At 69.8% G+C, this 54,937-nt stretch carries 61 protein-coding genes (2 of these 61 only partly in view); 31 read left to right on the forward strand and 30 right to left on the reverse strand.

All coding sequences use genetic code 11. The annotated features are described in order from the left end of the window. Positions 1–619 carry the 5' portion of an MFS transporter gene (locus JNB50_RS11890; protein ID WP_208040347.1) on the reverse strand. The gene continues 554 nt to the left of window position 1, outside the view, so 619 of the gene's 1,173 nt are visible here — the first part of the coding sequence; its start codon is at positions 617–619; the stop codon falls past the left edge of the window. 55 nt (positions 620–674) lie between these two features. On the opposite strand from JNB50_RS11890, the gene JNB50_RS11895 reads away from it, so the two are divergent. The 9 genes from JNB50_RS11895 (at position 675) to JNB50_RS25765 (ending at position 10,849) form a co-directional block, all read left to right on the forward strand. Next, the gene (locus tag JNB50_RS11895; RefSeq protein ID WP_208040348.1) at positions 675–1,406 is read left to right on the forward strand and encodes a helix-turn-helix transcriptional regulator; all 732 of its coding nucleotides are present in this window, start codon (positions 675–677) and stop codon (positions 1,404–1,406) included. Between the two features lie 71 nt (positions 1,407–1,477). After that, positions 1,478–1,999: a VOC family protein gene (locus JNB50_RS11900; RefSeq protein ID WP_208040349.1), complete on the forward strand. Its 522-nt coding sequence runs from the start codon at positions 1,478–1,480 to the stop codon at positions 1,997–1,999. Between the two features lie 210 nt (positions 2,000–2,209). Continuing rightward, positions 2,210–3,259, forward strand: a complete 1,050-nt coding sequence (locus JNB50_RS11905) for a LacI family DNA-binding transcriptional regulator (RefSeq protein WP_208040350.1) — start codon at positions 2,210–2,212, stop codon at positions 3,257–3,259. Between the two features lie 58 nt (positions 3,260–3,317). After that, the gene (locus tag JNB50_RS11910) at positions 3,318–4,664 is read left to right on the forward strand and encodes an ADP-ribosylglycohydrolase family protein (protein WP_208040351.1); all 1,347 of its coding nucleotides are present in this window, start codon (positions 3,318–3,320) and stop codon (positions 4,662–4,664) included. Continuing rightward, positions 4,664–5,677, forward strand: coding sequence for a nucleoside hydrolase (locus JNB50_RS11915; RefSeq protein WP_208040352.1), 1,014 nt, complete (start codon positions 4,664–4,666; stop codon positions 5,675–5,677). Before JNB50_RS11910 ends, JNB50_RS11915 begins: the two co-directional genes overlap by 1 nt. Before the next feature lie 28 nt (positions 5,678–5,705). Beyond that, positions 5,706–7,052 (forward strand): sugar ABC transporter substrate-binding protein, encoded by a 1,347-nt coding sequence (locus JNB50_RS11920; RefSeq protein ID WP_208040353.1) that lies wholly within the window; start codon positions 5,706–5,708, stop codon positions 7,050–7,052. A 51-nt stretch (positions 7,053–7,103) separates the two neighbouring features. After that, on the forward strand, positions 7,104–8,063 hold the full coding sequence (locus JNB50_RS11925) for a carbohydrate ABC transporter permease (RefSeq protein WP_208040354.1): 960 nt from the start codon (positions 7,104–7,106) through the stop codon (positions 8,061–8,063). Continuing rightward, positions 8,060–8,902 carry a carbohydrate ABC transporter permease gene (locus JNB50_RS11930; protein WP_208040355.1) on the forward strand — a complete coding sequence of 281 codons (843 nt, stop codon included), beginning with the start codon at positions 8,060–8,062 and terminating at the stop codon, positions 8,900–8,902. Before JNB50_RS11925 ends, JNB50_RS11930 begins: the two co-directional genes overlap by 4 nt. Positions 8,903–8,995: 93 nt before the next feature. Then, positions 8,996–10,849, forward strand: coding sequence for a choice-of-anchor Q domain-containing protein (locus JNB50_RS25765; RefSeq protein WP_208040356.1), 1,854 nt, complete (start codon positions 8,996–8,998; stop codon positions 10,847–10,849). Positions 10,850–10,912: 63 nt separating this feature from the next. On the opposite strand, the gene JNB50_RS11940 is transcribed toward JNB50_RS25765, so the two are convergent. Further along, positions 10,913–12,226, reverse strand: coding sequence for a YibE/F family protein (locus JNB50_RS11940; protein WP_208040357.1), 1,314 nt, complete (start codon positions 12,224–12,226; stop codon positions 10,913–10,915). 169 nt (positions 12,227–12,395) lie between these two features. On the opposite strand from JNB50_RS11940, the gene JNB50_RS11945 reads away from it, so the two are divergent. The 4 genes from JNB50_RS11945 to JNB50_RS11960 all read left to right on the forward strand — a co-directional run bounded on the left by JNB50_RS11945 (position 12,396) and on the right by JNB50_RS11960 (position 13,652). Then, a complete protein-coding gene (locus tag JNB50_RS11945; RefSeq protein ID WP_208040358.1) occupies positions 12,396–12,599 on the forward strand; it encodes a hypothetical protein in 204 nt (67 codons plus the stop codon). A 90-nt stretch (positions 12,600–12,689) separates the two neighbouring features. After that, entirely contained in the window at positions 12,690–12,908 is a 219-nt protein-coding gene (locus JNB50_RS11950; protein ID WP_208040359.1) for a hypothetical protein, read from the forward strand. Positions 12,909–12,990: 82 nt separating this feature from the next. Then, complete coding sequence (locus JNB50_RS11955; protein ID WP_208040360.1) at positions 12,991–13,200, forward strand: hypothetical protein; 210 nt, start codon at positions 12,991–12,993, stop codon at positions 13,198–13,200. Positions 13,201–13,235: 35 nt separating this feature from the next. Further along, entirely contained in the window at positions 13,236–13,652 is a 417-nt protein-coding gene (locus tag JNB50_RS11960) for a hypothetical protein (protein WP_208040361.1), read from the forward strand. A 258-nt stretch (positions 13,653–13,910) separates the two neighbouring features. Here JNB50_RS11960 and mftD read toward each other — a convergent pair whose 3' ends face one another. From mftD to mftE, 12 genes are all read right to left on the reverse strand, one after another. Next, positions 13,911–15,113, reverse strand: coding sequence for a pre-mycofactocin synthase MftD (mftD, locus tag JNB50_RS11965; RefSeq protein WP_208040362.1), 1,203 nt, complete (start codon positions 15,111–15,113; stop codon positions 13,911–13,913). A 106-nt stretch (positions 15,114–15,219) separates the two neighbouring features. After that, entirely contained in the window at positions 15,220–16,152 is a 933-nt protein-coding gene (locus JNB50_RS25770) for a VWA domain-containing protein (protein ID WP_208040363.1), read from the reverse strand. 45 nt (positions 16,153–16,197) lie between these two features. Next, positions 16,198–17,112: a MoxR family ATPase gene (locus JNB50_RS11975; RefSeq protein ID WP_208040364.1), complete on the reverse strand. Its 915-nt coding sequence runs from the start codon at positions 17,110–17,112 to the stop codon at positions 16,198–16,200. Between the two features lie 42 nt (positions 17,113–17,154). Further along, a complete protein-coding gene (locus JNB50_RS11980; RefSeq protein WP_208040365.1) occupies positions 17,155–17,967 on the reverse strand; it encodes a mycofactocin-coupled SDR family oxidoreductase in 813 nt (270 codons plus the stop codon). Between the two features lie 62 nt (positions 17,968–18,029). Beyond that, positions 18,030–18,866, reverse strand: coding sequence for a mycofactocin-coupled SDR family oxidoreductase (locus JNB50_RS11985; protein ID WP_208040366.1), 837 nt, complete (start codon positions 18,864–18,866; stop codon positions 18,030–18,032). Positions 18,867–18,912: 46 nt separating this feature from the next. Continuing rightward, complete coding sequence (locus JNB50_RS11990) at positions 18,913–19,776, reverse strand: mycofactocin-coupled SDR family oxidoreductase (protein ID WP_208040367.1); 864 nt, start codon at positions 19,774–19,776, stop codon at positions 18,913–18,915. 55 nt (positions 19,777–19,831) lie between these two features. Further along, the gene (locus JNB50_RS11995) at positions 19,832–20,647 is read right to left on the reverse strand and encodes a mycofactocin-coupled SDR family oxidoreductase (RefSeq protein ID WP_208040368.1); all 816 of its coding nucleotides are present in this window, start codon (positions 20,645–20,647) and stop codon (positions 19,832–19,834) included. Between the two features lie 170 nt (positions 20,648–20,817). Next, on the reverse strand, positions 20,818–22,080 hold the full coding sequence (mftC, locus tag JNB50_RS12000; protein ID WP_208040369.1) for a mycofactocin radical SAM maturase: 1,263 nt from the start codon (positions 22,078–22,080) through the stop codon (positions 20,818–20,820). Then, positions 22,077–22,370, reverse strand: coding sequence for a mycofactocin biosynthesis chaperone MftB (gene mftB / locus JNB50_RS25050; protein ID WP_307794698.1), 294 nt, complete (start codon positions 22,368–22,370; stop codon positions 22,077–22,079). Before mftB ends, mftC begins: the two co-directional genes overlap by 4 nt. After that, positions 22,360–22,461: a mycofactocin precursor MftA gene (mftA, locus tag JNB50_RS25055; protein ID WP_241705460.1), complete on the reverse strand. Its 102-nt coding sequence runs from the start codon at positions 22,459–22,461 to the stop codon at positions 22,360–22,362. Before mftA ends, mftB begins: the two co-directional genes overlap by 11 nt. Positions 22,462–22,537: 76 nt before the next feature. Further along, positions 22,538–23,998 (reverse strand): mycofactocin biosynthesis glycosyltransferase MftF, encoded by a 1,461-nt coding sequence (mftF, locus tag JNB50_RS12010; RefSeq protein WP_208040371.1) that lies wholly within the window; start codon positions 23,996–23,998, stop codon positions 22,538–22,540. Further along, positions 23,995–24,678, reverse strand: a complete 684-nt coding sequence (gene mftE, locus JNB50_RS12015) for a mycofactocin biosynthesis peptidyl-dipeptidase MftE (RefSeq protein ID WP_208040372.1) — start codon at positions 24,676–24,678, stop codon at positions 23,995–23,997. Before mftE ends, mftF begins: the two co-directional genes overlap by 4 nt. Positions 24,679–24,755: 77 nt before the next feature. Between mftE and mftR the strand changes: the two genes are divergently transcribed. From mftR to JNB50_RS12030, 3 genes are read left to right on the forward strand one after another with little or no spacing between them, the layout of a single operon-like run. Then, the gene (gene mftR / locus JNB50_RS12020) at positions 24,756–25,370 is read left to right on the forward strand and encodes a mycofactocin system transcriptional regulator (protein WP_208040373.1); all 615 of its coding nucleotides are present in this window, start codon (positions 24,756–24,758) and stop codon (positions 25,368–25,370) included. After that, positions 25,367–26,935: a mycofactocin system GMC family oxidoreductase MftG gene (gene mftG, locus JNB50_RS12025; RefSeq protein ID WP_208040374.1), complete on the forward strand. Its 1,569-nt coding sequence runs from the start codon at positions 25,367–25,369 to the stop codon at positions 26,933–26,935. Before mftR ends, mftG begins: the two co-directional genes overlap by 4 nt. Continuing rightward, positions 26,932–27,765, forward strand: a complete 834-nt coding sequence (locus JNB50_RS12030; protein WP_208040375.1) for a class I SAM-dependent methyltransferase — start codon at positions 26,932–26,934, stop codon at positions 27,763–27,765. The genes mftG and JNB50_RS12030 overlap by 4 nt, the downstream gene beginning before the upstream one ends. Before the next feature lie 273 nt (positions 27,766–28,038). Here the strand turns inward: JNB50_RS12030 and JNB50_RS12035 are convergent, their stop codons facing one another. Genes JNB50_RS12035 through JNB50_RS12060 form a run of 6 tightly spaced genes read right to left on the reverse strand, consistent with a single transcriptional unit; the run spans position 28,039 to position 33,544 of the window. Then, on the reverse strand, positions 28,039–28,845 hold the full coding sequence (locus JNB50_RS12035) for an inositol monophosphatase (RefSeq protein ID WP_208040376.1): 807 nt from the start codon (positions 28,843–28,845) through the stop codon (positions 28,039–28,041). Further along, positions 28,842–29,540 (reverse strand): glycerophosphodiester phosphodiesterase, encoded by a 699-nt coding sequence (locus JNB50_RS12040; RefSeq protein ID WP_208040377.1) that lies wholly within the window; start codon positions 29,538–29,540, stop codon positions 28,842–28,844. The genes JNB50_RS12035 and JNB50_RS12040 overlap by 4 nt, the downstream gene beginning before the upstream one ends. Beyond that, complete coding sequence (locus JNB50_RS12045) at positions 29,537–30,595, reverse strand: ABC transporter ATP-binding protein (protein ID WP_243768356.1); 1,059 nt, start codon at positions 30,593–30,595, stop codon at positions 29,537–29,539. The genes JNB50_RS12040 and JNB50_RS12045 overlap by 4 nt, the downstream gene beginning before the upstream one ends. Before the next feature lie 29 nt (positions 30,596–30,624). Further along, on the reverse strand, positions 30,625–31,446 hold the full coding sequence (locus JNB50_RS12050; RefSeq protein WP_208040378.1) for an ABC transporter permease: 822 nt from the start codon (positions 31,444–31,446) through the stop codon (positions 30,625–30,627). Further along, positions 31,446–32,393: an ABC transporter permease gene (locus JNB50_RS12055; protein ID WP_208040379.1), complete on the reverse strand. Its 948-nt coding sequence runs from the start codon at positions 32,391–32,393 to the stop codon at positions 31,446–31,448. Before JNB50_RS12055 ends, JNB50_RS12050 begins: the two co-directional genes overlap by 1 nt. After that, on the reverse strand, positions 32,393–33,544 hold the full coding sequence (locus tag JNB50_RS12060) for an extracellular solute-binding protein (protein ID WP_208040380.1): 1,152 nt from the start codon (positions 33,542–33,544) through the stop codon (positions 32,393–32,395). Before JNB50_RS12060 ends, JNB50_RS12055 begins: the two co-directional genes overlap by 1 nt. 206 nt (positions 33,545–33,750) lie before the next feature. Here JNB50_RS12060 and JNB50_RS12065 point away from each other — a divergent pair, with 206 nt between their 5' ends. Next, positions 33,751–34,503 (forward strand): DeoR/GlpR family DNA-binding transcription regulator, encoded by a 753-nt coding sequence (locus JNB50_RS12065; RefSeq protein WP_243768357.1) that lies wholly within the window; start codon positions 33,751–33,753, stop codon positions 34,501–34,503. Here JNB50_RS12065 and JNB50_RS12070 read toward each other — a convergent pair. Then, the gene (locus tag JNB50_RS12070) at positions 34,500–35,507 is read right to left on the reverse strand and encodes a LacI family DNA-binding transcriptional regulator (RefSeq protein ID WP_208040381.1); all 1,008 of its coding nucleotides are present in this window, start codon (positions 35,505–35,507) and stop codon (positions 34,500–34,502) included. The two genes, JNB50_RS12065 and JNB50_RS12070, sit on opposite strands and share 4 nt — an antisense overlap. Before the next feature lie 147 nt (positions 35,508–35,654). Here JNB50_RS12070 and JNB50_RS12075 point away from each other — a divergent pair, with 147 nt between their 5' ends. The 5 genes from JNB50_RS12075 to JNB50_RS12095 are packed head-to-tail and all read left to right on the forward strand — an operon-like array spanning position 35,655 to position 40,382. Further along, positions 35,655–36,941 (forward strand): sugar ABC transporter substrate-binding protein, encoded by a 1,287-nt coding sequence (locus JNB50_RS12075; RefSeq protein WP_208040382.1) that lies wholly within the window; start codon positions 35,655–35,657, stop codon positions 36,939–36,941. Further along, positions 36,938–37,879 carry a carbohydrate ABC transporter permease gene (locus JNB50_RS12080; protein ID WP_208040383.1) on the forward strand — a complete coding sequence of 314 codons (942 nt, stop codon included), beginning with the start codon at positions 36,938–36,940 and terminating at the stop codon, positions 37,877–37,879. Before JNB50_RS12075 ends, JNB50_RS12080 begins: the two co-directional genes overlap by 4 nt. Beyond that, entirely contained in the window at positions 37,876–38,745 is an 870-nt protein-coding gene (locus JNB50_RS12085) for a carbohydrate ABC transporter permease (RefSeq protein ID WP_208040384.1), read from the forward strand. The genes JNB50_RS12080 and JNB50_RS12085 overlap by 4 nt, the downstream gene beginning before the upstream one ends. 40 nt (positions 38,746–38,785) lie before the next feature. Next, entirely contained in the window at positions 38,786–39,703 is a 918-nt protein-coding gene (locus JNB50_RS12090; RefSeq protein WP_208040385.1) for a nucleoside hydrolase, read from the forward strand. Positions 39,704–39,740: 37 nt separating this feature from the next. Next, complete coding sequence (locus JNB50_RS12095; RefSeq protein WP_208040386.1) at positions 39,741–40,382, forward strand: NADPH-dependent F420 reductase; 642 nt, start codon at positions 39,741–39,743, stop codon at positions 40,380–40,382. Between the two features lie 38 nt (positions 40,383–40,420). Here the strand turns inward: JNB50_RS12095 and JNB50_RS12100 are convergent, their stop codons facing one another. Further along, entirely contained in the window at positions 40,421–41,098 is a 678-nt protein-coding gene (locus tag JNB50_RS12100; RefSeq protein WP_208040387.1) for a methyltransferase domain-containing protein, read from the reverse strand. Beyond that, positions 41,095–41,574 carry an SRPBCC family protein gene (locus JNB50_RS12105; RefSeq protein WP_208040388.1) on the reverse strand — a complete coding sequence of 160 codons (480 nt, stop codon included), beginning with the start codon at positions 41,572–41,574 and terminating at the stop codon, positions 41,095–41,097. The genes JNB50_RS12100 and JNB50_RS12105 overlap by 4 nt, the downstream gene beginning before the upstream one ends. Before the next feature lie 129 nt (positions 41,575–41,703). On the opposite strand from JNB50_RS12105, the gene JNB50_RS12110 reads away from it, so the two are divergent. Further along, positions 41,704–42,402, forward strand: coding sequence for a dihydrofolate reductase family protein (locus JNB50_RS12110; RefSeq protein ID WP_208040389.1), 699 nt, complete (start codon positions 41,704–41,706; stop codon positions 42,400–42,402). A 3-nt stretch (positions 42,403–42,405) separates the two neighbouring features. On the opposite strand, the gene JNB50_RS12115 is transcribed toward JNB50_RS12110, so the two are convergent. The 4 genes from JNB50_RS12115 to JNB50_RS12130 form a co-directional block, all read right to left on the reverse strand. After that, on the reverse strand, positions 42,406–43,365 hold the full coding sequence (locus JNB50_RS12115; RefSeq protein WP_208040390.1) for a diacylglycerol kinase family protein: 960 nt from the start codon (positions 43,363–43,365) through the stop codon (positions 42,406–42,408). Positions 43,366–43,618: 253 nt separating this feature from the next. Then, complete coding sequence (locus JNB50_RS12120) at positions 43,619–44,086, reverse strand: MarR family winged helix-turn-helix transcriptional regulator (RefSeq protein WP_208040391.1); 468 nt, start codon at positions 44,084–44,086, stop codon at positions 43,619–43,621. A 28-nt stretch (positions 44,087–44,114) separates the two neighbouring features. Beyond that, the gene (locus JNB50_RS12125) at positions 44,115–44,657 is read right to left on the reverse strand and encodes a MarR family winged helix-turn-helix transcriptional regulator (RefSeq protein ID WP_208040392.1); all 543 of its coding nucleotides are present in this window, start codon (positions 44,655–44,657) and stop codon (positions 44,115–44,117) included. A gap of 35 nt (positions 44,658–44,692) precedes the next feature. Beyond that, a complete protein-coding gene (locus JNB50_RS12130; RefSeq protein ID WP_208040393.1) occupies positions 44,693–45,052 on the reverse strand; it encodes a hypothetical protein in 360 nt (119 codons plus the stop codon). A 203-nt stretch (positions 45,053–45,255) separates the two neighbouring features. Between JNB50_RS12130 and JNB50_RS12135 the strand changes: the two genes are divergently transcribed. From JNB50_RS12135 to JNB50_RS12150, 4 genes are all read left to right on the forward strand, one after another. Beyond that, the gene (locus tag JNB50_RS12135) at positions 45,256–45,597 is read left to right on the forward strand and encodes a hypothetical protein (protein WP_208040394.1); all 342 of its coding nucleotides are present in this window, start codon (positions 45,256–45,258) and stop codon (positions 45,595–45,597) included. Beyond that, positions 45,594–45,854, forward strand: a complete 261-nt coding sequence (locus JNB50_RS12140; protein ID WP_208040395.1) for a hypothetical protein — start codon at positions 45,594–45,596, stop codon at positions 45,852–45,854. The genes JNB50_RS12135 and JNB50_RS12140 overlap by 4 nt, the downstream gene beginning before the upstream one ends. A gap of 26 nt (positions 45,855–45,880) precedes the next feature. Next, positions 45,881–46,717 (forward strand): DUF1206 domain-containing protein, encoded by an 837-nt coding sequence (locus JNB50_RS12145; protein ID WP_208040396.1) that lies wholly within the window; start codon positions 45,881–45,883, stop codon positions 46,715–46,717. A 110-nt stretch (positions 46,718–46,827) separates the two neighbouring features. Beyond that, positions 46,828–47,418 (forward strand): 2'-5' RNA ligase family protein, encoded by a 591-nt coding sequence (locus tag JNB50_RS12150; RefSeq protein WP_208040397.1) that lies wholly within the window; start codon positions 46,828–46,830, stop codon positions 47,416–47,418. A 12-nt stretch (positions 47,419–47,430) separates the two neighbouring features. Here JNB50_RS12150 and JNB50_RS12155 read toward each other — a convergent pair whose 3' ends face one another. From JNB50_RS12155 to JNB50_RS12165, 3 genes are all read right to left on the reverse strand, one after another. After that, a complete protein-coding gene (locus JNB50_RS12155; RefSeq protein ID WP_208040398.1) occupies positions 47,431–48,618 on the reverse strand; it encodes an alkaline phosphatase family protein in 1,188 nt (395 codons plus the stop codon). 67 nt (positions 48,619–48,685) lie between these two features. Beyond that, positions 48,686–49,651, reverse strand: coding sequence for an alkaline phosphatase family protein (locus JNB50_RS12160; protein WP_208040399.1), 966 nt, complete (start codon positions 49,649–49,651; stop codon positions 48,686–48,688). Positions 49,652–49,742: 91 nt separating this feature from the next. Then, entirely contained in the window at positions 49,743–50,900 is a 1,158-nt protein-coding gene (locus tag JNB50_RS12165; protein WP_243768358.1) for a LacI family DNA-binding transcriptional regulator, read from the reverse strand. 156 nt (positions 50,901–51,056) lie between these two features. On the opposite strand from JNB50_RS12165, the gene JNB50_RS12170 reads away from it, so the two are divergent. From JNB50_RS12170 to JNB50_RS12185, 4 genes are all read left to right on the forward strand, one after another. Further along, on the forward strand, positions 51,057–52,718 hold the full coding sequence (locus tag JNB50_RS12170; RefSeq protein WP_208040401.1) for an ABC transporter substrate-binding protein: 1,662 nt from the start codon (positions 51,057–51,059) through the stop codon (positions 52,716–52,718). Between the two features lie 88 nt (positions 52,719–52,806). After that, the gene (locus JNB50_RS12175) at positions 52,807–53,787 is read left to right on the forward strand and encodes an ABC transporter permease (RefSeq protein WP_208040402.1); all 981 of its coding nucleotides are present in this window, start codon (positions 52,807–52,809) and stop codon (positions 53,785–53,787) included. 17 nt (positions 53,788–53,804) lie between these two features. Further along, positions 53,805–54,749, forward strand: coding sequence for an ABC transporter permease (locus JNB50_RS12180; protein WP_208040403.1), 945 nt, complete (start codon positions 53,805–53,807; stop codon positions 54,747–54,749). Beyond that, a protein-coding gene (locus tag JNB50_RS12185; RefSeq protein WP_208040404.1) for an ABC transporter ATP-binding protein crosses the window boundary here: on the forward strand, positions 54,746–54,937 show its beginning. 1,497 nt of this gene lie beyond the right edge of the window; the window shows 192 of its 1,689 coding nt (coding positions 1–192); its start codon is at positions 54,746–54,748; the stop codon falls past the right edge of the window. The genes JNB50_RS12180 and JNB50_RS12185 overlap by 4 nt, the downstream gene beginning before the upstream one ends.

The raw sequence follows: 54,937 nt of genomic DNA on the forward strand, positions 1-54,937 counted from the left end.
CGGTCAACCGCAGGAACGATCGGACGTCGTCCGTCATCCTCGCGCTGTCGGCGGCCTCCGCGGTATCGCCGCGCCGCGCCAGCATCCGGAGCACGGGGACCGCGAGGGAGGCGCCGACGAGAGCCGGGAGCGCGACGACCGGCGTCCAGGACAGGCCGAGGGCGCCGACCGTGGAACCGACGAGCAGCGGGGCGAGCGCGAAGCCGACGTTGCCGCCGGTCGCGAACCAGGCCATCCCGACGTGGCTGCCGCGACTCGCGACGCGGACGAGGCGAGCCGACTCCGGGTGATAGGCGGCGACGCCGAGCCCGGAGACGGCGACGAAGACCAGCGTGAGGGCGTAGTCGTGGGCGAGCCCGCTCAGGCCGATCCCCAGTCCGCTGAGGATCGTCGCGGCCGGCAGGAGCCAGGGCAGCGCACGGCGGTCGGTCAGCAGCCCGAACAGCGGCTGGGCCACGGATGAGAGGAGCGATGCGGCGAGGACGATCCCGGCCGCGAGAGCGTAGCTGTAGTGCCGCTCCGCGACGAAGAAGGGCACGAGCGCGGCGACAGCGCCCTGGAAGACGTCGACGCAGGCGTGCCCGATGGCGAGCAGGGTGATGGGGGAGCGAAGGGTCATGCTGTCGAGACTCCCAAGCGGAGGAGGTGTCCCGCTTCCGTTATCCTGTCCGATCATGCAGGAATTCCGCCACGAACCCGTCGCCCCGACGACGACCAGGGTCCTCGGGCCGGGCGGGCTCATCGACGCCCACGTGCACGATCAGCACCAGCTCGTGTACGCGCGCCGCGGTGTGGTCTCGGTGACGACCGACGCGGGCGTCTGGGTGACGCGGGGATCGCAGGCGATCTGGGTGCCGGCCGGCACGGTCCACGCGCACCGCGCGTACGGCGAGCTCGAGCTGCGGTTCGTCGGCCTCCCGGTGGAGGACAACCCACTGGGCCTCGCACAACCCACGGTGGTCACGGTGAGCCCGCTGCTGCGCGAGATCATCGTGGCCTACACCGCCCGAACCACCGAGGACGTAGCCCGGTCGCGCCTGAGGGCAGTGCTCTTCGACGAACTGCGCGCAGCGCCGGGTCAGGCGATCCACGTGCCGAGCGCGACGCATCCGCTCGTGCGCAGGCTCGGCGAGCTCCTCGACGCGGATCCGGCGACCGACCGCACGCTCGCACAGTTCGGGCGGTCGATCGGGGCGAGCGATCGCACGCTGTCGCGGCTCATCCGCGCCGACCTCGGCATGACCTTCCCGCAGTGGCGCACGCAGCTCCGCCTCCACCGTGCGCTGGTCCTGCTGGCGGAGGGCGCGCCGGTCACCGAGGTCGCGCACCGCTGCGGCTGGTCGTCGGCGAGCACGTTCATCGAGGTCTTCCGGCGCGCGTTCGGCCGGACGCCGGGGAGTCGCTGACCTCCTGCTCCAGCGGACACATTCTGTCCGCTTGTCCCGGGATGCTGAGGAGACGACCACAGGAGGATCCCATGACAGCGTTCCAGCCCGCCGACTACACCAGCGTCGCCCCGTGGGTGGTGACCGACGACACCGGGGCCTTCCTCGACTTCGTCGCGCAGGCGTTCGGAGGCGTCGAACTCGCCAGGGTGCGCGTGGCGGACGGCAGCATCGGCCACGCCGAGATCCGCATCGGAGACACCGTCGTGTTGGCGTTCGACCGCCGCCCGGGCTGGCCACGGCTCCCGTCGCTGCTGCGCGTGTTCGTCCCGGACTCGGATGACGCGATGGCGCGCGCGCTCGCCCGCGGCGCCCGCGTCGTCACCGAGCCGTCCGACAGCGCGTTCGGGCAGCGCGGCGGCCGCATCGCCGACCCGTTCGGCAACATCTGGTGGGTCGTCACCGTCGTGGAGGAGGTGCCGGAGGACGAGATGTGGCGGCGGCTCGCGGAGCCCCGCTATGCCGAGGCGATGAGCAGGGCGCAACGCACGCTCGACAGCGAGCTCAGCGGCGTCGATCGCCGGTACGAGAGCGCACCGAAGCGGCCGGAGTGAGCGCCGGAGTGAGCTGAGAGCGATGCGCTGACCCGCACCGACCGGGCGACGCCCCGATTCCGCGATGCAGGGATCCGGGGCGTTCGTCGTGTTCGGGAGCACGCTTGACCCCCTCCAGGACTCCCGATATAGTCAACCTATCGCAAACTAGTTTGCAAACAGTTTGCGCAGGATTTTCGGCAGTTTCGACCAGGTCAATGGAGATTGAGCATGACGACCGAGAGAACCGGTTTGGATGGCGGCCCCGACAAGCGTACGGGCGCGAGCACGGTCACGATCCAGGCTGTCGCCGCCGCCGCCGGCGTCAGCAAGACGACCGTGTCGCACGTGCTCTCCGGCAACCGGCCGGTCTCCGCCGAGACCCGCCGCCGGGTTGAGAAGGTCATGGAGGATCTCGGCTTCACCCCGAACTTCTTCGCCCAGGCGCTGAACCGCAACCGCAGCAACAGCATCGCGCTGATCGCGCAGGACATCACGAACCCGTTCTACCCGGCGCTCGCCCGCGGCCTCCAGGCGGCGGTTTCGAGTCAGGACCAGGTCGTCATGCTCTTCGACGCGGGAGCCGACGAGGGCGGGCTTACTCACGCCTTCGTCACCGACGCCATCCAGCGGCGGGCCGACGGCGTGGTCGTTGCCGTCAGCGACGTGGACGACGACATCGCCCGCCTGCGCGACGCCGGCATCCCCGTCGTCGCGGTCGGCTCCGGCGCATCCGCGCTCCCGATCGACTGGGTGACCGCCGACGACGAGCGCATCGCGGCCGACGCCGTGATGCACCTCCACCTGCTCGGGCACCGCCGCATCGCCACGATCACCGGCCCGCTGACCCACACGCCGGGCAAGCCCCGGCACGTCGGCTACCTCCGCGCGATGCAGGACCTCGACCTCCCCGTCGACCCGGCCCTGATCGAGCACGGCGAGTGGACGCGCGAGAGCGGGTTCGAGGCGATGCGCCGGCTCATCGCGTTGCGGGACCGCCCGAGCGCGGTGTTCTGCGCGAACGACCTGATGGCGATCGGCGCGCTGGACGCCGCCCACCAGGCGGGCCTCTCGGTGCCCGAGGACATCGCCATCATCGGCGTCGACGACATCGACGCCGCCGGTCTCGTGCGCCCGGCGCTGACCACCGTGCGCATCCCGGCGGAGGAGATCGGCCGTGCCGCCGGAGAGCTCCTCCTGCACCGCATCGCCGAGGGGATGACCTCGACCCACCGGCACGTTCTCGTGCAGCACGCGCTCATCGCGCGCGAATCCGCCTGAGCCTCCGGAACCTCCGTACCGCCACGAACGCCACGAACGCCCAGAAAGAAGACACCCCGTGCACTCTGCGCTCGACCCCCGCGACCTCGTCCCCGACGAGGCCGAGCAGCTCGCCCACTCCGGTCACCTGATCGGCGACCTCGAGGAGCGTGCGCGCGCTGCGGCAGCGGCCTCCGACCTCGACGGGCTCGCCCGCATCAGCGACGAGCTCGCGACCGCTCCGCTGCGCGCAGACTGGCCGTACGACGAGCCGAGCGACGACGCGACGCTCGAGCGGCTCGGCGCGGACGTGCCGCCGTCGCCCGTCGACGTGGCCGACCTGCCGCGGCGCCTGCGCGGTGCGTGGCTCGGCAGGGCGGTCGCCAACACGCTGGGCAAGCCCATCGAGGGCCTCACACGCGCGGAGGTCGAGACCTACCTGCGCGCGGCCGGCCAGTGGCCGCAGACCGGGTACGTCGCCCTGCTCGACCCGCTCCCCGCGGGAGTCTCGCACCTCCACGAGTCGGCGCCGTTCGCCTCGGCCGGGCTGTTCGTCGACGTGCCGCGCGACGACGACATCGACTGGACGATCCTCGGCCTGTACCTGATGGAGCGCTACGGTCAGGACCTCACGACGGCGGACATCGAGACCGAATGGCTCGACCGCATCCCGTTCACCCAGACCTTCACCGCCGAGCGGGCCGCATACCGCAACCTGATCCACGGACTGCACGCGCCCGAGACGGCCGTGGTCGGCAACCCCTACCGGGAGTGGATCGGCGCGCTCATCCGCGCCGATGTCTTCGGCTACGTGCACCCGGGCGACCCCGGTGCCGCCGCGCGCCTGGCCCTGATCGACGCGCGGCTGACCCACGTGCAGAACGGCATCTACGGCGAACTGTGGGCCGCCGCCCTGGTCTCCGCCGCGTTCGCCACCGACAGCGCGGAGGACGCGCTCCGTGTCGCGCGGCGTTTCGTGCCGGGCACCTCCCGTCTGGCTGCGGCCCTGGACGGGATCCGCGACGTCCACCGCGGCGGCGCGAGCGCCAAGGACGCCCTCGACTGGATCGATAGCGAACTCGGCCACTACAACTGGGTGCACACCATCCACAACGCGGCCGCCATCGCCGCCGGCCTGCTGTGGGGCACCGACTTCACCACCTCCGTCGCCCTCACCATCGCCGCCGGTCGTGACACCGACTCGTCCGCTGCCACCACCGGCAGCGTGTTCGGGGCGCTCCACGGCGACGACGCGATCCCCGCCGACCTGGTGGGCACGACCCACCACCGGGTGCGCAGCAGCATCCGCGACTTCGACCGGATCACCATCGACGAGCTCGCCGCGCGCACGCTCGCCGTGACCACCGTCGCTCTTCCGGCAGAGACCGCCGCAGAAGCCGCCGTCGAGTCGGAGGCGGTGCGCTGATGGTGACGAGCAAGGTCATCATCGACACCGATCCCGGTCTCGGCGAGCCGGGCAGCGACATCGACGACGGTCTGGCGATCGCGCTGGCCGTGCGCGCGCCGGAGCTGGAGGTTCTCGGCCTGACCATCGTCAACGGCAACGTGACGCTCGCCACGGGCGTGCACGTCGCGCGGAACCTGGCCGACCGTCTCGGCGTTCCCGACCTCCCGGTGCTCGCCGGAGCCGACGTACCGCTGACCCGGGACATGCCCCCCGTGCGCGCCCTGTTCGACGCGGTGCCCGGCCACGCGGCCGCGCGACCGGCCGGCGACCTGCGCGGGCCGAGCTCCGACCTCCACGCCGTCGACTGGATGATCGAGCAGGCGGAGCGCTTCCCCGGCGAGATCACCGTCATCGCGATCGGGCCGATGACCAACCTCGCCCTGGCGATCCGGAGATCACCCGCGTTCGCCCGGAACGTCCGCGAGTTCGTGCTCATGGCGGGAAGCGCGACGACCTACGCGCAGAACATCACGGTGGTGGGCGACTTCAACGCCTATGTCGACCCCGAGGCGCTCGACATCGTCGTGCGCAGCGGAGCCCGGGTGAGAATGGTCGGCCTCGACCAGACCTCCAAGGTGATCCTCACCCGGGACGACGCCGACCGGATGCTCGCCTCCGCCGACCCGTTCTCGCAGTGGGCGGGGGAGTGCACGCACGCCTGGATCGACTACCTCGCCCGTGCCTTTCCCAAGCGCGAGGAGCACACCTACGGCTGCTTCCTCCACGACCCGCTCGTGGTGGCCGCCCATCTCGATCCCCGCGTCTGCGAATGGGACGCCGCCCACGTCGAGGTCGAGCTGGTCAGCGAGCTCGCCAGAGGGCTCGTGGTCGCCGACCGCGGGCTCGCCCTGAAGACCCCGGAGGCGCCGAACGCGACGGTCGCCACGGACACCGATGTCGACGCGTTCCGTCGGCTGTTCCTCTCGCGTATCGACCCCACCCCCACCCCCACGCCCGACCAGGGCGACTGACCGAACACAGCAGAAGGAGACACCCGACATGCGATTTCACAAAGGCGTGACCCGCTGGCTCGCCGCCGGCGCCGGTGCGGCGCTCGCCGTCACCGCCCTCGCGGCCTGCAGCGGCTCCACCGGCTCCGGGAGCATCGGCGGCGTCGCGCCGGCGACCCTCACCGAACCGACTCAGCCGATCACGATCACCTACGCGGGCGCCGCCTACGACGCCAAGCAGATCCAGCCGGTGCTCGACGCGTTCCACAAAGAGCACCCGAAGATCACCGTCAAGTACGAAGCGGTGCCGTTCGACGACTTCAACAGCGTGCTCGCCGCGCGACTGACCTCGTCGGCCGACGCCATCGATGTCTTCGACGTCGACATGCCGCGCACCTCCGCCTACGCGGCGCGCGGCTGGCTGACCGACCTGACCAAGACCTTCCCCGACCTGAAGTCGGCGGTCGACCCGGGCAGCCTGAAGGCCGCAACGGTCGACGGCAAGCTCGTCACGATGCCGTACCAGACGTCGACGAACATCATGTACTACAACAAGGCGTTGCTCTCCGCGGCCGGGATCAGCGCTCCGAGCGCGGCCCCCGACGCCCGGCAGACCTGGGAGCAGCTCACCGACGACGCGAAGAAGGCCAAGGCGGCCGGCGCCCAGTACGGACTCGTCTTCGACCAGATCGACCGCTACTACCAGCTGCAGCCGCTCGCCGAGAGCGCCGGCGGCGGCGCCGGCGGGAAGGGTGCAGGCAACCTCACGCCGGACGTGACCAACGCGGGCTGGCAGAAGGCGTTCACCTGGTACGGATCGCTCTTCGCCGACGGGCTCTCTCCGCGCGGCGTGGCCGTCGCCGACACCCCCAACCTGTTCGCCGCCGGAAAAGTCGCCTACTACGTGGGCGGCCCCTGGTGGGGCACCCAGTTCGTCGGCGAGAAAGGCCTCGACTTCGGCGTCGCACCCTTCCCGGCCTTCGCGGGCGGCACCGCGGCGACGCCCACCGGCGGCTGGTCGCTCGGGCTCAACCCGAAGGCGACGACCGAGAAGGCGAACGCGGCCGCGCTCTTCATGAAGTTCATGGGCATCGACAACGGCGGATACGCGCAGTACCTCTCGGCCCTCGCCGTTCCTCCGTCGAACCTCCAGGGCTCCGCGAAGTTCTACGGGTCCGACACCTTCAAGGACCCGCGCTTCGCCGGCGTCGTCGACCTGATGAAGTCCGAACTCGCCCACACCGCCACCCTGCGCCTGCAGACCGTCGGCTATGTCGAGTTCGAGGACATCATGACCAAGACCTTCGACGACATCATCAACGGCACGGACGCCAAGACGGCTCTCGCCTCGGCGTCGAGCCAGCTCGACGACGCCTGGGCCAAGTACCGCAAGTAGACACCAGCCGGTGCCGGGGCACCGCCCCGGCACCGGCCACCAGGAGACACCATGACCTCGGCAACACAGCTCGACCGGACGGAGCGGGCGACGACCTCCGCCACGGCCCCGGCGCGTGCGCGGAGCAGGCGGGGCGGCACCCGCCGCCGTGACCTGATCGCGGCGGCCTGCTTCCTCCTCCCGACGATCGTGCTCATCCTGCTCCTGCGCATCTGGCCGACCGTCACCGCGGTGGTGGACTCCACCCGGACCGGCCTTCCCGGCAGCCTCGCCCAACCGGAGTTCGTCGGGTTCGACGTCTTCGCGAAGATGTTCGCCAGCCCGGCGTTCTGGAACAGCGTCGTGCAGACCCTGGTCTTCAACGTCATCGTGAACCCGCTGCAGATCCTCCTCGCGCTGCTGCTGGCCGTGCTCCTGACCCAGAACCTCCCGGGCCGCGGGCTGTGGCGGACGCTGATCTTCCTCCCTGCTGCGGTGCCGCTCGCTGGCTCCACGATCGTGTGGGGGATCGCCTTGCGGCCCGACGGCCCGGTCAACGGTTTCCTCGAGCTGTTCGGACTGCCCGCGCAGCCGTGGTTCACGAGCCCCGACCAGGTCATGCTGTCGATCATCGTGCTCGCCAGCTGGATCGGCATCGGCTACTGGATGATGTTCCTGATCGCGGGCCTGGGCGACATCCCGCCCGTCTACTACGAGGCGGCCAGGATCGACGGCGCGGGCCCGCTGCGCACCTTCTTCTCGGTCACGCTGCCGATGCTGAAGCGGCCGCTCCTGTTCGTGCTGGTCGCGGACACCGTCTCCAACTTCGTCCTCTTCGCGCCGGTGCAGATCCTCACAGGGGGCGGCCCGGAGGGCAGGAGCAACTTCCTGATGTACGACATCTACCACCGCAGCTTCGAGCTCAGCGACCCCTACCAGGCATCGGCGCAGCTGGTCGTGCTGCTCATCCTCATGATCGCGATCGTGGCCGTCCAGTTCCGGCTGCTCGGGAACGGAGCCACCGACGAATGAACGCACGACCCCGCCTCCTGTCGCGAAGCATCCTCACCGCCCTCGCGGTTCTGATCTCGCTCGCCTTCCTGGTCCCGGTGCTCTGGCTGCTGGCCAGCACCTTCCGCTCCGCGACCGAGACCTTCGCATCGAGCTCGCCGTTGACCTGGCACGTGCTCTGGCCGCAGGATTGGACGCTCGACAACCTCCGCTCCGCGGTCGACAGCGGATTCCTCACCGCGCTCGGCAACAGCCTGATCGTCGCGGCCGTCACCGTCGTCGTCGGCCTGGTCGTCAGCTCCGCCGCCGCGTTCGCGCTCGCCGTGATCCCGTTCCGCGGTCGCGGAGTGGTGTTCACGATCGTCGTCCTCAGCTTCCTGATCCCCTTCGAAGCGATCGCCATCCCGCTGTCGCGCACGTTCTCGGACTGGGGACTCGCCAACACGCTGCTCGCACTGATCCTGCCCGGGCTGGGCAACGGTCTGGCCGTGTTCACCCTGCGGCAGTTCTTCCTCGGCATCCCGCCGTCTCTGTCGGAGGCCGCGCACCTCGACGGGGCGAACTGGTTCCGCATCTACTGGTCGATCTACCTGCCGCTCACCCGGCCGGCCCTCATCGGCGCCGGGTTGATCCTGTTCCTCTTCCAGTGGCAGGCGTACCTCTGGCCGATCCTCATCACCTCCACCGACGCGATGGACCTGGCGCCGGTCGCGATCGCGAAGTCGTTCGGCGCCTTCTCCACCGACTACGGCCGGGTGTTCGCCGAGACCGCGATCCTCGCCGTGATCCCGGCCGCCATCCTGCTCGGACTGCAGCGCTTCTTCGTCACCTCCGTCGCCAGCACAGGAAGCAAGGAGTGACCGCCGCCGCGTACGCCACCTCTCGGACCGTCCCGCCGGCGCGATCCGTGCGGGAGAAGTGAGCCGGCGATCCCTTTCTGCGAAGGAGCAGACGTGAAAGTGATCCGAACCTCCGCCGCGATCGCCGCCGCACTGGCGCTGACCGCCACCGCCCTGACCGCCACCGCACTGGTGGTCGCCGCACCGGCGAACGCCGACCCGCTCTCGCCCGCCACCGGCGCGCGGCCCTCGAGCTCGGGGACCCCGACCGCCGGAGCGGGAGGGACCGTCTACTTCGTGGACTCCGTCTCGGGGAACGATGCGAACGCGGGCACCTCGGCCGGCGCCGCCTGGAAGACGCTCGCCAAGGTCACAGCGCACACCTTCGGCCCCGGCGACGTCGTCGCGTTCGGCCGTGGCGAGACCTTCACCGGCTCCGCGACGATCAGCGGAGGCGGCACCAGCACGAATCCGCTGACCGTCACCGCCTACGGCACCGGCGCGCAGCCCGTGCTGACCAACCCGGGCGCCTGGAACATGCTCCTCGTCGACGCTCCGTACGTCGCCGTGAAGGACCTGGCCTTCACGACCGGCGTCGTCTTCGACAACTCCGACGGGCTCGGCATCACCGGCCCCAAGTACGAGAAGAGCGGAGCCGTCGCCATCACCGGCAACGGCACGGGCGCACTCGTGCAGGACAGCACCTTCACGGACGTCGGCGTCGGTGTGAAGACCTACGGCCTGAACTCCAAGGTCCTCCACAACACGTTCCAGAACCTGCGGATCGCCTTCCGCGGAATGGACTCCGGCCACGAGACGTCCTACGGCGCCCTCGGCGTCTCCGTCGACAACAGCGGTGTGGAGGTCGGCTACAACGACTTCATCAACTGCCGGTCGACCGACAGCCCCTACGGAGCGGACGGCGGCGCGGTCGAGATCGAGGGCTTCACCTACACCAAGGACAACATCACCATCCACCACAACTACTCGCGCGGGTCGCAGGGCTTCCTGGAGGTGACGGAGACCTCCACCTCGAACGTGACGGTCAACGAGAACGTGAGCGACGACTACCAGCAGTTCATCGCGTGGGACACCACCACGACCCCGAACAACTACCTCGCCCAGAACAACACGGTGATCCGGTCGTCCGACACCTCGAAGCTGTTCGACCAGTACTACTACCGGGTGAGCGGGCCGTCGCCGAGCGCGAGCTGGATCACCATCCAGAACAACATCTTCCAGACGTCGGGGGTGTTCAGCTTCTACGACTTCCCGCACGACCACAACCTCTTCAGCCCGTCGGTGTCGCTCAGCTACGCACTCGGAGCGGGGGACATCGTCGCCACTCCGGCCTACGTGAACGCCGCAGGCCGCGACTACCGCCCGGTGCAGACCAGCCCGGCCGTCGACAACGGCACGACCGCCGTCGCGACGACCGACCTGGCCGGCAACCCGCTCGGTGTCGGCCTCGGAACGGACATGGGCGCGTTCGAGCTGCAGACCTCGCCCTCCTCGACCGGCAGCAACCTCCTCAGCGACGGCGGGTTCGAGACGCAGACCGCGATCGGCGCGAGCACGACGCCGTGGTGGAGTGAGGGCAGCCTCAGCTACGGGGTCGACGTGAACGCAGGCAAGGCGCACTCCGGGCAGGACGACGGCTGGATCGCCACGTCGGGCACCGGGTGGGGAGCTCTCAAACAGACCGTCGCGGTCACCGCCAACACGAACTACCGGCTGACGGTCTGGGTCAGGACCTCCAGCAACGTGAACAACGCGTGGCTCGGCGCCAAGTCCACGACCAGCTCCGTGCTCGGCGAGCTCCGTCACGGCCAGGCGGCCGGCTACACCCGCTACGTCGTGACGTTCAACAGCGGCTCCAACACCGCCGTCAACGTTCACGTCGGGCTCTGGGGAGCCGGCACCGGGACATGGGAGCAGATCGACGACGCCTGGTTGCAGCAGTTGTGACGCTGTGCCGTCGGTGACGGCGCGGGCGGCGTCCTCCGACGTCGCCCGCGCCGCCGCGTGCGCTCAGTACGGCCGCGCCGGCTCCTCCACCTTCGCCGACCGCGGGAAGAACGCGTACCAGCGCAACCGGATCGCGTCGCGGAGGCGGTTCTCCTCCGCACCGACGACCTCCGCCGGCACCAGGGCGGCCGCGATCGCAGTGGTGACCGGCACCGCCAGCACCAGGCCGATCCCGCTGCACAGCGTGCGCACGACCTCCGCAGCCAGGTCCTCCTGCGAGAGCTGACTCAGCGCGGACCGGTCATAGAGGTAGAGGATGATCAGCACCACCATGGCGGCGCCGGCATAGGCGAAGGCGATCGTGTAGATCGTCGAGGCGATGTGGTCGCGCCCGATCCGCATGGCCCGCGCGAACAGCTGACGACGCGTCAGGGCGGGGGAGGCCGCGCGGAGCTCCCAGACGGAGGACGCCTGCGTCACGGTCACGTCGTTGAGCACCCCGAGACCGGCGATGACGATCGCGCAGGTGAGGACCCCGCGGAAGTCGATCTGCGACGCGCCGGCGAGCATCCCGCCGACGTCCCCGGTCACGCCCGTCAGGTGGGTCGTCGTGACGGCCAGCTGGGCGATCCCGGCCGTGAGCACGATCCCGAACAGGGTGCCGAGCAGCGCAACGCTGGTGCGGATCGAGGGCCCGTGCGCGAGGTAGAGCACGACGAACATGATCGCGGAGCCGCCGACCACCCCCACCCACAGCCCCGGCTGCCCGCTGATCAGGGCCGGCAGGATGAACTCGACGAGCATGAAGCCGGCGAACGCCAGCGAGACGAGCGCCATGAAACCGCGGAGCAGCCCGACGGCGACGACCACGATGGCGAAGACGATCACCCACGCCCACAGCGGCTGGTCGCGGATGACGCCGTTCACCGTGATTCCCTGGGTGCCGTCCGACCCCGAAGCCTGCGGCGGGACCACCAGCTCCAGCTCGTCGCCGACATGCAGCCCGGCCGTCGCATACGGCCACAGCAGCGGGATCGTGACGCTGCGGCCCTGCTCCTTCCCCTGCAGGAGCAGCACCTTCGCCAGCTGGCACGCCCGGGTATCGCCCGGGGCGGTGGCCGCGGCGCCGGACGAGAAGTAGCCGGGGCAGCTGTCCTGCAGGGCGACGATCCTCCCGGTGGGGAAGGCGGTGCCCTTCGGTGCGAACTCCAGCTTGGACGAGACGCTGCTGACCTTCCCGTGATCCGGCCAGAGCAGCGCCAGCCCGGCAGCGGTCGCGAGAGCTGCGGCGATCAAGATCGCGGCGACGACGGTGCGGAGGGTCCGCCCGGCCTTCGGTGTGCGGCCGGACGGGAGGTGCGAGTGGGCGTGGGCCATCGAGACTCCGATCGGGGGGTTCGAGAGGCAACTGTAGTTGGGAGGCGGGGTGGGGCGCTGCGGGCGTGTGGGGGTTCGCAGGGGCGGGGGTGGTGCGCACGGTGGTGTTCTCGCTGTTCGATCGCATGGGCGTGCGAGTCTCGGGGTGCCGCCCACACCGGAAGCGCCTGTGGCCTCCTTCTACCGGTACCCGTCGCCCCACCATCACTTCTGGCTGTACTACGACGGTGGGACATGGGTGGGTGAACCTCGCACCCTCCCCTGGTATCGGCGCCCGATGCCGTGGGCCCGCGGTCGAGCGCCCGTGGGGTCGCTCGTGGTGTTGCTCGTCGTCGTCGCGATCGGTGTCTCCGTGCACGTGGCGACACGGTGATGCAGCTGGGTAGGTGCTCGAGGGTCGCCGTGGTCGCATCGCTCAGCTCGTTTGGTGGGAGACCAGCACAGTGACAATTGATCGATCATCATGATGGTCGCCGGGGCGGGCGCAGTGGTCGCCGGGATCTGCGTCGTGGCGTTCCGCAGGCGGGTTGCGGTGAAGAACCGGGAGAACATCGAGAGCTCCGTATCGGAGAAGGCGTTTCCTGGCCTTGCGGCAGGATCGACGCCGTCACGGATGGTCCCGGTGGGGGTCATCCTCATGATCGCGGGGGTGATGGTGATCGGAAAGGCGTTCGTACCGTAGTCCGGCTGCTCCCGCGGTATTCCCCGGGATTCCCCGACATGGAATGATGCGTGGGGTGACTGAGAGACACGAGGGGACTCACATGTCCGCGGGACAGTTGGGGATGATTCTCGGCGCCCGACTGACCCTGCTCGTGGGTGCTGTTGGACTCTTCGTCGCTGCGATCTTTGCACCCACCGGCCTCAGTGGGATCTTCGGTGCGGCTGGCCTGTTGGTGCTTCTCGGATACTTCTGGGTCTACTTCCAAACGCGCCGCATGATCAAATCCGCCACCAAGCGGTCGACCCGGTGAGGATGCGGCGATCGCTGGATCAGTGAGGACAGCAGGTGCAGCTCGAGCTTGACGCGCTCCTACACAGGGTGAGGGAGATCGGCGTCGCGGATTCATCCATCGAACGTCTTCCGGCGCTCGCAACAGGATCGGCGACCGGGGTCTTCTTGAATCCCCCGAATGACGGTGCAGCGCACGTGGAGGTGTGGGTCGGTGATGCGGGATGGCACGTCACGGTCGCCGAGTTCTTTTCACGAGAGTTTCCGCCCGCCGACTCGCGGCTCGCTGCGGAGCTGGTGCTGCTCTGCATTTCGACGGGTGTTTGTGTCGTCTCCGATCGCGGGCGTCGATGGTTCGTGACGGGGCGACAGAGTTCTCACAGCGGTGACGTAGTCGTGCGTAGCTGTCCTGCGTGGACTGGCGCAAAGCTGTCGCAATCGGTGCGCAGCGAGATCCGCTGGCGCATGCAGTGACTGGCTTCCGTTCGCCATGTCACGGACGCAGTGTGATCGTGTCGATGACTGAGACCGGGGTAGAAGCCTTGCCTGTCAAACACGGCATGGCGTCACCACCCGAAACTCATCCCCCGGCGTAGTCGGACGTTGCCACGATGTAGCCCACACCGGTGCGTCGCCGTCGACCTGGCTGCTCGCGAGTTCCGGGTCGAAGCGGAGGTGGGGGAGCAGGAAGTGGCTTCCGTGGTCTTCCTGAGTCCACCGAATGGCCGTGAGTCAGGACGTCGGGGCCTCCTTCTGCGCACCGAGCACGCGCTCGAAGCCCTCGGGGATGTAGAGATCGTCGCGGCTCAGTTCGTGGATCGACTTGTGCCCGAGGCCGAGCACCGCCGAGTCGAGGCCCATGCGCAGGAGGTCGAGCACGTTCTCTACCCCGGTCTGGCCGTTCGCGGCGAGACCCCACAGGTATGCCCGGCCGATCATCACGGCGCGAGCGCCGAGGGCGAGCGCCTTGGCCACATCGCCGCCTCGACGGATCCCTCCGTCGAGCAGCACCTCGATCTGGTCGCCGACAGCCTCGGCGACGGCGGGGAGGCAACGGATGGTGGCGGGCGTCGTGTCGAGGTTGTTGCCGCCGTGGTTGGACACCGAGATGGCGTCGACTCCGGCGTCGACCGCGCGCTTGGCGTCGTCGACTCGTGTGATGCCCTTGAGGACGAAGGGTCCGCCCCACGCCTCACGCAGCCACGCGACGTCTTCCCACGAGGGCGGCGGGGTCTGCTGCCATTCGTAGTAGGCGCCGAAGAAGGTGGGGGCCTCGCCGCCGGGTGGCTGCAGATTGGGAGCGCTCAGGTCCGGCAGGTGACGGGACTTGAGGTACTGGGTCAGCCACTTGGGGCGCACGAGGGCCTCAGGTGCGAAGTCCACCATGGCCTTGAAGTCCAGCCGCTCCGGAATGGCCGGGCTTCCCCAGTCCCGCCCGATCGAGAACGACCAGTCGAGCGTGGCGATCAGCGCCTTCGCCCCTGCGGCACGCGCGCGGTCCATGCGCTGCACCATCGCCTCCCGCGTGCCCGTCCAGTACATCTGGAAGAAGGTGTTCGGGTTCGCGGCGGCGACCTCTTCGACGGGCTTGCTCGCGAACGAGCTGAGCCCCATGATCGTCCCCCGGTTCGCAGCGGCACGCGCGACGGCGACCTCGCCGTCCGGGTGGACCGCCTGGACGCCTGTCGGCGATATGAGCACCGGGATCGAGATCGGGATGCCGAGCACGCTGGTGCCGAGCTCGCGGTCGGTCTGATGACCAGCGACGTGGGGCGCGAACTGCAACTCGCCGAATGCGTTCGTGTTGTCGTCGGGCGTCCTCCCGCGCTCGGATCCCGCGACCAGGGCCGCGTAGACCGACGGCGGCAGCCGCTTCTTCGCGCGCCGCTGCGCCTCCAGCACGGTCTCGAACCACGGGTTCTGCTTCCAGGGCATCGTCTTGCTCCCTCGTTCTCGTCTTCGTCTCTACGTATGGTGCCGCGTGCCAGGGCGACGGGGCCGGCGCGGGGCGCTGGGTCGACCGGCGGGTCGTGGGCGGGCGTCACCCGTCGCGGAAGATCTCTGTGATCGCCGGCGGCACGTCGTGGAAGTCGCGGATGACCCGCAGCCGGCCGCGTCCCGCGCGCGCGAGGTCCTTGCCCAGTTCGAAGTCCTTCTCCCCGCTCGCGTCGAGCAGGATGTCCAGCCTGGGCAGCACGGCCGCGACCCGTCGCGGATCGGGGCCCGCGTTGTGCACACAGTCCGAGAGCAGCACGACCCGGGCGTCCCGCTCGGAAGCGCCGGCGAGCTGGTCCGCCGCCAACTGCAACGGGAACGCCACATTGGTCAGCCCGCGGGCCGGGATGCGCAGAAGTTGCTCCAGCAGGTCGAAGGGCTTGATCGGCTCTCCGAGACGCAGCAGTATCGCGGCATCCGACCAGAACGCGATGACGCCCAGCCGGTCCCGTGCGAGCTCCCCGGCGAGTGCGCCGACAGTGGCAGCGGCCGTGCGGATGCGTTCGCCCTTCGCCGAGCCTGACACGTCGACGGCCAGCACCACGGCGCGCGCGGTGCGAATCCGGTCGCGCACGACGATGTCCTCGTCCTCGGGCACGGGCCTCTCGGCCAGCACTTCGATGGTGGCGTCGAGATCGATGTCGTCGGCGACTCCCCGATACGGCAGGCTCGCGAGCACACCCTGCCCTCGTCGGGCCGAGCGTTCGGCACGCGGGCGGGGCACGGCGAGCCGCGCGGCGATCCGCCGCGCACGCTCGCGCACGGCGGGCTCCGCCGCGATCTGCTCGTCGACCGTGACGACGGCACCCGGCTCGTCCGTGAAACCCGCCTCCTGCACAGACGGCAGCGGCTTCGCCGTCGTCCCGGCTCCACGTTGCCCGGCCCGCAGCGCGAAGCCGCCTTTACCGGCCCGCGACTCGAACACCGTCGGCTCCTCGGTGAGCTGCTTGGGAGTGCGTCTCAGCGGACGTTGCGACACCTCGTCCCTCTGCCGTCGCACCGGCGAGTCGGCGGGAACGGCTCTTCACGTCGGCCCGGTGTGCGCGGCGGGCTCCAGCACGAACCGGTCCTCCCAGATCTCGCGCAGCACCGCCTCGGGGGTGGTCTCCGCCGCCTCGTCGAGCCGGATGCGACCCGAAAGCGCGACGAGCATGGCGTCGAACATCAGCTGCGGGTAACGCTCGTCGCCGGCATCGGTCACGCCGCGCAGCCGACAGAGCTGAGCCGCGATCAGGGCGCAGTCGATCGCGCCGCGCACGCTGCTGCCCTGCCGTACGGCAGGATGCCTGCGCGTGGCCCTGGTGACCGCGACGGCGTCGGGCACGATGCGCTCGGCGGGCTCGACTGTGATGCCGGAGCGCAAGGCGACGATGCGCTCCTCGCTGGCGGCGTCCTGGTAGTCGACGACGATGCGGTTCAGGCGGTCGCTCACACTCGTGGAGAGCCTGGTCGTTCCGACGTTGTCGTACGGGTTCATCGACGCGATGACCCGGAACGTCGCGCCTGCCTGGATGGATCCGACCCTCGGCACCTCGATCGCACGATCGGCCATCGCCGCCAGCAGGGTGTTCAAGGTGTCCTCCGGCGCACGGTTGAACTCCTCGATGTAGAGGAAGCCGCCCTTCTCCATCGCCTCGACCAGGGGACCCGCGACGAAGTTCTCCGCGCTGTAGTCCTCCCGCAGCACGCGGGCGGGGTTGTGGTGCCCGATGAGCTTCGCCGGCGTCAGGTCGCCGTTGCCCTCGACGAAGAGCAACGGGATGCCCCACTCGGCCGTGATCGCCTTGAGCATCGTGGTCTTGCTCGTTCCCGGTGGGCCCTCCAGCACCACGTCCCTGCCGGCGGCGACGGCCGCGAGCGCGAGCTCCAGCTCGCGCTCGCGGCCGACGACACGCGAAAGGATGCGGTGACGCAGGTCGTCGCTCACACCGTCGGTCATCGAATCCCTCGTCTCTCGCGGCTCGTGGTGGTGGCGCCGCGCTCAGTACTGCGTGTTGCCGGCATCCACCGTCAGCTCGGTCGACGTGATGTACCGCGCTTCGTCCGACGCCAGGAACAGCACGGCGTTCGACTGGTCGCGCGGTTGCGTGACCTCGATCGGCAACAGGTTGACCAGCATCCCGCCGAGCTTCGGGTGCCTCTCGAGCAGCGGTCCGAACGGGTTGTCCGCCATGTCGCCCATCGGCGTGTCGACGCCCGTCGGGTGCAGCGTGTTCACACGGATGTTGTATTCGGACAGCTCGGTCGCGAAGGCGCGCATCAGGCCGACGACGCCGTGCTTGGCCGCGACGTAGGCGCTGAGGAACGGCAGACCCTTGATTCCGGCGGCCGAGCTCGTGAGGATCATCGAGCCGCCGCCGGCGGCGATGAGGTGCGGCGCCGCGAGGCTGACGGTGTTCCAGGTGCCGGTGAGGTTCGTGTCGATGGTCTGGTTCCAGATGTCCTCCGTGGTCTCGTCCCAGCCGGCGATCACGCAGATGCCGGCATTGGCGACGACGATGTCGAGGTGGCCGAGCTCGGCGACCCCGGCGTCCAGCGCCGTCTTCAACGCTGCGCGGTCGCGGATGTCGGCCTTGCTCGCGATGATCCGGCGGTCGAGGGCTTCGACCTGACGCACGGTCTCGTCGAGGTCGGCCTGCGTCGCTGAGGGGTACTGCACGTTCGGCATCTGCTCGACGAGGTCGACCGCGATGATGTCGGCTCCCTCCTCGGCGAGGCGTACGGCGTGCGAGCGGCCTTGTCCCCGCGCCGCTCCCGTGACGAAGGCGACCTTGCCTTCCACACGTCCTGCCATGGTGTTCTCCTCTTGTTTCGTTCTGCTCGGGTCGAGCGGTTTCGGGTGCAGCGCCTTCTGCGCTACTTGAGGGTCTGGCCGGCATCCACCTTCAGCTCGAGCCCTGTGACGTACCGGGCCTCGTCCGAGGCGAGCCAGAGCACGGCGTTGGAGATGTCGACCGGCTCGACCCACGGCACCGGCAGCACGTTCATCGCCTGGAACCGTGGCGCAAGCACGTCCTTCGTGCGCTCGTCCGGCGGCAGGTCGGGTGCGAACAACGCGTAGGTGGCGGCATTCTGGATCATGTCGGTGTCGACGCTCGTCGGATGCACCGAATTGACGCGGATGCCGTCGCGCGCCAGCTCGAGCGCGGCCGTCTTCATCAGGCCGACGACGCCGTGCTTCGCCGACACGTAGTGGCCGATGTTCTCGATCGCCAGGAGCCCTGCGGTGGAGCTGGTCAGGATGACGGAGCCGCCGCCGTTCGCGCGGAGGTGTGGGATGGCGGATTTGACGGTGTGCCACACCCCCGTGAGGTTCACGGCGATCATGTCGTTCCATTCCTCGTCGGTGAGAGCGTCGAGGGTGCCGAAGCTGAAGATCCCCGCGTTCGCCGAAACGATGTCGAGTCCGCCGAGCTCGGCGACGCCTTCGTCGACAGCGGTGCTCAACGCGGAGAAGTCGCGCACATCCGCCTGCCTCGCCACGATCCGCCTGTCGAGCGCCTCGACTTGCCTGACGGTCTCGTCGAGATCGGCCGGTGTCGACATCGCGTAGGGCACGCTGTCGATCTGCCCGGCGAGGTCGACGGCGATGATGTCGGCGCCCTCCTGGGCGAGCCGCAGCGCGTGGCTGCGACCCTGCCCCCGCGCCGCACCCGTGACGAGCGCGACCTTGCCTTCAACACGTCCTGCCATGTTCCTGCACTCCTTATCTACTGCGTCGCTGGTCGAGCGGCGCTCATCACTGCGTGACCGGTGCGTTGTTGTAGCCCGGCATGAGGAGGTGGCCTGCATCGACGGGCACCGAGATCCCGGTGACCGACGACGCCAGGTCGGAGTTGAGCCACAGCGCGGCGTCCGCGATGCGCTGCGGCGAGAGGAAACCGTTCCCCTTGAGGGCGTGGAACGAGTAGCCGGCCTCGAGCATGTCGGCCTCCGTGCCCTCGCCCGCCGGCTTGCCGGACATCATGTCCCACGCGCCCTGCCAGCTGGTCATGGGCGTGAGGATGGCTCCGGGATGCACGGCGTTGACGCGGATGCCGTATTTCGCGTACTCCAGGGCGAGCGTCTTCATCACGCCGACGACACCGAACTTCGCCGCGCAGTAGTGCACGTAGTTCTCGCCGGGCTCCAGTCCGTTGATCGACGAGGTCATCACGATCGAGCCGCCGCCCTGCGCCATCATCTGCGGCAGAACGGCCTTGGCCGACTTCCACACTCCGGTGAGGTTGACGCCGATCATGTCGTCCCACATCTCGTCGGTGAGCTCGTGCGCCGGCGCGAGCGAGAAGATGCCCGCATTCGCGATCAGGATGTCGATGCGCCCGAATTCCGCGACACCGCGCTCGACCGCGCGGTCGAGATCGGCCTGCTTGCGCACATCCCCTTCCACCGCGATGATGCGACGGTCGAGCGCTTCGACCTGCTCGACCGTCTCGTCGAAGTCGGCCTGCTGCGCCATCGGGTAGACGACGCTCCCGATCTGGCTGAGGGTGTCGACGATGATCACGTCGGCGCCCTCGCGCGCGCAGGTGACCGCGTGCGCGCGCCCCTGTCCTCGCGAGCCGCCGGTGATCAGGGCGACCCTGCCGTCCAGCATTCCCATGTCGTGCCTTCCTTCTCTCTCGGCCGGAACAGACGCCGGCGGAGGCTCATTCGTGCTATCGCTTGTTGACGAAGCCGGCGTCGACCGGCAGCGTGACGCCCGTGACGTATCGCGCGGCATCCGACACGAGCCACACGATCGCGTTCGAGATGTCGACGGGTTCGACCATGGCGACCGGGAGCGCGTTCGCCATCGCCTGACCCATCGCGGGGTCGCTCTGGAGGAACTCCTGCATGAAGTCGTTGACGACCATGGGGGTGTTGACGCCCGTGGGGTGCACCGTGTTCACGCGGATCGAATACGGCGCGAGGTAGTTGGCGTAGGAGCGCATCAGCCCGACGACGCCGTGCTTGGCAGCCGTGTACCCGAGTCCACCGGGGGTGTCGCCGCCGATTCCGGTCAGACCGGCCGTGGAACTCGTCAGGACGATCGCGCCTCCCGTTCCCCGGTCGATGAGCGATTGCTTCGCGACCTCCACCGTGTTGTACACGCCGGTGAGGTTCGTGGCGATCACGTCGGTCCACTCCTGCTGCACCGGATGCATCGACATCGGCGCGATGCCCGCGTTAGCGAGGACGATGTCGACGGAGCCGAGCTCGGCGGTGCCGGCGTCGAACGCGCTCTGGAGTGCGGACCTGTCACGGACGTCGGCGATCTGCGAGTAGATGCGGCGGTCGAGCGCCTCGACGAGGCGGACGGTCTCCGCGAGGTCATCCGGCGTCGACATCGGGTAGGGGACGGTGTCGATCTGAGCGGCGATGTCGACGGCGATGATGTCGGCACCCTCCTCGGCGAGGCGTACGGCGTGGCTCCGGCCCTGACCACGGGCTGCGCCGGTGATGAAGGCGACTTTGCCTTCGAGAACTCCCATTTCTCTTCCTCTTCTCTTGTTCTCCCCGCCGCGTGCCGGTCGGCCTGCGGCGGGAGTGTGATCCGCGTCTCGAGGGCGCAGTGAACCGCCCCGGGGTGGTGCCCCTGGTTGCGGTCGGTGTCGTCGTGTGGGCGCCGCGGTGCGGCGTCGTCTGTCGGTGAGGCTGGCGGTCAGCCGGTGAAGCCCGCCAGCGGGTCGGGCTCGCAGGCGTTTGCTGTCGGCTTGCCGAGCTCGTCACGCCGCTTCAGCGTGAGGCGCACAGGACCGAGTCCGGAGACCGGCCTGGGCGGTGACGTTCGATGTGAGTGGTCGATCGACGGCCGCGGAAGCGAACGCTCCTTGGCCTTCGCATTCTTCAGGAGCTCCTCGCCGTAGCCCTGGACGCATTCCGGATCCGGCCCGTCGAGCGGCAATCCCGTGAAGAACTTGGCCGCCATGCAGCCGCCCTTGCAGGTGTCGAAGAAGGCGCAGGACGTGCACGCCCCGCCGGACTGCGGCTGTCGCAGCCGAAGGAACAGCTCCGACTCCCGCCACACCCTCTGGAACCCGCCGGGCATCCGCACGTTGCCCGCGAGGAACTCCTCGTGGATCGCGAACGGGCACGCGTACACATCGCCGACCGGGTCGATCAGGCACACGACGCGTCCGGCGCCGCACAGGTTGAGGCCAGGAAGCGCCTGCCCGTAGGCGGAGAGGTGGAAGAACGAATCGCCGGTGAGCACACCGTCGCCGTGTGCGACCAGCCAGTCGTACAGCTCGCGCTGCTGCTCGGGGAGCGGGTGCAGATCGTCCCAGCTGTCGGCTCCCCTCCCGGACGGGCGGAGGCGCGTGAGCCGCAGCTGCGCACCGTACCTGTCTGCGATGGCCTTGAACTCGTCGAGCTGCGGAATGTTGTAGCGCGTGCAGACGACGGAGAGCTTGAAGTTCTTCATGCCCGCGTCCTGAAGGTTCCGCATCGCCCGGAGGGCGGTGTCGTACGAACCGGGTCCGCGCACGTAGTCGTTGACCTCGGCCGTCGCACCGTCGAGGGAGATCTGGATGTCGAGGTAGTCGTTGCCCGCCAGCTGGCGGGCCCGCTCGGGGGTGAGCTTGACGCCGTTCGTGGAGAACTTGACGCCGACGTGGTGGGCGGTCGCGTAGTCGACGATCTCCCAGAAGTCGCTGCGCACCGTCGGCTCCCCGCCGCCGATGTTCACGTAGAACACCTGCATGCGTTCCAGTTCGTCGATGACGGCTTTGCATTCCTCCGTCGTGAGCTCGCGCGGATCGCGCCGGCCGGAACTCGACAGGCAGTGCACGCACGACAGGTTGCAGGCGTAGGTGAGCTCCCAGGTCAGGCAGATCGGCGCATCCAACCCGTACTCGAAGAGGTCGACGAGGCGGTTGCCCGTCGTGGTCCGGGGTGTTGCCCCTGTGGTCTCCAGAACGGTCACGACGCAGCCTCCACGAGCATCTCCGACCGGCGCAGCGCATCGAGGGCCTGGCCGAACCGGGGCAGCTCGCCCTCAGCGACCCCGGACGCCAGGCAGGCGTCGCGCGCCGTGTCCTGCGTGGGAAGCGCCTCGACCACCGCCAGCAGACGACGGTCCTTCAGGAACGAGAGCTTGCGGGTTCCGAAGTGGTAGAGCAGGGCACCGAAGGGCTCCGGTCGCACCGAGACCTGAGGGTGCAATCGCCAGGAACGCTCCAGGTCGATGACCTCGGCGTGCGCCTTAGTAGACACCGCACATCCCGTCGATCGAAACCTCCTCGACGAGGGTGTCGGCTTCGACGACGTCACTGGCGGCGTTGTCCGGTTCAGGCATTGCATCCATGTATTACTCCTTGCGACAGTGCAGCGATCGTGTTCGATCGTGGAGTTCTCCGCGACGCTGCCCACTCTAGGTGGCACTAAGTGCCAGTCGCAAGACCCCTCCGGGGATCGGCCTGCTCCTCCTCCCGCTCACGGCGGCGGCCGCGGACGATGTCGGGGAGCAGCGCTCGCAGTGAGCGCCCGGTGAACGCGCTCTTCCACACCCCGAAGCCGTAGGCCAGATCGTCGAGCCTGCGCGCCAGCGCGAACCGGCCGAAGTCGAGCCGCGGACGGGTGCGGCGGTACTCGAGTGCGGCGTCCAGCACGGCGGAGACGAGGAGCGCTCTTCGCGCGCGCCGGGAGAAGAATGCCGCGAGCACGGCAACGGGCCACCAATGCCGCACCAGGAGCGCCATGGTCTGCTTCACGGCGGCGTCGACACCGCTGAGCGTGAGTCGCGACGCGTCACGGTACGGGTGACCGCTGTGTGTCAGCTTGCGCGCGATGCGTACCGTCGCCCAGCCCGCGATGGCCAGGGCCGCCCACGGCGACCACTTCCGCTGTGCGAGCAGGGCGAGCACGAACGCGAGGCTCCACGGCGCGAACACGGCAGGGGCGATGAGGTTTCCGTGCCTGCGCTCCAACGGTGTCGCCGACGATCCGTAGAGCACCTTGCGCGACAGCCACTCCCGTGTGGTCGCGCGATGCTCGTGCCGCACGACGACGCCCGGTTCGTAGCGCACTCTGAGCCCGTCCGCGACGAGCCGCCAGACCAGGTCGACGTCCTCCCCCTCGCGCATTCCGGGAGTGAAACCGGCGCCGAGCGCCTCCACCCGGGCGAGCAGGAAGGTGGCCGGCACCCACGAGACCGGTGCGCGTGGCTTCACCGCCGCTCCGGTCGGGCCGAGGTCGAGGGAGGACCGGGCGGCCTCGTACCGTTCGATCCAGTTCGCCCCCTCGCCGTCTCGCAGACCGAGAACACGAGGAGCGACGACGGCCATCCGCTCGTCCGCGAAGTGCCGCAGCAGGGCAGGGACGACGCCGTCGTCGATGACCACGTCGGTGTCGACGAAGACGACGAACGGGGTCGTCACCTGCTCGAGCCCGCTGTTCCGCGCTCCGGCCGGACCGAGGTTGCGATCGAGCACGACGAGCTGCGCACCGTGCCGGGCGGCGGTGGCCGCGATCGGCTCGGGGTCGGGCGATGCGTCGTCGACGACGATCAGCGGATGGCCGGGCGGCACGCTCGCCAGCAGACGATCGAGCCCGTCCGCACGGCCGTAGGCCGGGATGACGAAGGTGACGTCCGCGGTCCCGACGTCGGGCGTCGGGAGGGTCTCCAGCACCGGGTCGGCGAGTCCGGCGTCGAGCAGGATGTCCGCGAGCGCCCTCGAGGGGGCGTCCCGCACGTCGAGGCGACGGTTCACCACAAGCCCCCGGGCGGCGTCCTTCAGGTAGAGCACCCGGGTGGGTGCTCCGCCGACCAGGGCACGTCCGCCGTCGCTGGCCCGCACATCCGCTCGGAGCCGAAGCACGACGCCGTCGGGGAGCCCGGTCATCCGCGGCCCTGTGGCTCGTGCCGGATGCGACGGGCGGCCTCCGCGACCATCCGTTCGAGGAGGTGTCTGCCCTCCGCCGCGGACGCGCCGCTCGGATCGCCCAGGACGCCGTTGGGTGAGACCGCACGCACGCCCCTCTCGCGCAGTTGTGGAAGCAGGGCCGCGATGTGGTCGACAGGCCCGGCCGTGGCGCGATCGGGCATCACGCGGGAGGGGTGCAGGTGCAGCAGCAGCGAGGTCTCGGCACGACCGGCGTGCGCGTCGCCGCCGGGTGGCACGCACGGGACCCAGTCGACCTCGCGCCCCTCGAACCGGAGCCGGTCGACCGCTGCGGTCAGCGCCTCGACATTGCCGCCGTGCCCGTTCACGAACACGGTGCGGTCGGCCCAGGTGCTGATCGAGCGGCCGAGTTCGATCAGCACAGCGGTCAGCGCCTCTGTGCCGATGGAGGCTGTGCCGGGAAAGTCCTGGTGCTCACCGCTCGCGCCGTAGGCGATCGAGGGGGCGAGCACGGTTCCGCCCGGCGGCATCTGTTCGGCGACCCCGCGGGCCACGGCCTCGGCGATCAGGGTGTCCGTGTCGAACGGCAGATGGAGTCCGTGCTGCTCGGTCGAGCCGACCGGCACGATGACCAGCGCGCCCGGCTCGATCCCGTCCCAACGCGTGTCGACGAGGTCCATCCTCAGACCCTACAGTCGGACGAACACGGGTTGACACTTGGTGCCACGTGTCTTCGGGGTGGGTAAGAATGTGGGTTATGACTGAACGGGCCGTCTCACCTGCGTCGGGGAGACGTACGACCTCGATCGCCCACCTCAGCCATGTCGGTCTCCAGCTGTTCTTCGAGCGCGGGTTCGACGAGACGACGGTCGACGACATCGCCGTCGCGGCCGGGATCGGCCGGCGGACGTTCTTCCGTTACTTCCCGTCGAAGAACGATCTGCCGTGGGGCGAGTTCGAGGTCCTCGTCGACGAGATGCGCGAGCGCCTCGCCAACGTGCCGGCGGAGATGCCGATCTTCCAGGCGCTCCACGACGCCATCCTGGAGTTCAACCGCTACCCGGACGACGAACTCGGCTACCATCGCGAGCGCATGCAGTTGCTGCTGAACGTGCCGACGCTCGTCGCGCACTCGACGTTGCGCTACGCATCGTGGCGGGCGGTGATCGCGGAGTTCGCGGCGAATCGGCTCGGCCTCGACCCGCTCGATCTGAGGCCGCAGGAGATCGCGTGGATCTACCTCGCCGTCTCGCTGGCGTCGTACGAGCAGTGGCTGCGCGACCACGACAGCGACCTGGTCGACGTGCTCGACAGAGCATTGGCCGACCTTCCGGTGTTGTTCGGCGGCCAGCCGAGCGGGTACTCCGAGTGATCGCCCACGCGACGGAGGCGTACGACGTCATCGTCGTCGGGGCCGGATCGGCCGGGTGCGTCGTCGCCGAGCGGCTCTCCGCGGACGGCAGCCGGCGGGTGCTGCTCCTGGAGTCCGGTCCGACGCCGCTCGCCGAAACGGAGTTCCCCCCAGAACTGCTGGACGCCGGAACGGTGCGCGGCGCGGTGCCCGACGGCCCCTACTCGTGGACGTTCCCTTCGCTGCTGACCTCGGGCCGTCCCTACGAGATCGTCAGGGGTCGCATTCTCGGCGGCTCGTCGACCACCAACGGCGGCTATTTCATCCGTCCCCGACGCGCCGATCTCGAAGCGTGGGCCCGCCTCGGCGGCGAACGCTGGAGTGCCGCGGCGACGCTCGGCGAGCTCATCGCGCTCGAGGACGACCTCGATGCACCCCACCTCGCGCACGTCGCAAGAGAGATCCACGGCAGAAGCGGTCCGATCCCCGTCCGGCGCACCGACCTGCATCATCCCGCCTCGGTGCTTTTCGGGGCCGCCGCGGCTGAACTGGGGTTCCCCGCCGACCCGGACAAGAACGCGGACCAGCCGCCCGGCTTCGGTCCCGTCCCGTGCAATATCTCCCGGGGAGTGCGGCGCAATGCCGGGGTATCGTTCATCCTGCCCGCGCTCGACCGCCCCAACCTCACGGTGCGTGGCGACTCGACGGTCACCCGGGTGATCTTCGCCCGGGAGCGCACAGTGGGCGTCGAAGTGCGCGGTGCAGGGACGTCCGGTTCTGTGGCGCTCGATGTTGTCCGAGCGCCGCTGGTCGTGGTGTGCGCGGGCGCCGTGAAGTCCGCGCAGCTGCTCATGCTCTCCGGGATCGGGGCGGAGCAGACGCTCTCGGCACTCGGCGTGCCTGTCGTGGTCGACGCGCCGCGGGTGGGTCGGGCCTTCGGCGATCACCCGCAGATCGCGATCGAGTGGCGGCCGAGGAATCCATCACCCGCTCCACCGGGCGGGTGGCTGGGGGGCGCACTGCACACCGACGACGTGGAGGTGCTCGGCACGCTCAAGCCGATGGCGGCGCTGACCGACGCCGAGCATCTCCGCGACGAGAGTCCGCTCGCGTTGATGGCGAGCGTGATGACGCCCAGCAACCACGGTGTCGTCACCCTCACCTCAGCCGATCCAGCGGTGCCGCCGCGACTGGACTACCACTACCTGGCTTCCGGCGAAGACCGACGGCGGATGCGGGACGCCGTCCGGCTGTGTGTCGACCTGCTCAGAACGAGGGCGTGGAGCGAGGGCTCGACCGGCGACACCGCACCCGTTCCCCGCACGCTCGCCGACGATGACCTCCTCGACGACTGGATCCGTGCTCGCCTCGGCACGTCGCTGCACACGTGCGGCACGATCCCGTTCGGCGGCGGCGACGCCCCCGTCGACGGCCTGGGCCGCGTGCGGGGCGTCGAGGGGCTCGTCGTCGCCGACACCTCGATCCTGCCGACGGCGCCGACCCGCGGACCGGCGGTGGCTGCGCTGCTCGTCGGCGCGGTCATCGGGCGTGCCCTCGCGCAGCAGAGCGACGGCGTGAGCCGATGAGTGTGCCGTCGCCGGAGATCGAGGGCGTCTCAGCCGACGGGTATCCGATCTACCGGGTCGACTCGCGCCTGTACCCGACACCGCGGCAGACCCGGCACGAGTTCCTCTCCGGACTGCACCGGGTCCTGCGCCCACGCACCTATCTCGAGATCGGCGTGGCAGAGGGATTCGGGCTCGAGCTCTCGAAAGCGGTCACGATCGGAGTCGATCCCGCACCACGCATCTCCCGCACGCTTCCCGCCGACATCGAGGTGGTGCGGCAGACCAGCGACGAGTTCTTCGGTCGCGACGATGCACTGGCGTTCTTCGGAGGCGTGCCACCCGATCTCGTGTTCATCGACGGGATGCACCTCGCGGAGTTCGCGTTGCGCGACTTCATCAACGTCGAGCGCCTCGCGGGGCCGGGCACAGTGGTGGTGCTCGACGACGTGCTGCCGCGACGCACGGAGGAGGCCGCACGGAAGCGGGCGAGCGAATACTGGACCGGTGACGTCTTCAAGCTCGTGGACATCCTGCGCGACCGGCGACCCGACCTTGCGTGCGCTCTGGTCAACACCGATCCGACCGGAAGCCTCGTCGTCGTCGGACTCTACCCGCGGTCTGCCGTGCTGCCCACTGCATACGATGAGCTCGTCGCCGACCTCCGGACGCCGGACCCGCAGCGAGTGCCAGAGAGCATCATCAGGAGGGCGGGGGCGAACGATGCCCTGAACACGCTCTGGTGGGACGGGTGGCCGTCGATCGTCGCAGCGCGCGACGTCACTGGCCCACGCATGCCAGGCGGGCTCGTCGAACGCTTCCGAGGCGCTTTCGAACGGTCGACCAGGTGAGGGCGCGGCGATCGCCGGATCGCGGGGAAGAGCCCAGATGTCGCTCGGGGCGAGGTCTTCGGGGAACCACCCCATCACCTCGTCGTGGGTAGCCGCTGTCGCGACCACCACACGTTCCGCGAACGGCCAATCCGGGGCGTCGAAAGCGGAGACGGCGACGCGAACGTCGTACACATCTGAGCGCTCAGCGATCCGGACTAGTGCCTCGCGAATCACCTGCAGGCCGGCCTCCGGATACACGTTGCATCCGATACTGCCCACCACGTCGTTGCCTCACGAAACCAGAGCCGCCCGCTCCCGCGCATCCTTCCACAGAGCGAACAGCTCGCCGGCGACCTCCGGGGCGGCCACGAGGATGCCTCCCTCGTTCGGAAAGAGCGTCGGTCGCCCGTCGTGGCCGAGCACGGCGGCGCCCGCCTCGTGCGCGATGAGCACGGCGGCCAGGTGGTCGATGGGACTGAACCGGTGCACGATCCCACCGATTCCGCGTCCGGCGGCCGGGCCGAGCAGGGTGAGGGTCCCCGAGCCCATCACGCGCAGCGTGCAGAACGCGGTCGAGAGCGACTGGGCAAGCTCGCGCAGGCCGGTCCAGGCGCGGTGACCGGCGAGCTCGCTGCCGACGACACCGCCGATGAGCGAGCCGCCGGCGGCGATCCGCAGCGGCTCGCCGTCGCGGCGGGCGCCCTCGCCGGCGACGGCGTCGAAGAGTGCGTCGTTCCAGGGGTCCGCGACGACACCGACCAGCGGGAGGTCGTCGACGGCCAGTGCCAGAGAGAACGCGGTCCAGGGGATGCCGTTGGCGAGGTTCGTCGTTCCGTCCACCGGATCCAGGTACCAGGTGGGGCGGCCGGGCACCGCTTCGCCACCGAACTCCTCGCCCACGAACGCGTGGTCGGGGAAGCGGGCGCGCACCCGGTCGCGGACGTACCGCTCGATCGAGCGGTCCAGATCGGTGACCAGGTCGGCCGGGTCCGCCTTGGTCGTGACCGTGGTCACGGGATGCGTCCTGGTCTGTTCGCTCGCCCAGGCGCCGAGTTCGACGGCCAGCTCCCTGGCGGCTGCAATTTCCCCGGGGTTCACAGGGCCACCGCCGTCCGCATCGTCAGCAACCGGTCCAGCCGGTTCGTCGTGATGGTGTCGACGCGGAGGTCGAGCGCCCGGGAGAGGTCGTCCGGTTCGTCCAGCGTCCACGCCGTCACGGTCAGGCCGAGGTCGTGCACGCCCCGGACGAACGCCTCGTCGGCGATCGGGAACGGCACGTTCACCGTCACCGGGTCCAGCTCCGCGAGCTCGGCACGGCTCGGCACCCGCAGCAGTCGCCACGGGAGCCAGATCCGCGCGGAGGCCTCCAGTCCGCGCAGCACGCGCATCCCGTCGAGGTCGCCGCACCAGTCGACGGTCGTCCCGGTCGCGGAGGTGAAGGCGGAGGCGACGGCGTGGGCGGGAGCGGCGAACCGCGCCTCGTCCAGGTCGATCACCAGGCGGCTCGGTGCGCCGTCGAAGAGCGGGAGCACCTCGGCGAGCAGCGGCGGCCGTTCGTCCGGGCCGCCCATGGCGCGGAGGTCGGCGGCGGGCACATCGTCGATGGCGCGCGGGTCGCCCCAGAGCCGTTCGAGCGTGGGGTCGTGCAGCACGACCACCTCGCCGTCGGCGCTGAGCCGCACGTCGATCTCCACGACCTCTGCGCCCTTCGCGATGGCCGAGCGCACGGCCGGGAGCGTGTTCTCGCGGAACACCGACGAGTCGCCCCGGTGGGCGGAGGCGCGCGCGATCACGCGACCACCGCCTCGGGCTGGCGCACCAGGCGGCCATCGCGGTAGACCAGCGCCGCCTCGATGGAGGCGAAGCCGACCGTCCCGAGCCGCGGTGGCGGCCCCGACTCGTACGCCGACAGGGTCACGTCGTCGCGACGCAGCCGCAACTCGTGGAAGTGGCCGTGCGGGACGACCCGCTCGACCGTCGCGCGCAACGCACCGGGCCGCGGCGTCGTCGTGAACAGGACGGATTCCGGGCGGACGCCGACCACGCCGGGGCCGTCCACGACGCGGACGCCGTCGAAGGTACCGTCGAAGCGGTTCAGCGAGCCGATGAACGTGGCGACGAACTCGGTCTCCGGCCGCGCGTACAGCTCGTCCGGCGTGCTGAACTGCTCGATGCGGCCCGCGTTCATCACGGCGACCCGGTCGGAGATCGAGAGCGCCTCCTCCTGGTCGTGGGTGACGATGACCGTGGTGATGCCGAGCCGCTGCTGCAGGTCGCGGATGTCCTCACGCACCTTGACCCGCAGCTTGGCGTCGAGGTTGCTGAGCGGCTCGTCCAGCAGCAGCACGTCGGGCTCCTGCACGAGGGCCCGGGCGAGGGCGACGCGCTGCTGCTCGCCGCCGGAGATCTGCGGAGGCCGGGAGTCGCGGTGGTGCAGGAGGTTGACCAGGCCGAGCATCCGCTCGACGCGCTCCGCGACCTCCGCGCGCGGCAGCCGGCGCAGGCGCAGCGGATAGGCGACGTTCTTGGCCACGGTCAGGTGCGGCCACAGCGCGTAGTTCTGGAACACCATCGCACTCGGCCGTTTGTCCGGTCCGAGGCGCGTGACATCGCGGTCGGCCATCGTGATCCGGCCGGAGTCGGGGGCGAGGAAGCCGGCGATCATGCGCAGCGTCGTGGTCTTGCCGCACCCGGACGGCCCGAGCAGGGAGACCAGCTCGCCGCGCTGCACGGTCAGGTCGAGGTCGTCGATGATGGTGCGTCCGCCGAGCGACTTGCGCAGGGCGGTCAGGCGCAGGCCGCCGTCACCGGTCGGGTCGGCCGCGCCGACGGGGCTGGGGGAGGACATGGAGTGCTCCTTCATCTGAGCGGGGTGGGTCATTTGAGCTGGAAGCCTTCGGCGAGCTGGCCGCCCATCACGTGCTTGCGCACGGCGAGCAGCAGCACGACGGAGGGGATGGCGAGCAGGATCGAGAACACGGCCGCGACCTGCTTGGGGAAGTTGAGGACGAGGCTGTACATCTCGGTCGGCATCGTGAGGATGTCGGGCGCGCCCACGAGATACGTTCCCTGGGCCTCGTCGAACGCCGCGAGGAACGCCATCACAGCGCCGACCAGGATGCCGGGCAGCGCCATCCGCAGCGTCACGGTGAAGAAGACGCGGGTCCGCGAAGCACCCGCGTCGCGCGCGGCCTCTTCGAGCGAACGCGGCACGGCCGAGAACGCTGCAGCCGGGATCCAGGTCATGAAGACGATGGTGCCGAGCAGCTGCACGACCACGATCCCGGCGAAGGTGTTCATCAGGCCGAGTGCGTAGTAGAGGGAGGCGAGGGTCGCGAACAGGCCCATCCGCGGGAAGGCGTTGGTGGCGAACAGCCCGATCAGGAAGAGCCTCCTGCCGGGGAACTCGAAGCGCGCGAACGCATACGCGGCCGGCAGGCAGACGACAGCGGACACGACCACGACCACGGGCGTGATCAGCAGCGAGTTCTGGATGGACGAGCCGAGCGCCTGGTCGCTGAACACGGTCTGCCACCAGCGCAGCGTCCAGGAGTCGGGGAGCAGGTTCGGGTACGTCCAGCGGTCGGCGAAGGCGTGCGCGCCCAGCCAGACGAGCGGGCCGAGCACGAACACCAGCAGCACGATGGCGAACACGGCGGCGCCCGCCGAGCGCAGGGCGACGGAGAGGGGGCGCGGCATCAGATCCGCCCCTCGCGCCGGGCGCTGCGGAAGTTCGCCCACACGTACAGCGCGCCGATGCCGGCGGCGGCGAGGAAGACGACGAACGCCATCACGAGCGACTGCTGCGGCTGGTTGTAGGCCGTGAAGTAGCTGGCCAGCGAGACGCCGAGCATCGTCGGCGCGTTCGGTCCGGTGAAGTAGGGGACGGTGTAGGACCCGATCACGCCGATGGCCGTGAACGTCACCGCGATGACGATCGGCACCGCGCTCATCGGCAGCAGGATGGTGCGCACGATGCGCGCTGTGCCGGCGCCGGCGTCCCTGGCCGCCTCGATCAGGGCGTCGGGCACGGACTGCAGGCCGGACGCGATCATCAGCGTGGCGAACGGCAGGGAGGTCCAGGCCGAGCCGATCACGATGGCGACGGCCGTGTACGACCACACCGGCGCCTCCAGACCGACCTGCGCGAACAGGCTGCGCAGGAAGCCGTCCGCCGAGTAGAAGGTCAGGATCGCCCACGACGCGATCACCACCGGGATGAAGAGCGGCACGATGGCGACAGCCGAGAGCAGCCGGGCGAGCCGGCCGCCGTGGAGGCGCAGGGCGAGGCCGATGCCGCCGGCCAGCACGACGACGATGGCGGTGCTGGCGAGCGTGACGCCGAGGGTCAGGGCGAGATCCTGCCAGAACGCCGGAGTCGTGAACACGTCGCCGTAGGCGGCGAAGGTGGGCACGGCGCCGTCCGCGTGGTGGACGTTCTGTCCCACGGCCGCGACGACCGAGTTCAGCCCGCCGGTGAAGCCCACGCTGAACGCGAGGGCGAGAACGACGGGCACGCCGACGAAGAGGGCGATGACGACGACCGGAGGCAGGGCGAGCAGGAAGCCCGCCGCCGCGGACCGCGACGCGTGGTGTGCGCCGCGGCCCGCGGTGGTCGCCGCCGGCGAGGCGGTGACGGTGGCCATTACTTGCCGGGGACCTTCTGGGCCCACGCCTTGTTCATGTCGGCGGAGACCGTGGCGAAGTACGACGGGCGCAGGTGCGCGATGTCCGCGTCCTTGAAGAGGTCCTGCGACGCGGCGGGGAGCTTGGCGAGCGCGATCACCGGGTAGCCGGAGATGCTGTCGGAGATCAGGCCCTGCGCTGCGGGGGTGAGCAGCCAGGAGACCAGCTTCTCGGCGCCCGCCGTGCGCGGCGAGGCGGCCGGGATGCCGAGATAGCTCGCGCCGCCGGTCAGCGACGGGTCGGAGATCTGCGTGTAGGCGATGTTCGCCGGGATCTGACCGTTCTTGTGCCCCGTGATGAACTGGTCGCTCCACACCGGCGCCATCGAGATCTGACCGCTGGAGAGCAGGTCGAGGACCTGGTTGTTCCCGTTCGGGTAGACGCCCTTCTGGTACACGTATGGGTTGAGGGAGGCCAGAGTGGCGAAGCCCTTGTCCCACCCGCTCTCGACGCTCGGGTCGGTGCCCGTGACCAGCTTCGTCCGGTCGGCGTCCGAGAGGTTCTGGTCGAGGACGGTGGAGACGAACGCCGCTCCGCTGCCGCCGGTGTCGGGCGAGTTGTAGGCGAACTTGCCCGGGTTGGCCTTGATCCAGGCGAGCAGGTCGTCGAGTGTCTTCGGCGGGGTGGGCACGGTCTTCGTGTCGTAGGCGAGCACGACGCTGGAGCCGCGGTAGGGGATGCCGCCGTTGCCGCCCGCGGCGACCAAGTCCTTCGGGACGTCGGCGAGACCGGGGACGTTCGTGCTGCTGACCTTCGTCAGCAAGCCGGACGCCGCCACCTGGGCGACGAAGCCGGCGTCGACCAGGTCGTAGCCCGGGTCCTTCTTCTGCAGGGTGGCCGCGGTGAGCTTCGCGACGGTCTGCTGGTCGTGGAGCCCGTGCAGGTCGAAGTCCACCGAGACCGTGTAGCCCGGGTTGGCCTTCTCGAACGCCGGGATCAGGGTCTTCTGCCAGAGGTCCTGGATGTTGGTGTCCGCGCTGAGGAAGACGGTGAGCTTCTTGTCGGCGCCGTCGGACGACGACGCGGCGGAGCTGCTCTGGGCGCAGCCGGCCAGAGCGAGGCCCGCGGCCGTGACGACCGCGAGGGAGGTGAGCAGGCGGGAGGTTTTCACGAAAGCGCTCCTGTGTGGGGAGGGAGTGGGTGGGAGTCGCCGCACCCCGTCGGGGCGGGCGGTCTTCACGCTAATCGGGCTGCGCGTTCGTGGCGATAGTTCAGCAAGAGGTTTCAAATGAGCGCCAAATGCTGTTCATTCAGCGTTCATATGAGCGAAAATGAGCACCGGAATGCTATTCGTGTTCATATCCGGAAGGAGACCGCATGCTGACCCATCAGCGCGAAGAGGCCATCGTCGAGCGCGTCCGCACGTCGGGGAGCGCGACGGTCGAGGAGCTGTCCGCGCTGCTCGACGTCAGCGGCACCACCATCCGCCGCGACCTGGAGCGCCTCGAGCTCGCCGGCAGCGTGCGGCGCGTGCACGGCGGCGCCACTCTCCCCGAGGTCGGTCACGACGAGTTCGAGGACCTGGACCCCGACGCCGCAGAGAAGCGTGCCATCGCCGCCACGACGGCCGGCCTCATCCGGGACGGCGACGTCGTGCTCCTCGACATCGGCCACACCACGCTCGCGATCGCCCGCCACCTCCGCGACCGGCCGGTGACGATCGTCACCAACAACCTCTGGATCCTGCGGGTGCTGGGCGATGACCCCGTGTGCACCCTCATCCTGCTCGGCGGCGCCGTCGGGTCGAAGCCGGGCACGGTGTCCGGCCCGCTCACCGAGCAGATGCTCGCTCTCATCCACGCGGATGTCGCCGTGATCAGCAGCGGCGGCATCCGCCCGGACGGATCGGTGGTGACCGACCTCAATCAGGAGGCGACGATCAAGCACCGGATGTGCCGAGCGGCCGACCGGACCATCCTGGTGGCGACATCGCTGAAGTTCCCCGGCGAGGGAGCCTTCCAGATCGCGTCCCTGCAGGATTTCGACGTCGTCGTCACGACGCCGGGTTCCGGCGCGGCCACGCTCGATGCCGCGGCCGGGCAGGGGATGCGCGTGGTGATCGCGGACTAGGCGGCGTCGCCGTCCGCAACCTCCCCGTGCCGCCCGCACGACCGCCGCGCCACGAACCGGTGCGGCAGCGTCTCGTGCACGTGGGCGTCCGCCGCCGCGATCAGCACCTCGATGGCGCGGGTGGCCAGTTCGGGGATGGGCTGCTGGACGGTCGACAGCGAGGGGACCGCGTACCGCGAGTGGGCGGTCCCGTCGAACCCGACGACGGCGAGGTCGTCGGGCACGCGGAGGCCGAGCTCGGCCGCGGCGTAGAGCACTCCGAACGCCTGTTCGTCGGTGGCGACGTAGATCGCCCGGGGGCGGTCGTCGCTCGCGAGCCAGTCCAGCGACACGCGGGCGGCGTCGCCGCGGGAGGTCTCCGACCGGCGCACCGAGGCCTCCACTCCGGGCGATCGGAGGATGGCGCGCGTGAACCCGGCCGCGTGCTGGCGGGAGCCGGCCGAGTCGGTCGGGCCGTTGAGCAGGCCGATCGTTCGGTACCCGTGGCCGACGAGGTGCTGCGTCGCCTCCTCGGCGGCGTGGTCGTAGTCGATGGTCAGCGAGGAGGCCGGCTGGTCGAGGTCGAGGGGGTGCAGGGCGACGATCGGGATGCCGGCCTCCGCCACGAAGCCGAGCTGCGGATCGTCCGACACCGACACCAGGACGATGCCGTCGACGCGGCGTTCGATGAACGAGCTCAGCTGCTGCAGCTCCTGCTCTTCGCTGCCGGCGGAGTCGGCGATCAGCAGCAGCCGGCCGGCGGCCGTCGCCGCCGTCTCGAGTGCGCGCGATACCTCGCCGAAGTAGGGGTTGGCGATGTCGGGCACGATCAGGCCGACCGAGAGCGTTTTCCCTGCGCTCAGCGCGCGGGCGAGCGCGTTGGGCCGGTAGTTGAGCTCGGCGGCGGCGCGCAGCACGCGCTCGCGCGTCGCAGGGGAGACGTTCCGTGGGCCGTTGTTGAAGACATAGCTGACCACCGCCGTGGAGGTCCCCGCCCGTTCGGCGACGTCTCGTCCTGTTGCCACTTCCCCCTCGTTTCCCACGCGTAGCCGTCGATTCTTCTAATCGATTAGAGAAATCCTAGTCATCATCTTGCGGATCCTCCACCGAGCATTTATGGTCATCTAAGCGGTTAGCTCTATCCGCTTAGATTTCGAGAGAAGGACTACCCGATGAAGCGTTCCTCCCTCGTCGTCGCCGCCACTCTGGCGGCGTCGGCGCTGCTGCTCGGCGGCTGTTCGGCCTCCGGCTCCTCCTCGTCCCCGACGACCGGCACGGTCAACCTGCTCGGCCCGGAGGACCCGAAGACGTTCGCCCCGGTGATCGCCGGCTTCGAGGCCGCGAACCCCGGCGACACGGTCAAGTACACGCAGGTGCCGTTCGACCAGCTGAGCAGCACCCTGCAGCAGCGGCTCGCCGCCAAGGACAGCACGATCGACGTGTACGCGGTCGACCAGCCGAACATCCCGCAGCTCGCGGCGCAGGGCTTCCTCGAAGACCTCTCCGACCTCCAGAGCAAGGAGAAGGCGGCGACCTCCGACGCCCAGTACAAGATCAACCTCTACAACGGCAAGATGTGGGCTCTGTCGGTCTGGAACTCGACCCAGCTGATGTTCTACAACAAGGACGCACTGGCCAAGGCCGGCGTCCAGCCACCCTCGGCCGATCCGGCCCAGCGCTGGACGTGGGAACAGACCGAGACCGCGGCCCGCGCAGCCCAGGCGGCCGGGATCAAGAACGGCCTGCTGATGGAGCAGGTCGAGGCGTACTACCAGCTGCAGCCGCTGATGGAGTCGCTCGGCGGCGGCTCCGGCATCACCGGAAAGCAGATGCTGACCCCCGCCGTCGAGACGGCGGGCTGGCAGAAGGCGATGCAGTGGTACGCCGACACCTTCGCCAGCGGGCTGTCCCCGCGCGGCGTCGGCGGCTTCCAGACCTCGCCGGTGTTCTCCAACGGCGACGTCGCGTTCTTCGTCGGCGGCCCGTGGGATGTCGGCAACTTCGCCCAGAACGCGAAGTTCGACTGGGGCGTCGCGCCGCTGCCGTACTTCGAGGGCGGCAAGCAGGTGACGCCGACCGGCTCGTGGTCGTGGGGCATCAATCCGGCCTCCACGAAGAAGGACCTCGCCAAGAAGTTCCTCGAGTACGCGGCGCTGAACCCCGAGGGCAACCTCCTCACCGCCAAGAACACGACCATCATCCCGTCCGTCACCGAGGCCGAGAAGAAGTACCTGCCGACCCTGGAGGCCCTCGGCGGCGCGCACAGCGCCGGCGTCGAGAAGCTGGTCGCCTACGAGGTGACGCACACGGCGGTGGCCCGCCCGGTCTCGGTCGGCTACGTGCAGTTCGACTCGGTGATGTCCAAAGCCTTCGCCGACATCCGCAACGGCGCCGACGTGAAGTCCCGGCTCGCCCAGGCGACCCAGCAGCTGAAGGACGCCTGGAGTCAGCTGAAATGACCACCAGCACCATCCGCCCCGGGGCCCGCAGCGCGGGCTCCGGGGCGGGAGCCCCGCAGCGACCGCGCAGGAGGCGCACGCAGCGCCCGGCGCTGGTCGCCCTGGCGTTCCTCTCGCCGGCGCTCATCGCCCTCCTGGTCCTCCGGCTCGTGCCGGCGGCGGACGCGCTCTGGGAGTCGTTCTTCCACAAGAGCCTGCTGCAGAGCGGCTCGGTGTTCGTCGGTCTCGGCAACTACGCCGAGCTCTTCACCAACAAGGAGTTCCTGGCATCGCTGGGCGTCACGCTCCTGTTCACGATCATTGTCAACCCGCTGCAGGTCTGCGTCGCCTTCCTGCTCGCGGTGCTCTACACCAAGCGCTCGGCCGGCTCAAAGCTGTGGCGGTCGCTGGTGATCCTGCCGATCGCCGTCCCGCCGGCGGTCTCCGCCGTGATCTGGAGCGTGATCTACCGCCCTGACGGCCTCGCCAACTCGTTCCTGTCGCTCGTCGGCATCCCGCCGCAGCCGTTCCTGACGTCGCCGCAGCAGGCGCTGTGGTGCATCATCGTGCTGTTGTCGTGGATCGGCGTCGGCTACTGGATGCTGTTCCTGATCGCCGGTCTCAACGACATCCCGACCTCCTACTACGAGGCGGCGTCGCTCGACGGCGCGTCCGCCTGGCGGCAGCTCTGGAGCATCACCTTCCCGCTGCTGCGCCGGCCGCTCGCGTTCGTGCTGGTGGCCGACACCGTCTCCAACCTGCTCGTTTTCGCGCCGGTCCAGATCCTCACCAAGGGCGGACCGCAGGGCGCGACGAACCTGCTCATGTACGACATCTACAACCGCGCGTACACGCTGGGCGACCTCAACAAGGCGCAGGCGGAGGTCATCATCCTGGTGCTGCTCACGATCGCGATCGTCGCGCTGCAGTTCCGACTCCTGAGGAGCGACGAGTCATGACCTCCACCCTCGCCCCGCGCGCCACCCGCTCGCGCGGTCGGCGCACCCTCGCCTACGTGGGCCTGAGCGTGGCCGCCGCGGTCGTCGGGCTGCTGTTCCTGCTGCCGCTGTGGTGGACGTTCGTCAACTCGTTGCGGCCGGGAGCCGAGACGTTCAGCTACCTGAACCCGCTGCAGTGGCAGACCTTCTTCACGCTCACCCCGACGCTCGACAACTACCTCTCGCTGCTGAGCAGCGACCTCGGCAGGGCGATCGCCAACTCGCTGTTCGTCAGCGTCACGACCGTCGTGATCGGGTTGGTCATCTGCGCGATGGCGGCGTTCGGGTTGTCGGCGATCCCGTTCCGGGGCAGGGGCGCGCTGTTCTCGATCGTGATCCTCAGCTTCCTGATCCCGTTCGACGCGATCTCCATCCCGCTCGCGGGCCTGTTCCGCGACTGGAACCTGCAGAACACCTTCACCGGCCTGATCCTGCCCGGAATCGGCAACGGCATGGCGATCTTCCTGCTGCGGACGTTCTTCCTCGCCATCCCCGGCGAGCTGGTGGAGGCCGGCCGGCTCGACGGACTCGGCTGGTGGGGGATCTTCCGGCGCATCTACGTGCCGCTGTCGCGCCCCGCGCTGATCGGCGCAGGGCTGATGCTCTTCCTCTTCCAGTGGCAGGCCTACGTGTGGCCGCTGCTCATGGGCACGGACGACACCCACATCCTCGGCCCGGTCGCCCTGTCGAACCTGCAGGGCCAGTTCAACGTCGACTACGGCGTGATGTTCGCCGCGTCGATCGTGCTGACCATCATCCCGCTCGCGATCATCGTCGCCTGCCAGCGCTACTTCATCCAGTCCGTGAGCACCAGCGGCCTCAAGTAGCCGGCTCCGCCACCACCTCTCGACACTCCAAGGAACACCCATGCCCCACCACCGCATCATCCTCGACACCGACATCGGATCCGACGTCGACGACGCGCTCGCGCTCGTGCAGATCCTCGGCACCCCCTCGCTCGAACTGGAGGGCGTGACGACCGTCTACGGCGACACCGCCCTCCGCGCCCGCATCGTGCGCCGTTACGCCGCCCTCGCCGGTGTCGACCTGCTCGCCCATCCCGGCGTCGGAACCCCGCTGTCGGGCCGCGAGGTCTGGTGGGCGGGCCACGAAGGCACCCTCCACGACGAGCTGGAGCGGGAGCCCGTGTCGGACGAGCCGGCCGTGGACCACCTCGTCCGGCGGGTGCTGGAGAACCCGGGCGCCATCGACATCGTCGCCATCGGGCCGCTGACCAACATCGCCGCGGCGATCCAGTCGGAGCCGGCCTTCGCCTCAGCGGTGCGCGGCCTCTGGATCATGGGCGGCGCCTTCGCGGAGGGGGACCCGGCCACCGCCGAGCCGGAGCACAACTTCCGCTCCGATACGACGGCCGCGCAGATCGTCTTCGACGCCCGCATCCCGACCGTGGTGACCGGCCTGGAGGTGACCCGCCAGGTCGAGATCCGGGACGACAGCGTGCAGCGGATCGCCCAGGCCGGCCCGGCCGGCGCCGCGCTCTACGCCGACATCGCCCAGTGGTGGGAGTTCTGGAGCACGCAGTGGAACGTGCCGCACGACCCGGTGACCGTCCTCACGCTCACCCGCCCCGACCTGTTCGCGTTCAGCGGTCCGGGGACCGTCGCAATCGAACCGGACGGCGAGGGAGCGGGACGAAGCGTCTTCACCCCCGACGCCGCGGGCTGGGTCCGGGTCGCCACGCGCGCGGACGCGGCCGCCGTCGGTGAGGAGATCGTGCGCGCGATCGTGGCCGCCTCCGCCGACGCCGGGGTGTTGGAGGGCTGAGCCGGAATTCCGTCGGCTCCTCCTGGTTGAACACGTCATGACCACTGTAGGAATCATCGGAGCCGGTCACATCGGCCAGGCACTCGCCCGCACCTTCATCCAGCACGGCTACACCGTGACCATCGCGAACTCGCGCGGTCCGGAGACGCTCGCCGACCTCGTCGCAGAGCTCGGCCCGTCCGCCACGGCCGCGACCGCCGCGGAGGCCGGCGCGGCCGGCGACTTCGTCGTGGTGACCGTGCCGCTGAAGAACTACCGCGACATCCCGGTGGCCCCGCTGGCGGGCAAGATCGTGATCGACACGAACAACTACTACTTCGAGCGCGACGGCCACATCCCCGAGCTCGACGAGGGCACCGCGACCGTGACCGGGCTGCTCCAGGCGCACCTCCCCGAATCCCGGGTCGCCAAGGGCTTCAACCACATCGGCGCCCGCGACATCCCCACCACCGGCTCGCCGGCCGGCACGCCGAACCGCCGCGCGCTCGCGACCGCGAGCGACTTCGAGGACGCCGCAGCGCTGGTCGCCTCGATCTACGACGAGTTCGGCTTCGACGCCGTGAACATCGGCCCGCTCTCCGAGAGCTGGCGGGTCGAGCGCGACCGCCCGGCCTACGTGGTCCGCCAGAACCGCGAGGAGCTCGAGGCGAACCTGGCGAAGGCGCCGCGCACCATTTGAGTCGCGGCGCGGCGGGAGGCGGGGCCGGGGGCTCCCCCCTACCCCCGCCCCGTCCCACTCCCCAGGAACGCCGTCCCGAAGCACAGCTCCGCCCACGCCGGCTCCACCAGACTCGACCGCACGGCAGCGCGGATCTCTTCCCACGGCCGGTGCGCGATCCACTCGTCGAGCGAGGCGGACGAGCCGACGCCGACGGCGGCGACGCCGAGCCGGGACAGCCAGCCGGGCGTCGCGGCGGGGAGCTTCAGGTCGAGCACGGCGAGCCGTCCGCCCGGTCGGAGGGCTGTGGCGGCGTGGGCGACGACGGCGCCGCAGCCGGGCACCTGGGTCAGCGCGTAGGTGGACAGCACCGCGTCGACACCGGTCGGGAAGTCGAAACCGGCCGCGTCCGCCTGGACGAGGCGCACGTTCCTCCAGCCCGCGGCCTCCACCCGTCGCTCCGCGCGCTCCAGCATCGCATCGGTCAGGTCGACCCCGACGATCCGGCCTCGCGGCCCGATCGCGCGTTCCAGCTGCGCGAAGTTCAGGCCGGTGCCGCAGGCGAGGTCGACCACGGTGGCGCCTGCGCGGAGGCGGAGGGCGCGAACCGCGAGCAGGCGCTGCCCGTGCTGGGGGTAGCCGGGCACGGGTGAGAGCCGGGAGGTCACGTCGTAGTGCGCTGCCTTCCTCCGGTACGTCTCGACCAGGCGCTCCCTGGTGCGGTCCGCCTCCGTCACGGCGACCCCGCTTCTGCCTGCACGTCCGCCTCGACCGCAGCCCGGATGCCCGTCATCTCCCGGTCGCTCACCCGCTGGATCTGCGCCCGGAGGGCACGAGCGGGATAGACGCGCATGACGTTGGCGATGTCGACCTCCACCCACATCATCGCCGCGGTGCCGACGGTGCCCACCGGGACGAACTCCATCCCCCAGCGCGCAACCGAGGTGCCCATCGTGCCGGCGAACGCCATCGCATTCGGCTCGTCCACGGCGGTCACCCGCTCGCTCCGCCGGTGGTCGACGCCCAGGTCGCGCGCCCGCTGGTCCACCCAGGCGCCGGGCTCCAGGGGGCCGTCGCCGCGGATCCGGCACTCGAGCACGGTGGGTGCCCACTCCGCCCACCGGCCGACGTCGCACAGGTATGCCCACACCGTGCCGATGCTCGCGGCGACGATGATGCGGCTCTCTGTTCTGATCGTGCGGTATCGGGTCATGGACCGACGGGGGCGGCGTCGTCCGGCTGCGGGCGTGCGGCCTCCGACCTCCTCAGAGGGTTACACGAGGTGGAGGTGTGCGGGGTTCACGGGTCGGGTTCTGTCCGAGGGGCTCGCTATGGTCGGCGGATGGGGATGCCGTACCTGTCGACCTACAACGAGCTGAGCGTCGATGGACGTCTGGGAGGCTTCCCCGGCGACCCGGCCGACTTCTATCAGCGTGCGTTCCGCTGGCCGACGGATGCGATCCTGATGGGAAGCGTCACCGCACTGAACTTCGGCCCGGGGGAGAGCCCGCACGAGCAGTCGATCGTGCTCCGACCGCCGGCCGTGCAGGCGCCGCCCGCCGGATTCGAGCGTCTGCTGACCGGCGAACGCCCGCTCCTGCTCGTCCCGGACAGCACGGGACGCGTAAGAAACTGGCGCCACACCCAGGCGCAGCCGTGGTACCGGTCGATCGTCGCGCTGATCGCCGAGTCCACCCCGGAGGAGTACGTCGACTATCTGGGACGGCGCGGCACCGCGTGGCTGCGCGTCGGACGTGATCGCGTCGACCTCGATGCGGCGCTCGTCCGCGTGGGCGCGGAATTCGGCGTTCACAGGATCCGGACGGACGCGGGCGCCGGATTGAACACGGCGTTGCTTCGCTCCGGCCTGGTCGATGAGATTATCGTGCTCGTCCGGCCCGCCCTGTCGACCGACGCGGGGGCTCGACGCCTTTTCGAGCTCGAGACGGTGCCGGAGCGATACCGCTCGCTCCGTCTGGTCGAGTCGGAGGCCGCCGGGGACGGCAGCGTGCTCCTCCGTTACCGGGCGAGCGCCGGCTGAAGGTCACGCCCCGCGCGGCACCCGCACCCGCAGCGCCCCCGGATCCACGCGCGTGCGCAGTGCGGACACCCGTCCGAAGAGGTCGCCGTCGAGTTCGACCTCGTGCGGGCGGTCGAGCGTCACGACGAGCTCACGGCCCTTCAGGTAGTTCATCGCCCGGACCTCCCGTCCGGCGCCCATCAGCCGGCGGCCTGCGCTCGTCCGCCGCAGCACGCCGTTCTCCCAGAAGACCTTGACGACGATCCGCAGCCAGCCCACGGCACCCTCCGGGCGCAGCACGACGATGTCCAGTTCGCCGTCGTCGACCGCGGCGTCGGGGAGCAGCAGGATGTTGGCCGGCAGCGACCCGCAGTTTCCGACCAGCACGGAGTGGGCGTGCGTCGAGTGCGTCCGGCCGCCGTCGAGCTGGTAGCGCAGGCGCAGCTCGTTCTTGTCGCGCAGCACGGTGCCGATGGCTTTCACGTAGGCGAGCCAGCCCGCCTTCGCTTTGAGGTCGTCGTCGGTGGCGGCGATCATCTGCGCGTCGATGCCGAGCCCCGCCATCACCAGGAAGACGCGCTTCTCGGTCCGTCCGCCGTCGCGCAGCTCGGCGACGCCGACGTCGATGGGGCGGTCCGTGCCGCCGAACGCGGTGTCGAGCGCGTGCTCCATGTCGTCGAGCGTCAGGTCGAGGTTGCGCGCGAGGAGGTTGCCCGTGCCGGCGGGCAGCAGCGCGAGGGGAGTGTCGGTGCCGCGCAACTCCTCGGCGACCGTCCGAACGGTGCCGTCGCCTCCCGCGGCGATGACGATGTCGGCGCCCTGTTCGAGGGCCTGCCTGGCCTGGCCCGTTCCCGGGTCGTCCTCGGTGGTCTCCAGCCAGAGGGTCTCCTCCCAGCCGTGCCGCTGCTCGGCCGCCCGGAGCGCTGCGCGCAACGCGGCCGCGTCCGTCTTCACCGGGTTGACCACGATCGCGGCCCTGCTCATCCGACTCCCCTCGACATGCCGACAGTACGCCCGCCGCCCGCGTCCGCAACTCCGGAGGCCGGACGCGCCACGCCGCCGCGCGATCCGTAACTCCGGAGATCCGTCGCGATCCCGCCCGGTTCTCCGGAATTGTCCACACCATCACGGAGTCCGTAACTCCGGAGATCCGTCGCGATCCCGCCCGATTCTCCGGAGTTCCGGCAACGACACGCGCCGCGGCCGGCCGGCCTCCGGAGTTGCCGACCAGCCCCGATCAGTCGGCCTCGGCCAGCACCGTCAGCTGCGACAGGAAGGCGACGACGGTCTGCGACCGCTCTGGCCCGAGGGCGGCAGCCACGTCGAGCATCCTCCGGTGCATCGCGGCGAGCGTATGCCGCACCTCCTCGTCGGCGCCCGGCGTCGCCCGGATGGTGATGCTGCGCCGGTCGCTGGGATGCGGGTGCCGGGAGACATGGCCGGAGGCGGCCAACCGGTCGAGCATGGCGGTGACCGACGACGACTTCATCCCGAGGTACGCTCCCAGCTGCACGGGTGTCGTGAGACGGTGCTCCTCCTGCGCCTTGAGCAGGAACTTCAGCGCACGCAGGTCGGCCTCGCCCATGCGCATCGACTCGCGGGTGCGCCGGCGCATCGCCTGCTCCGCGGTGCGGTACTCGCGCAGGGAGGCGATGACCCTCACCGCGTGCGCGGGAGCCTCGTCGTACCAGGGCGTGTCGCTCATCCCGTCGATCTTAACCGCCGGAGCCCGCTCACTCGGATGAACGTGCCTTCCGCTGCTCGTGGTCGGCGGCCGCGTTGTCGATGCGATCGACCGCGTCGCGCAGGCGGTCCATGAACTCGACCACGGTATCGGCGTCCTCCGGAGTCAGCTTCGACGCGACCTCCACCAGCTCTTCGCGCACGTCGCCGAGGATCGCCTTGTGCAACTCGTCCGTCGGCACGGTGGGCACGATGATCAGCGCCCTGCGGTCGAACGGGCTCGGCTCGCGCCGGATGTGCCCGGCCTTCTCGAGGCGGTCGAGCAGCACGGTGATCGACGAACTCTGGATGCCCAGGTAGTCGGCGAGCTCCCGAGGTCCGACCGTCATGCCGCGTTCGCTGGCGCGGAGGAGGTAGCGCAACGCCGAGATGTCGTTCTCGTTCATGCGCATGGTCTTCTCCGACCGACGCTGCATGGCGCTGTCCGCTGCTCCGTAGGCGCGGATGTGCTCCAGCACGTCGATCGCCCGTTCGCGATCCGTCTCGGCGCTGTACCAGTAGTGGGGCGCCGGACGCGTGTCGTCCGTCGTCATGCAACAGATGATAGACCAGCTACAAGCTAGAGCGTCTAGCGAGCGGCGACAGCGACCTGTCGCGCGGTCGGCCGCTCGCGGCGCTCGCGGTATGCGCCGAGGTTGGTCGGCTCCTCGGTGACGAGGATCCCGCTCGCGCGGCTGGCCATCTCGACCATGCTGTTGAGCCAGGCGTCGTTGAGTCGCCCGGGCTCCGCCTGGTCGAAGTCGTATCGGATCGGGATGGCGTTGTCGATCCAGAGCGAGGTGCGCGCCGAGTCGCCGGCCTCCTGCGATGCCCAGCTGAGGAGGAACGGTTCGCGCCGCCGGAGTTTGAGCGTCACCGCTGCCTGCAGGTGCGCCAGTGTTCTGTCGTCGAAGGTGAAACTCTCGCCGTCGTAGGTCAGCGTCCCCATCGTCCTCTCCTTCGTTCGGTTGTCGCGCCGAGCCTAGCGTATTGCTAGAGGATCTAGCTACATCAGTCTCTAGATGCTCAATCGCCGCAACTAACTAGCATCCCGGCAGCGCAAAATCAACCCCCCTGCCGAAACTTGCTACGACGATCAATTAGCTAGAAGCTCTAGTTACTTCACGAAATGCACGTCTCGAAGGGGTAATCATGACGATCGCGATCAAGGATGTCCGACCGGTCCTCCGCCTGCCCGCGGCAGCCACCGGCAGCCGTCGCGACGACCGGGCCCCCGCCCCCAGCGAGCACCTCGCCTGGCGCGAGCCGATCGACGGGCTGTGGGTCGCAGAGACGCCGTCGACCTACCTCGGCATGATCGAGCGGGTGGACGACGGCTTCATCGCCTCGGCGGCCGACGGTCGCAGCCTCGGCCGCTTCGCGGAAGCCTCCGACGCGAAGATCGCCGTGTACGCGAGCTGGTTCCGGCGCCACGAGACCCCCGGCGTGCTCGGGTGGGCGCGAGGGATCCTGCGCAAGGCGGTCGGTGCATGATCGCGGACGCGGCGGAGGTCGTCTCCGACTGGGCAGAGCTCGTCCCCAAGCGCGCCTACGTGCTCCTCTCGCCGGACGGCGACGAACTGCTCTCGACCTACGGCGGCCCCGGCGAGAAGGCCGGGGCGGCGGTCTTCTTCGCGCACGCTCCCGGCGGCGACGGCGAGATCACGATCGCAGAGGCCGATGGCTGGTCGGTGCTGCGCAGCATCCCGGGGGACGACGGCCACGACCGAGACCACGACAGGGAACAGTAGGGCGGCCGTCCGGTGAGCAGGATCCGATGAGCGTCGGCTCGAGTGGCGCGGCGGCGGACGCCGGGGCCGAGCTCCGCAGCGCCGTACGGACCGCCGGCGACAGCACGTTCCTGGAGGTCCCCGCCAGGGTCGGGTTCGCGGCGAGCGGCCTGATCCAGGTACTGCTCGGCGGTCTGGCGATCCAGCTCGGGGCGTCGCGGGTGGGGGAGCCCGACCAGACCGGGGCGCTGGAGGAGGTCTCGAAGCTCCCGGGAGGCTTCGTCGTGCTCTGGGTCGCGGCGATCGGCCTGTTCGCGCTCGCGCTCTGGCTGCTGACCGAAGCGGTCCTGGTCAGAGCCGGTTCCGCCGCCGACCGCTGGCTGCGGCGGCTGGAGCACCTGAGCAAGGCCGCGGCCTACGCGGTCCTCGGCGTCACCGCGCTCGCGTTCGCCGACGGCCACCAATCCCACGCGAGCACCACGACGAGCCACGTGAGCGGAAGCATTCTGTCGTCGCCGGGAGGCCAGGTGCTGCTCGGGGTGCTCGGGATCGTGACGGGTGCGGTGGGCGTGTACTTCGTCGTGAAAGGGATCCGGCTCCGTTTCCGACGCGACATCGCGGTGCCTTCGGGATGGGCCGGGCGGGGCATCACCGCGCTCGGGGCGGTCGGTTACGTCGCGAAGGGCATCGTCGTCGGTCTCGCCGGAGCGGCGTTCATCGTGGCGGCCGTCCGCGCGCAGCCGGCGACGGCGACGGGCCTGGCCGGCGGCCTGTCGACGCTGGAGCAGTTCCCGTTCGGCGGCGCGATCATCGTCGCCGTCGGGTTCGGGCTGATCGCCTCCGGTGTCTACAACATCGCGCGGGCCTGGCTGGCGCGATTCTGACGGCCCGCGCCGACGGGCGTCGCGGACGATCGAATGTGGCAACCTGGGCGTGGGACCGGTGGCCGAGGTGGACGCGGCCCGCCGAGGGAAGGCCCGCGATGCGACCGTTCATGACCGACCCGGCGACGCTGGCCTCGCTGGAGGGCCAGCAGTACGTCGTGCTGAGGCCCGCGGCGGAGGTCGGCGCGTTCTACGCGACGCAGCAGCGCATCCTCCTCGAACGCCTGCCGAGCGGGCTCCCGCATCCGAACACGGGTCACGTCACTCTGCGCGGGTTCGCCGAGCCCGACCGCGTCGATGCGCTGCGCGACACCGTGCGCTCGTGGGCGGCGGCACTGGACCCGATCGAGGTCGCCGTGGAGGCGATCGACGGATTCCCGGCGCCGTTCCAGGTGCTGATCGCGCGACTGCGGCGGTCGCCGGCGCTGACGGCGGCGTACGCGTCGCTGACCAGGACGCTGGACGCCACCGACCTCGAGCGGATCGGCGAGCTGGCGCTCGACGACTGGGTCTTCCACCTCTCGCTGGTCTATTGCGCGGCCCTGTCCGACGACGAGTGGCGTGCGCACCTCGACGCGTCGCGCCGGCCCATCGCGCCCGCTCCGAGCGAGCTGATCTCCGCCGCCGAGTTCGTCTGGTACAGCGGCGGCGCCGAGCACAGCGAGATCGTTCCGCTCGGCCCGGCCTCGCCGCTCGCCTGACGCGCGTACCCGTCACGCCGGCGGCGCGACCGGCGCCTTCGGCGGCTTCGGGTTCACCTTCCCGTCGATCGGTGCGGGTACCGTGCTGCCGTCCAGGGTCACGAGCGGAGGCAGCGGCCGGCCGAGCGGTCCCGGCCAGGGGGCGGGAGCGACGGGCGTCGGCCGCGGGATCGGGGCGACCGGCTGCACGACCGTGCTCCCTGGCGCCGGCGGCACCGGGCGCCCGAGCCCCGGCTGCACCAGGTGGGCGAGCGAGGGCGCGTCGTCGACGCGCGGCACCCCGAACGTCCCGAGCCCGAGGAGGTCGCAGATCGTCTTCGGGATCGATGCGTGCGAGTGCCACTCCGGGTCGATCGCCTGCGTCACGGCACCGCCGAACATCAGCAGCGGGATGCGGGAGCCGCCGATGATCGGGAACCCGTCCGGGTGCAGGGCGTCCGGCACGGTCTCGATCGCGGGCGTCGGCACCGAGTCGGCGTAGCCGCCCCAGTCGTCCCAGGTGAGGATGAAGACGGTCTCGTCCCAGCCTCCGCCGTCGATGACCGCCTGGACGCGCTGCCACACGAGCCCCTGGCCCTTGGCGATGTAGTCGGGGGCGCTGGTCGCGGGCGGATGCTCGTCGTAGCCGGCCGGCGACCAGACGTAGCAGACCTCTGGCAGCGTACCGCCCTTCGCCATCGGGATGAACTGCGACGGCGGGTGCACGTCGTCGGTGCCCGGCGGCGTCGAGAGCGACGTGTAGAACTTGACCGGATAGCCGTCCTGGTCGGGGAACGCGCCCCAGCTGACGCCGGCCTTCTGGGCGACGCTGAAGATCGACGGGAGGTCCCACACCGGGTGCGTCCCGACGAACGGCGGGTTCTTGAGCGTCGGCATCTGTCCGCCGACGGCGAGCATGTGGCCCGGCGTGGAGTTGGAGCCGGAGCCGAAGTGGTGGTCGCTGAACACGAACGTCTTGGCGAGCCAGCTGTAGTAGGGGATGACCTGGTCGTTGTCGAGCTGCATCGGCTCGGCGGGATAGTCGCCCATCGCGTAGTGCACCCAGGCGTTGCGGTCGTGCGGCTGGTCGAAATCGGGGGCGGTGGTGCGCAGCGGCCCGGTGTTCGCGACCTGCGCTCCCCACTCCGACAGGGTCGGGAAGTAGAAGTCGGTGGTCTTGTTCTCCTGCAGGAAGGCGATGACGCGCTTCACGGCTGCCATGACACCAACGAAGCACCTCCGCGCCGCGGGCGCCAGTACCGTGTCGGGATTCGCAGGGTCAGGACGCTCACTTCAGCAGCGGCGTCATCGCCGTCGCCGCGGCGTCCTCCCCGGTGAGCGGATTCAGCCCCCACGCCTCCTCGACGGTGCGCAGCAGCGAGTAGTGCGTGTACGGCTCGTCAGAGACGGTCTGCGCGCGGGCGGCGGGGCCGGCGAACAGGCAGGCGACCGTGTTGTCCGACGCGTCGCCCTCGTCGAACGTGACGACGAGGAGCGACCGCTGCGTGGTGAAGGCGGGGGAGGCGAGGATCCGGGGGACGTTCGCGCGCAGCCAGGCGTCACCGGTCGCGACGGAGCAGTCGTGCATGTCGTTGCAGAGGTTGGGGCTGATGAAGGCGAAGTCCGGCAGCGTCGTCGCCGACGCGAGGTCGGTGGCGAACTGCGTGTACGGCACGTCGTGCGACGCGCAGTACGCCGGCCGGGCGGTCACGCTCGGAAAGTAGAGGAACGGATTGTGCTTCACCGCGTACAGCGACGTGTTCGTGGTCGTGCACGGCGCCGGCATGCTCTCCGCGTACAGCTTCCATGACCGTCCCGCCCGGTCGAGTTCTGCCGCGAGGTTGGGGCCGGTGACCAGGCAGGAGCCGCCTGGCGGGTTGCAGTCGGTCGTGATGCCTCCCGTGGTCCCGCTGGTGAGCGCCAGGTAGTTCGGGAGGCTCGGGTGCGTGACCGCGGAGTAGCGCGTCGCCAGCGCGCCGGAGCGGGCCAGCTGGTTCAGGTAGGGGGCGTCAGGGTCGCCGATGATCGCGGTCGCGGGTTTGTTCTCCTCGACGATGACCACGATGTGCTGGAGGCCGGATGACGACGCGGTCGCCCCCGGCGGCGCCGGCGCGGTCGCGCGTGGCGCACTCTGCGCGCTCCGCGCACCCGTGCCGGTGCCCGGCGCCGACGCGCCGGCCGTGCACCCCGCGAGCGCGAGCGCGATCGCCGCGGCACCCGCCGCCGCCCGCACTCCGCGCATCCGCCCGCCCATGCCAGCACAGTAGCCCCGCTGCGGGCCGCCGAGACGTGAGTAGTCGCCGGGATGCCCTCACGGATTCCGGAGATCGCTCACGTCTCGGCGGTTAGAGGAGGGGTCCCTCGCAGCTTTCGCGGAGGAGGACCGTCACGGGGAGTTCCGCGTTGGTCGGGGCCAGGTCGGGGGCGTTGAGCCTCGCGACCATCGCGCGCACGGCGGCGCGCCCCAGCTCCAGCATCGGCTGGCGGACGGTGGTCAGGCGCGGCGTCGACCGGGTCCCGTCGTCGATGCCGTCGAAGCCGGTGACGATGACGTCGTCCGGCACCCGGAGGCCCGCGGCGCCGAGGGCGTCGAGCACGCCGAGCGCCATCTGGTCGTTGGCGCAGACGAGGGCGCGGGGGAGGCGGCCGCCGGCGATCAGGTCGGCGGCGACGACCCTGGCGCGTTCGCGCGAGAACTCGCCGTGCAGCACCGGCAGCGCCGTCGGGTTGATTCCGCGGCCCTCCAGGGCCTCGGCGAAGCCGCCGTAGCGCTCGGCGTCGTCGGGGGAGTCGAACGGGCCGGTGAGGTACATCGGGTCGCGGATGCCGTGGGCGTCGATCAGGTGCTCGGTGAGCGCGCGCATGCCCTCCCGGTTGCGCACGGTGATGTGGTCGAAGTCGTCGCCGCTGCGCTGGCCGGCCAGATAGACGACCGGGATGCTGTCGCCGATCCGCTTGAGGACGTCGTGCGGTGCGCTCTGCGCGATGACCGCCAGACCGTCCACCTTGCCGGCGAGGTCGCTCAGGGCGATCTCCAACGATTCCGGGGACCGCCCGCGCCCCACGCTGATCATCAGCGAGAAGCCCTGGCGCCACGCCTCGAGTTCACAGCCGCGGAGCACGGCCTCGAAGTACAGATCGGCGCCCAGTCGCTGGCCGGGTCGCGGGGGATCGAGGCGCACTTCGACGGGATGGTCGACGTCGATCGCGGGGTCGCTCAGGTCTTCGACAGCGTCGACGCCGGGGAGGAACAGCCCGAGCACCCCCGTTCGGCGCGAGGCGAGGCCGCGTGCGCTGCCGCTCGGGACGTAACGCAGCTCGCGCACAGCGGCGAGGACGCGCTCTTGAGTGGAAGCGCGTACATCCTCGGGTCGCGTGAGCACACGTGAGACCGTAGCGATCGAGACGCCGGCGTGCGCTGCGACATCATACACCGTGGGCTTTCCTGCCACTTTTCCCCCGAATTCTTCCGCGAATGGGTGGACTTGATCACATTCTGGCATGTGGAACCATCTTTTGGGGGAGGGGTTGAAAGACGTTTCGTATGCGCTTACAGTGGGTCCCGCTCACCGGTTCGGCCACTCCGACCGAAACCGAGCACAGCCTCACCGCCCGAGTGCGGAGCACCTCGTCATCGTCGACTGAAGGGACCCCTTGCGATGAACAAGCCAAGAACGCGCCTCCGGCGTTCACTCGTCGCTATCGCCGCCGCCGCGTCACTGCTGGCGATGAGCGCGTGCAGCATCCAGACCTCCGGCTCCAACGGATCCGGCAGCTCGGGGGCCAGTGGCTCCCTGCTCTTCGGCGCGGACGGCGGCAACCCGACGTTTGTGCGCAACTTCAACCCGTTCGCGCCGACCGCCCGCACCGGCGCGCACTACATGTACGAGCCGCTGCAGGTGGTCAACGCCATCGACGGCAAGGCCACCCCGTTCCTCGCGACCGGCGACAAGGTCGTCGACCCTAAGACGATCGAGTACACGATCCGCTCGGGCGTGGACTGGTCCGACGGCACGCCGTTCACCCCGGCCGACGTCGTCTACACGTTCGACCTGCTCAAGAAGACGCCGGCGCTCGACCTGCTCGGGCAGTGGCAGAACATCGACACGATCAGCTCCTCGGGCAGCACCGTCACGTTCCACCTGAAGGGCCCGAACGTGCCCGCGGCGACCATCATCGACCAGCAGATCATCGTTCCTGAGCACATCTGGAAGACCGTGAAGGACCCGGTGACCTGGACGAACGAGAAGCCGGTCGCCACCGGACCGTACGTGGTCGGCGACTTCGCGCCGAACCAGTACACGATGGTCAAGAACACCAAGTACTGGCAGGCCGACAAGGTCGCGGCCGAGAAGCTGGTGCTTCCGGCCTCCAACACCAGCCTCCAGATCGTCAAGGGCGGCTACGACTGGGCATACTCGTTCATCGACAACGTGGACAAGACCTGGGTCGGCGCGAACAAGCAGCACAACAAGTACTGGTTCCCGCCCGGCGGCACCATCTCGCTGATCCCCAACCTCACCAAGGCGCCGTTCAACAACGTGGACTTCCGTGCGGGCCTGGCGGCCGCTCTCGATCGGGACAAGATCGCCAACGACGCCGAGCAGGGCTACGTGAAGGCCGCAGGCCAGAACGGCCTGCTGCTGCCGAACGCGCAGTCGTGGCTCAACCCCTCCCTGCCCGACCAGGGCATGATCGCGCAGGACACGCAGAAGGCGCTGCAGTCGTTCGAGAAGGCCGGCTACACCCAGCAGGGCGGCAAGCTCGTCGACGGCTCCGGCCAGCAGCTGCAGCTCACGATCACCACGCCGAACGGCTACACCGACTGGCTGCGCGGCGTGCAGGCAGTGCAGTCGCAGCTGCAGGCCATCGGGATCGCGGTGACGATCGACCAGCCGCAGCCGGCCGCGTACACCCAGGCACAGAACAACGGCGACTTCCAGCTCCTGATGGGGGCGTTCGGCGGCGCGGGCAGCGTCTACCAGGACTTCAACACCCTGATGAGCAGCCAGTTCGTCAAGCCGATCGGCACCGCGGCGTCCGGCAACTTCGAGCGATTCAGCAGCCCTCAGGCGGACGCCCTGCTCGAGCAGATGCGCTCGGCCACCTCCGACAGCGACCAGAAGAAGATCGCCGGCCAGCTGCAGGAGGTCATGTACAACCAGCTGCCCGTCATCAGCCTGTTCTACGGCGGCCTCTGGGGCCTGTTCAGCGACAAGAGCTTCACCGGCTGGCCGAGCGAGAGCGACCCGTACGCGACCCCGGCCACCTGGACGGAGAACTCGCTGCTGATCCTCACCCACCTCACGAAGGCGAAGTGAGCGGAGGCCGGTCGCGGGTGACCACCCGCGACCGGCCCCGCTCCCACCGCACCGACCGACCACATCGACCACAGCGAAAGGAGGCGTCGTGCGCTACCTGCTGGGCAAGCTGGGACTCTTCGTCCTCACGCTCTGGGCCGCCATCACGGTCAACTTCATCCTGCCGCGCCTGATGCCGGGCTCGCCCGCCGACGCGGCGATCGCCAAGCTCAGCCAGAACGGCCCGGTGTCCCCGGCGATGCGCACCTCCATCGAGGCCCAGCTCGGCGTGCCGACCGGCAGCCTCTGGGACCAGTACGTGACGTACCTCGGCCAGATCGTCCACTTCGACTTCGGGCCGTCGTTCAGCTACTTCCCGCAGTCGGTGTCCAGCCTGATCGGGGCGGCGCTGCCGTGGACGCTCGTGCTCGTCGGCACCGTGACGATCCTCGCCTTCGTGCTGGGCACCCTGCTCGGCGTGCTGGCGGCCTGGAAGCGCGGCACGGCCCTCGACACCATCCCGACCGTCGGCGGCCAGTTCCTCTCCGCGTTCCCGTACTTCTGGATCGCGCTGCTGCTGCTCTTCTTCTTCGGCTACGTGGCCGGCTGGTTCCCGACCAGCGGCGCGTACTCGCAGACCGCGACGCCGAACTGGAGCTGGAGCTTCTTCGCCGACGCGGTGTACCACGGCATCCTGCCCGGCCTCACGATCCTGCTGACCGCGTTCGGAGGCTGGATCATCGGCATGCGCAACACGATGGTCAACACGCTCGGCGAGGACTACGTGACGTTCGCGGAGGCCAACGGCCTGCGCACGCGCACCGTCGCCCTCCGCTACGCGGCCCGCAACGCGCTCCTGCCCCAATTCACCTCGTTCGGCATGGTGCTGGGCGGCGTGGTCGGCGGATCGCTGCTCGTGGAGACCGTCTTCGCCTATCCGGGCGTCGGCCTCCTGCTCTTCCACGCGGTGACCAACCAGGACTACCCGCTGATGCAGGCGCTGTTCCTCATCATCACGGTGAGCGTCCTGATCGCGAACTTCCTCGTGGACATCCTGTACGGCGTGCTCGACCCGAGGACCAGACGATGACGCAGAAGGAGCCGACGATGACGCAGCCACCGAGCACGACCTCCGTGCGTGCGACCGAGGTCGCCGCCGCCTCGGCCGGCGAGCAGAAGGGCTGGAACCCGCTGCGCGTCGTCGGGCGCGCCTTCGGGACGGTCTGGTCGGAGCCGAAGGCGCGCTTCGGGATCGTCCTGCTCGCGCTGTTCATCCTGATGGCGATCTTCGCTCCGCTGCTCGCGCCGTACGACCCGCACGACACGTCGTTCCCGCACAGTCAGGACGGCAGCGCCGCGCACTGGCTCGGCACGACGGCCGTCGGCCAGGACGTGCTCTCGCAGCTGATCTGGGGCTCCCGGATCTCGGTGTCGGTGGCGTTGGTCGCCGGTCTGCTCAGCACGATCGTCGCCGTCGTCGTCGGTCTCAGCTGGGGCTACGTCCGCGCGTTCTGGGGCGAGGGCGTCGGCTTCGTGGTCAACCTCTTCCTGGTCATCCCGTCGCTTCCGCTGATGATCGTGATCGCGGCGTACCTGCACAACGGCGGGATCGGCGTCATCGTGCTCGTGGTCGTGGTGACCGGCTGGGCGTGGGGTGCCAGGGTGCTGCGCTCGCAGACCCAGACCCTCCGCTCGCGCGACTTCGTCACGGCGGCGAAGTTCAGCGGCGAGAGCGCGAACCGGATCGTATTCCGCGAGATCCTGCCCAACATGACATCGCTGATCGTCGCGAGCTTCTTCGGCGCGGCGACCGCGGCCATCCTGGCGGAGGCCGGCCTGGAGTTCCTTGGTCTCGGCGACCCGAACACGGTGAGCTGGGGAACGATGCTCTTCTGGGCGCAGAACAGCAACGTCCTGCTCACCGGCCAGTGGGTGCAGCTGTTCGCGCCCGGCTTCATGATCGCGCTGTTCGCCGTCTCCATGACGTTCATCAACTTCGGGGTCGACGGGCTGAGCAATCCCCGTCTGCGCGAGAGGAAGGCGGCGCGATGAGCCTGCTGCGAGTCGAAGACCTGTCCGTCGTCTACGACGAAGGCGACGGCACCGCGTTCGAGGCCGTGAAGAGGGTCGGCTTCGAGCTCGACCAGGGCGAGTTCGTCGGGCTGGTCGGCGAGTCGGGCTCCGGCAAGTCGACGCTCGGCTTCGCGCTCACCCGGCTGTCGAAGCCGCCGGCGCGCATC

This window comes from Leifsonia sp. TF02-11 (assembly GCF_017565305.1).
In the GTDB taxonomy this organism is placed as follows: Bacteria; Actinomycetota; Actinomycetes; order Actinomycetales; family Microbacteriaceae; genus Leifsonia.

Coding starts and splice junctions, on each gene's coding strand:
- mftA (WP_241705460.1), bottom strand. CDS start 22,461: ATGGATGCAATGCCTGAACCGGACAACGCCGCCAGTGACGTCGTCGAA.
- JNB50_RS12090 (WP_208040385.1), top strand. CDS start 38,786: ATGCCCCACCACCGCATCATCCTCGACACCGACATCGGATCCGACGTC.
- JNB50_RS12095 (WP_208040386.1), top strand. CDS start 39,741: ATGACCACTGTAGGAATCATCGGAGCCGGTCACATCGGCCAGGCACTC.
- JNB50_RS12140 (WP_208040395.1), top strand. CDS start 45,594: ATGATCGCGGACGCGGCGGAGGTCGTCTCCGACTGGGCAGAGCTCGTC.
- JNB50_RS11900 (WP_208040349.1), top strand. CDS start 1,478: ATGACAGCGTTCCAGCCCGCCGACTACACCAGCGTCGCCCCGTGGGTG.
- JNB50_RS11895 (WP_208040348.1), top strand. CDS start 675: ATGCAGGAATTCCGCCACGAACCCGTCGCCCCGACGACGACCAGGGTC.
- JNB50_RS12135 (WP_208040394.1), top strand. CDS start 45,256: ATGACGATCGCGATCAAGGATGTCCGACCGGTCCTCCGCCTGCCCGCG.
- mftR (WP_208040373.1), top strand. CDS start 24,756: ATGACTGAACGGGCCGTCTCACCTGCGTCGGGGAGACGTACGACCTCG.
- JNB50_RS12155 (WP_208040398.1), bottom strand. CDS start 48,618: ATGGCAGCCGTGAAGCGCGTCATCGCCTTCCTGCAGGAGAACAAGACC.
- JNB50_RS11925 (WP_208040354.1), top strand. CDS start 7,104: ATGACCTCGGCAACACAGCTCGACCGGACGGAGCGGGCGACGACCTCC.
- JNB50_RS11950 (WP_208040359.1), top strand. CDS start 12,690: ATGATGGTCGCCGGGGCGGGCGCAGTGGTCGCCGGGATCTGCGTCGTG.
- JNB50_RS11915 (WP_208040352.1), top strand. CDS start 4,664: ATGGTGACGAGCAAGGTCATCATCGACACCGATCCCGGTCTCGGCGAG.
- JNB50_RS12165 (WP_243768358.1), bottom strand. CDS start 50,900: ATGCCAGAATGTGATCAAGTCCACCCATTCGCGGAAGAATTCGGGGGA.
- JNB50_RS12080 (WP_208040383.1), top strand. CDS start 36,938: ATGACCACCAGCACCATCCGCCCCGGGGCCCGCAGCGCGGGCTCCGGG.
- JNB50_RS12160 (WP_208040399.1), bottom strand. CDS start 49,651: ATGGGCGGGCGGATGCGCGGAGTGCGGGCGGCGGCGGGTGCCGCGGCG.
- JNB50_RS11955 (WP_208040360.1), top strand. CDS start 12,991: ATGTCCGCGGGACAGTTGGGGATGATTCTCGGCGCCCGACTGACCCTG.
- JNB50_RS11940 (WP_208040357.1), bottom strand. CDS start 12,226: ATGGCCCACGCCCACTCGCACCTCCCGTCCGGCCGCACACCGAAGGCC.
- JNB50_RS11905 (WP_208040350.1), top strand. CDS start 2,210: ATGACGACCGAGAGAACCGGTTTGGATGGCGGCCCCGACAAGCGTACG.
- JNB50_RS12150 (WP_208040397.1), top strand. CDS start 46,828: ATGACCGACCCGGCGACGCTGGCCTCGCTGGAGGGCCAGCAGTACGTC.
- JNB50_RS11995 (WP_208040368.1), bottom strand. CDS start 20,647: ATGGGAGTTCTCGAAGGCAAAGTCGCCTTCATCACCGGCGCAGCCCGT.
- JNB50_RS11920 (WP_208040353.1), top strand. CDS start 5,706: ATGCGATTTCACAAAGGCGTGACCCGCTGGCTCGCCGCCGGCGCCGGT.
- JNB50_RS12145 (WP_208040396.1), top strand. CDS start 45,881: ATGAGCGTCGGCTCGAGTGGCGCGGCGGCGGACGCCGGGGCCGAGCTC.
- JNB50_RS11975 (WP_208040364.1), bottom strand. CDS start 17,112: ATGACCGACGGTGTGAGCGACGACCTGCGTCACCGCATCCTTTCGCGT.
- JNB50_RS12085 (WP_208040384.1), top strand. CDS start 37,876: ATGACCTCCACCCTCGCCCCGCGCGCCACCCGCTCGCGCGGTCGGCGC.
- JNB50_RS12110 (WP_208040389.1), top strand. CDS start 41,704: ATGGGGATGCCGTACCTGTCGACCTACAACGAGCTGAGCGTCGATGGA.
- JNB50_RS12130 (WP_208040393.1), bottom strand. CDS start 45,052: ATGGGGACGCTGACCTACGACGGCGAGAGTTTCACCTTCGACGACAGA.
- JNB50_RS12055 (WP_208040379.1), bottom strand. CDS start 32,393: ATGGCCACCGTCACCGCCTCGCCGGCGGCGACCACCGCGGGCCGCGGC.
- JNB50_RS11990 (WP_208040367.1), bottom strand. CDS start 19,776: ATGGGAATGCTGGACGGCAGGGTCGCCCTGATCACCGGCGGCTCGCGA.
- JNB50_RS12170 (WP_208040401.1), top strand. CDS start 51,057: ATGAACAAGCCAAGAACGCGCCTCCGGCGTTCACTCGTCGCTATCGCC.
- mftE (WP_208040372.1), bottom strand. CDS start 24,678: ATGGACCTCGTCGACACGCGTTGGGACGGGATCGAGCCGGGCGCGCTG.
- JNB50_RS12115 (WP_208040390.1), bottom strand. CDS start 43,365: ATGAGCAGGGCCGCGATCGTGGTCAACCCGGTGAAGACGGACGCGGCC.
- JNB50_RS12030 (WP_208040375.1), top strand. CDS start 26,932: ATGAGTGTGCCGTCGCCGGAGATCGAGGGCGTCTCAGCCGACGGGTAT.
- mftF (WP_208040371.1), bottom strand. CDS start 23,998: ATGACCGGGCTCCCCGACGGCGTCGTGCTTCGGCTCCGAGCGGATGTG.
- JNB50_RS12125 (WP_208040392.1), bottom strand. CDS start 44,657: ATGACGACGGACGACACGCGTCCGGCGCCCCACTACTGGTACAGCGCC.
- JNB50_RS12075 (WP_208040382.1), top strand. CDS start 35,655: ATGAAGCGTTCCTCCCTCGTCGTCGCCGCCACTCTGGCGGCGTCGGCG.
- JNB50_RS12105 (WP_208040388.1), bottom strand. CDS start 41,574: ATGACCCGATACCGCACGATCAGAACAGAGAGCCGCATCATCGTCGCC.
- mftD (WP_208040362.1), bottom strand. CDS start 15,113: ATGCCCTGGAAGCAGAACCCGTGGTTCGAGACCGTGCTGGAGGCGCAG.
- JNB50_RS11985 (WP_208040366.1), bottom strand. CDS start 18,866: ATGGCAGGACGTGTTGAAGGCAAGGTCGCGCTCGTCACGGGTGCGGCG.
- JNB50_RS12050 (WP_208040378.1), bottom strand. CDS start 31,446: ATGCCGCGCCCCCTCTCCGTCGCCCTGCGCTCGGCGGGCGCCGCCGTG.
- JNB50_RS11980 (WP_208040365.1), bottom strand. CDS start 17,967: ATGGCAGGACGTGTGGAAGGCAAGGTCGCCTTCGTCACGGGAGCGGCG.
- JNB50_RS12180 (WP_208040403.1), top strand. CDS start 53,805: ATGACGCAGCCACCGAGCACGACCTCCGTGCGTGCGACCGAGGTCGCC.
- JNB50_RS11930 (WP_208040355.1), top strand. CDS start 8,060: ATGAACGCACGACCCCGCCTCCTGTCGCGAAGCATCCTCACCGCCCTC.
- JNB50_RS12045 (WP_243768356.1), bottom strand. CDS start 30,595: ATGTCCTCCCCCAGCCCCGTCGGCGCGGCCGACCCGACCGGTGACGGC.
- JNB50_RS12120 (WP_208040391.1), bottom strand. CDS start 44,086: ATGAGCGACACGCCCTGGTACGACGAGGCTCCCGCGCACGCGGTGAGG.
- JNB50_RS12065 (WP_243768357.1), top strand. CDS start 33,751: ATGCTGACCCATCAGCGCGAAGAGGCCATCGTCGAGCGCGTCCGCACG.